Raw genomic sequence first — 57671 nt, 5'->3', positions numbered from 1 at the left:
GAGCACCAAGACCATCCGCCCCCGCAACGGCCCCCTTGGCGATATCGGCGCCGACCACCAAGCCCGGATCAAGGAACACCTGATCATCATATGACCCGCCATGACCTGAAATATTTCGGAATGTCTGCGGAATGCCGTCGATCATAGTGTTGACGCGACCATAGCTTTGCAGACCACGAATGTTGACGGTCACTGTCGGGCTATCTGCCGGAGACCGGGTAAAGGCCCCTGCGGTCGCACGCACAGCAGTGCCAATATCATTGCCATATTGCTCGACAATCAAGGCACCTTCCAATTCTTCAACGGAAGCCCCCGATAGCGTTTGGGTTGTCACTTCCCCCTCTTCGCCCTCAACCACAATCGTGTCGAGAACCGTGATCTCTTGGGCCAGTGTTGCAAGCGGAAAAGATGAAACGAGAATAGCGGCACTGCACAGCAGCCGCATGCGTGCCAGTTCAGGCCGTGAATAAGTTGACATAGCAACCCCCTCATAAATTGCGTGATGATTGCTCTGGTATCTCGGGGGCTTGTCGCTACCTGGAAGCTCTGCGCACTATGGCAGAACCTGCAATCACGCCGCTGCTATATATTCTTAGTATTTTTATCAAGATTGTCGAAATATCCCCCTACAGCTCGTTGCAAAAATGATACATTCATACGCGACACCTATAGACACCCGCCTAACGCGGAGGCGATGTAGCCCGCACGCCCCGCCTAAGTATGCATTGGTATACAAATCCATTTCACTCCCCGCAAAATTGCGATAGAAGACAAACGACTCTTCCAGCCCCCTCATGGAGATCCCCAGATGACTAAGATCAAGGTAGACAACCCCATTGTCGAAATGGACGGCGATGAAATGACCCGCATTATGTGGGATTTCATCAAGAAGAAACTGATCCTCCCCTATCTCGACCTCGACCTGCTTTATTATGATCTCGGCATTGAGGAGCGCGATCGCACCGAAGACCAGATCACCATTGATGCGGCGATGAAGACCAAGGAAGTCGGCGTCGCGGTCAAATGTGCCACGATCACGCCAGACGAACAGCGCGTCGAGGAATTCGGACTCAAGAAAATGTGGCGTTCGCCCAATGGCACGATCCGCAACATTCTTGGCGGCGTTGTATTCCGCCAGCCGATCATCTGCAAAAACGTGCCGCGCCTCGTGCCCGGCTGGACCGATCCCATCGTGGTCGGGCGTCATGCCTTTGGCGACCAGTATAAAGCCACCGATTTCACCTTCCCCGGAAAGGGGCAGTTGACGATGAAATTCGAGGGCGAAGACGGCACTGTGATCGAAAAGATCGTCTATGACGCACCTTCGGCGGGCGTCTATCAGGCGATGTATAACCTTGACGACTCGATCCGCGACTTTGCCCGCGCCTCGCTGAACTACGGGTTGAACCTTGGCTGGCCGGTGTATCTGTCCACCAAGAACACCATTCTCAAAGCCTATGACGGCCGTTTCAAAGACATCTTCCAAGAGATTTACGATGCGGAATTTGCCGAAGACTTCAAGAAAGCCGGTATCTGGTATGAGCACCGCCTGATTGACGACATGGTGGCCTGCGCGATGAAATGGTCCGGCAAATTTGTCTGGGCGTGTAAAAACTATGACGGTGACGTGCAATCCGACACCGTGGCGCAGGGCTTTGGCTCGCTGGGTCTCATGACCTCGCAGCTGATGACACCCGATGGCAAGATCGTCGAGGCCGAGGCCGCCCACGGCACCGTAACCCGTCACTATCGCCAGCATCAGGCGGGCGAAGCCACCTCCACCAACTCGATTGCCTCCATCTACGCATGGACCGGTGGCCTGAAGCACCGCGCCAAACTTGACGGCAACGAACAGCTGATGCGCTTTGCCACGACGCTGGAGAAAGTCATCGTGGATACGGTGGAAAGCGGGTTCATGACCAAAGACCTCGCGCTGCTTGTCGGCCCCGACCAAGGCTGGCTGACGACGATGGGCTTCCTTGAGAAAATCGACGAAAACCTCAACAAGGCTCTGGCCGGATAAGCGCGAGACCTGACACAGCATCTACAGGCCGGAGCCCCGTTGCTCCGGCCTTTTTATGTCTATTTTTTAATCAAACGCATAGATTTCAACAAAAACTCTCGGCGAGCGCCTTGAAAACAGACCGTCCCTTCGACAGTCTGACCTGTGGAACAGGCGCTTTCCCTGACCGGAAGCGCAGCACATCGCCATTCAAAGGCGCACCGCCTTTCTGGCTCGGACCAACAGACCCAACACAGAATGACAGCCATGAAAAAACATTTCCTCACCGCGCTTTGCGCCCTCGTCGCCAGCCCTGCCCTCGCCCATCTGCCGCCGGAGCAACACGGCTCCTTCATGGCCGGCGCATCCCACCCGCTCTTCGGGCTTGATCACATCATCGCCATGATCGCGGTCGGGGTTTGGGCCATGCAGATCGGCGGCAAGGCGGTCTGGGCCGTGCCTGCCGTTTTTGTGGGCGCGATGGCGCTTGGGTTTATGGGCGGGATCGCGGCGCTTCCCCTGCCGTTTGTGGAACCGATGATCCTCGCCTCCGCTATTCTGATCGGGCTTCTGGCCAGCTTTGCGGTCAAACCCGGCCTTGCAGGTGGCATCGCTGTTGCCGCCGTTTTCGGCCTGTTTCACGGTCACGCCCACGGCGCGGAACTGGGTGCGGCTCAAGCTCTGGGCTTTGGCGTAGGCTTTGTCATTGCCACGGCCCTGCTCCATGCCGCAGGTATCCTTGCCGCCCGTTTGACCGCCCGCGCCCTGCCCTATGGTCCGCGCCTTCTGGGCGCTCTGGCAACCCTGATGGGCCTGTCGCTACTGATCGGTTAATCCAACCTTCATTGCCTGAACGAAACGGATTGCGCGGGATATTTCCGCGCAATTTTATATATAAAAATATCCTTAAACCTTCTGCCCTTGTCCTTCCGCAAAACGGAAGACAGAAGGTTTCCCGATCAAGCAGCCCCCTCTGCCGCACAGGTGTCCGGTTACATTTGAGACAAGAGCAGACACAAACTTCGAACGCCACGAGACAGCCCGGCACACAAGCAGCATCTGATTCCGCAAAAAACCGCAACTGGCCGAGACGCTGATGCTGTTTCAGACCCAGCGGCTGCGGGTCGAATAAATGGCTTTTCCCGCTCGGATTTGCCCAAAAAAATTGCAGCCAGATGAAAAGCGCGCGCCCCTCTCCGGCTTTGTTTGTTTTTGCGCTGGACAGGTCAGTAAAGCTGTCCTATTTTCAAACGCATGCCAGCGCCCATGCCCCTCACCCAGACGCCACATAAACACAGCCCCTTCGAGGATGTGCAGGGATTCTCCATTGCGCTCATCACCACCGCAATCGGACTGACCATCATCTCACAACTCGGCTTCATCACCGGACAGACCGCGGGGCTGGCATTGGTGATCTCCTACCTGACGGGCTGGTCTTTTTCGTGGGTGTTCTGGCTCATCAACATCCCGTTCTACGCGCTGGCCTATTTCCGTATGGGGCGCGAATTTACCATCAAATCCGCGCTCTGCGTCACCGCCCTGTCGGTTCTTGTGGCCGTGATCCCGAACTGGATGACATTTTCCCATCTCGATCCGCTTTTCGGCACCATCGCCTTTGGTATCCTCACGGGATACGGGCTTTTGGGCACCTTCCGGCACAAAGGCTCGCTCGGAGGGCTTGGCGTGGTCGCGCTCTACGCGCAGGACCGGTTCGGAATTCGTGCAGGGCTTGTGCAACTGTGCTTCGACGCTGTGCTCTTTGCCGTTGCTTTCTTTCTTTTCGAACCGACGCGCGTCCTGTATTCGCTGCTGGGGGCGGTGATCCTCAACGGTGTAATCGCCTTCAATCACCGCCGCGACCGCTATATTGCCGACTGACAGGACGAGCAGGGACAGATTATGCAAACGGATGCACAAAAAGCCGAGAAACATACGTGGTTCGAGGATCTACAGGGCTATCTTTTCGGCACTTCCATGTGTGCCTTTGCCCTTGTGATGCTGCGCTCTATGGGGCTGATCACGGGCCAGACGGCGGGGCTTGCGATCCTGATTTCCTATGTGTCCGGCTGGCCTTTCGGCTGGGTGTTCTTTGTCGTCAACCTGCCGTTTTACTGGTTCGGATACAAACGTATGGGCAAGGTCTTCGTCGGCAAAACCTTTATCAATGTCGCGCTGATCTCTGTGCTTTCCGAATGGTTTCCGACCATGCTCGCCTTCGAGACGCTCACCCCGTGGTTCGGTGCCATCATGGTCGGCTTCATGACGGGTGCGGGGCTCATGGCGATCTTCCGGCACGGCGGCTCGCTGGGCGGCTTGGGCATTCTGGCGCTCTATATGCAGGACGCCACCGGCATCAAAGCGGGCTATGTCCAACTGGCCTTTGACGCCTGCCTCTTTGCCGTCGCCTTCTTTTTCATGCCCCTGCCACAAGTACTCTATTCACTGCTGGGCGCTGTGGTCGTCAATCTTGTGATCGCCATCAACCACCGTCGCGACCGCTATATCGCCATGTAACCCGATCCGTGAGACCGACATGCCCAAACATTACATCTTTCTGATCGCCGCCATCGTCTCCGAAGTGATCGGCACAGCCGCATTGAACGCCTCAGCACAATTCACACGACTGGTTCCAGCGGCGGTGGTGACCATCAGTTACGGGCTGTCCTTCTACTTCCTGTCCCTGACCTTCAAGGTCATGCCCGTGGGTGTGGTCTATGCCATCTGGTCGGGTCTTGGCATCGTCCTCATCACCCTCATCGGCCTTTTCGCCTTTGGCCAAAAGATTGACCTCGCCGCCGCCTTAGGAATGGGGTTGATCATCGCTGGCGTGCTGGTCATTCATCTTTTCTCGCACACAACCACCCATTAAAATCTCTCGCGCGTGAGAAAAAACACAGAACACGCGCAAATTCCCGCAACAAAACCGACCGATACCGGCATTTTCCGGAAATCTGTGCTTTAGATTTCACGCAAAACGCTTTAAGCGGGTTTTCACCGCCCTCATATGCATTAAAGCTGGTCTTTTGCCCTGCCACCCGTTAGGCGCGGGACCAAGCAATCTTTCACGACGGAAACCGAACCCTATGGATCTTCGCAATATCGCAATCATCGCCCACGTTGACCACGGCAAAACCACACTCGTGGACGAGCTGTTGAAACAGTCGGGCACCTACCGCGAAAACCAAGCCACCACAGAACGCGCCATGGACTCCAATGATCTGGAGCGCGAGCGCGGCATCACCATTCTGGCGAAAGCCACTTCGGTTGAGTGGAAAGGCCATCGCATCAACATCGTGGACACGCCCGGCCACGCCGACTTCGGTGGCGAGGTGGAACGCATCCTCTCCATGGTGGACGGGGTTGTCCTTTTGGTGGACGCCGCCGAAGGCCCGATGCCGCAAACCAAATTCGTGACCTCCAAGGCGCTCGCTCTCGGCCTGCGCCCCATCGTGGTTCTGAACAAGGTCGACAAGCCGGACGCCGAACCGGATCGTGCTCTGGACGAATGTTTCGACCTCTTCGCCTCGCTCGACGCCGATGACGACCAACTCGACTTCCCGCATCTCTATGCCTCCGGTCGCTCCGGTTGGTGTGATGCGGAACTCGACGGACCGCGCAAGGATCTCTCCGCGCTGTTCAATCTCATCCTCAACCACGTCCCTGCCCCCAAGCAGCTCAAGCATCAGGACGAGCCGTTCAAAATGCTCGCCACCACGCTGGGCTCCGACCCGTTCCTCGGTCGCATCCTGACGGGCCGTGTTGAAACCGGTAAAATCAAAGCCGGCGCCACGATTCAGGCCCTGACCCGCAACGGCCAGAAGATCGAACAGTTTCAGGTCAAGAAAATTCAGGCCTTCCGCGGTCTGTCCATGGCCGAAATCGACGAAGCGATCGCAGGCGACATCGTCTCGCTCTCCGGCATGGCGAAAGCCACGGTGTCCGATACGCTGTGTGCTCTCGAAGTGGAAGAACCGCTCGAAGCCCAGCCGATTGACCCGCCCACCATCACTGTCACCTTCGGCATCAACGACAGCCCGCTGGCCGGTCGTGAAGGCAAGAAAGTCCAATCCCGCGTCATCCGAGACCGTCTCATGCGTGAGGCCGAGGTCAATGTGGCGATCAAGGTGAAAGACACCCCCGGCGGCGAGGCCTTCGAAGTCTCCGGTCGTGGCGAATTGCAAATGGGCGTTCTGATCGAGAACATGCGCCGCGAAGGGTTCGAACTTTCGATCTCCCGCCCGCAGGTGATCATGAAAGAAGAAGACGGCAAGCGCATGGAGCCGGTCGAAGAAGTCACGGTCGACGTGGATGACGAATATTCCGGCGCTGTGATCGAGAAGCTCACCGGCGCGCGCAAAGGCGATCTGACCGAGATGAAACAGCAAAACGGCAAAACGCGGATCATCGCGCATGTGCCGTCGCGCGGTCTCATCGGTTATCACGGCGAGTTCCTCACCGACACCCGCGGCACCGGCGTTCTCAACCGTGTGTTCCACGGCTGGACCGCCTACAAAGGCCCCATCCCGGGTCGTCGTCAGGGCGTTCTGATCTCTATGGAAGACGGCGAATCCGTGGCCTATGCGCTGTGGAACCTCGAAGAACGCGGCAAGCTGTTCATCGGCGCTCAGGCGAAAGTCTACCAAGGCATGATCATCGGCGAGCACAGCCGCGACAACGATCTGGAAGTGAACCCGTTGAAGGGCAAAAAGCTCACCAACGTGCGCGCCTCCGGCACGGATGATGCGGTGCGTCTGACCACACCGGTCACGCTCTCTCTCGAAGAAGCCATCGCGTATATCAACGATGACGAACTGGTTGAAGTGACGCCGCAAAGCATCCGTCTGCGCAAACGCTACCTTGATCCGCATGAGCGCAAACGCCATGCCAAGGCTGCCCAGATCTGAGCCGAGTATTTTCGGCACAAAGGAAACAAAGGCCCGCTTCGGCGGGCCTTTTCTATGCGGCCAAGCACTTGGATCCGCAGATATAAAAAAGCGACGCGGGAGATTTTCCGCGCCGCTTTTAATGTGAGGTAATTGCGCTAACGCGCAAATCGAAACCGGTTATTCCTCGGTTTCAACCACCAGAAGTTCCCGTTCCGACGCGCCTTTGGCGTGGCTCAGTGCCTCTTGGTATTCCGGCGAATGATAACAGGCCACCGCCGCCTCGACCGTTTCGAATTTGGCGACAACATTGCGCGGACGTTCCTTGCCTTCAAGCTGCACATAACGCGCCGCACGGGCGATGAACTTACCGCCATGTTTGGCAATCGCGGGGCCGGCCAGCTTGGCATATTTGCCATAGGCCTCTTCATCGGTGACGGTCACATGGGCGATCCACAAAGCAGGCATGTCTTATCCTTTCAACAGGGTTTCAGCGGCCGCAATCGCAGCGTCAGCGCCAGAGAAATCCTTGCCCCCGCCTTGCGCCATATCCGGACGACCACCGCCGCCCTTGCCGCCCACAGCAGGCACCGCCGCCTTGAGCACATCCACGGCAGAAACCTTGTCTTTCAGATCATCGGTCACACCACAGGCCACCGCGACCTTGCCGCCCTCTTCGGCGATCAGAAGGATCACACCGGAGCCGAGGTTGTTTTTGTGGGCGTCAATCAGACCGCGCAAGTCTTTGCCGGACACGCCTTCGAGCGCTTGGGCGAGGAAGGGGATGCCGTTGACATCCTTGGCCTCAACCGCGCCACCGGCACCGCCGCCCATAGCGATCTGTTGCTTGAGATTGGCGACTTCCTGTTCAAGCTTTTTGCGCTCGTCAGCCAGAGATTTGACGCGCTCCACAACTTCACCGACTGGCGTTTTGAGCAGAGCCGCGACCTCATGGCTACGGTTGGCTTCCGCTTCGAGATGGTCCAGAGCCGCCTGCCCTGTCAGAGCCTCGATTCGGCGCACACCGGCGCTTGAGGCGCTGTCGCCCAGAATGACGCAAAGCCCGATATCGCCCGTGCGTTTCACATGGGTGCCGCCACAAAGTTCGAGGGAGTAGGTTTTCCCGTCCGCGCCCTTTCCGGTATCAGCCACGCCCATAGACACAACGCGCACCTCGTCGCCGTATTTCTCGCCAAAGAGCGCCTGTGCGCCGATCGCGCGCGCGTCATCCGGTGTCATGATGCGGGTTTCCACGGCGGAGTTCTGGCGGATGAACGTATTCACATCACGCTCGACCTTGGCAATTTCGTCCGCAGTCAACCCCTTCGCATGCGAGAAGTCGAACCGCAGACGATCCGGCGCATTAAGCGAGCCGCGTTGGGCAACATGATCGCCCAAGGTTTGGCGCAGTGCTTCGTGCAAAAGGTGTGTGGCGGAGTGGTTCGCCCGAATGGCGGAACGCCGCGTGTGATCGACTTCCAGAGCGGCCGGTTCGCCCACCTTGATCTCGCCACGCTCGATGGTGGCAAAATGGATGAAGACGCCCGCGACTTTCTTTGTATCCGTCACCTTCGCGATGGATTTTTCGACGCGGATCACACCGGTATCACCGACCTGACCACCGGATTCGGCGTAGAACGGCGTCTGGTTGACCACGATCTGCACCGTGTCGCCCTCCTGAACCGCATCCACCCGCACACCGTCCTTGACCAGAGCCACGATTTCGCCCTCGGCCTTTTCGGTGTCGTAGCCAAGGAATTCGCTGGTGCCTTTTTCTTCGGCAATGTCATACCAGACGGTCGCATCCGCCGTCTCACCGGAGCCGGCCCATGCCGCGCGCGCCTTGGCTTTCTGTTCGGCCATAGCCGTGTCAAACCCGTCGGTGTCCACCTCGACGCCTTTTTCGCGCAAGGCATCCTGTGTCAGATCGAGCGGGAAACCGTAGGTATCATAGAGCTTGAATGCCGCCTCGCCGGGGAGTTTCTCTCCGTCCGGCAGATCGGTCAGCTCGTCTTCCAGAAGTTTCAGCCCGCGATCCAGCGTCTGAATGAAGCGGGTCTCTTCGAGTTTCAGCGTCTCTTCGATCATAGCCTGCCCCGTGCGCAGTTCCGGATAGGCATCGCCCATCTGGCGCACCAGTTCGGGCACAAGGCTGTGCATGATCGGGTCTTTGGCACCAAGAAGGTGCGCGTGGCGCATGGCGCGGCGCATGATGCGGCGCAACACGTAGCCGCGCCCCTCATTGGACGGCATCACGCCATCAGCTATCAGGAAGGACGTCGAGCGCAGGTGATCCGCGATCACGCGGTGATGCACGTTCTTGTCACCATAGGGATCAACGGAGGTCGCGTGCGCCGAAGCCTCGATCAACGCCTTCATCAGGTCGGTGTCGTAGTTGTCGTGGCTGCCCTGCAAAAGCGCCGCGATCCGCTCCAACCCCATGCCGGTATCGATGGACTGCATGTCGAGATCGACCATCGAGCCATCGGCAAAACGCTCGTTCTGCATGAACACGACGTTCCAGATCTCGATAAAACGGTCGCCATCCTCTTCGGGCGAGCCGGGAGGACCGCCCCAGATGTGATCGCCGTGATCGTAGAAAATCTCGGTGCAGGGACCGCACGGCCCCGTATCGCCCATTTGCCAGAAGTTGTCGGAGGTCGCGATGCGGATGATCCGCTCCTCGGGCACACCGACTTTCTTCCAGATTTCAAAAGCTTCGTCGTCGGTGTGGTAAACCGTCGTGTAGAGCTTGTCCTTCGGGATACCGAAATCCTTGGTGATCAACTCCCACGCAAAGGGGATCGCATCATCCTTGAAATAGTCGCCAAAGGAGAAGTTGCCCAGCATCTCGAAAAACGTGTGGTGGCGTGCGGTGTAGCCCACGTTGTCGAGGTCGTTGTGCTTGCCGCCCGCTCGAACGCATTTCTGCGCCGTGGTGGCACGGCTGTAATCGCGTTTTTCGACGCCGGTGAAACAGTTTTTGAACTGCACCATACCGGAATTGGTGAACATCAGGGTCGGGTCATTGCGCGGCACAAGCGGCGAACTTGGCACGATCGTATGACCGTTGCGTTCGAAATAGTTCAGAAAAGTGGAGCGGATGTCGTTCACGCTGGGCATGTTGGGCGCTTCCTTGCGGGATTTCTTGGCGTTCAGGGAGGTTTACCGCCCCTGCGCGGGCCTGTCCATAACCGAAAAAGGGCCAGCCCCTCAAATGGAACCGGCCCTTCTCTGATCTGACGGTAAAATACCGGCAGGCAACCTGCTTGTCGCCTTATTCGTCGTCGAGCAAGTCGTCTTTCTCGAATTCATCCCCGAGGTCGAAATCCAGCCCGTGCGCGGCGCGGATTTTATCCTCGATCTCCAGTGCGATCTGGGGGTTTTCCCGAAGGAAGCGTTTGGAGTTTTCACGCCCCTGCCCCATGCGCTCATCCCCATAGGAGAACCACGCGCCGGATTTGTCCACAACGCCCGCTTTTACACCAAGGTCCAAAAGCTCTCCGGTTTTGGAGATACCTTCGCCATACATGATGTCGAATTCCACCTGTTTGAACGGCGGGGCCACCTTGTTTTTCACAACTTTCACGCGGGTTTCGGAGCCAACCACCTCGTCACGATCCTTGATCGCGCCAATGCGACGGATATCGAGGCGCACAGAGGAGTAGAATTTGAGCGCATTACCGCCCGTCGTGGTTTCCGGAGACCCGAACATGACGCCGATTTTCATGCGAATCTGGTTGATGAAGATCACCGTGCATTTCGAGCGGGAGATCGAACCGGTGAGTTTACGCATCGCCTGCGACATCAGACGCGCCTGAACGCCGACCGAACTGTCGCCCATATCGCCTTCCAACTCGGATTTCGGCGTCAGCGCCGCCACTGAGTCGACCACGACAAGGCTCACCGCTCCCGAGCGCACCAACGTATCGACGATTTCAAGCGCCTGCTCGCCCGTATCCGGCTGGGAGATCAGCAATTCGTCCAGATCGACGCCGAGCTTGCGGGCATAGATCGGGTCGAGCGCGTGTTCGGCATCGACAAAGGCACAAACGCCGCCTTTTTTCTGTTCTTCGGCCACACAATGCAGCGTCAAAGTGGTTTTCCCCGAGGATTCCGGGCCGTAGATTTCAATGATCCGGCCTTTCGGAATCCCGCCGATCCCCAGTGCGATGTCGAGACCGAGAGAACCGGTCGATGTGGATTCGATCTCCTGCACCGGATTGTCGGCGCCAAGTTTCATGATCGAGCCCTTGCCGAATTGCCGTTCGATCTGCGCCAGCGCGCTATCGAGCGCCTTTTGCTTGTCGCCGTTCTGCTTGTCGTTTTTTGCCATCTGTTTCGCCGTATCTTTGGTCGCCGTTGCCATCTGTTCTGTCCCTTATTTCACACCCGCCGGAACGCGTCCATCACGCAGTTGGACGGTCTCTCAGACGTCGCCTGTGTTCGCCTCTTGTTCTCGCCTTCCTTTATGAGCACAAAAAGAGAACATTTCAATGTAAATTTATCGAAACAACTTTGGCCTGGTCTTAGTTAACATTGCGTTGACGCAATCCGTCTTTTTCCAACCGTCAAAAACATGTGCAAATTCAGTCAAATTGCGCCTGTACCTTCGCGGTCAATTCGGACAGTGAAAACGGTTTGGCCAGAAAGCTCGAATTGGGAATTCGGGCCTGCTGCGCCGTAAAGTGGTCTTCGGCATAGCCCGACACAAAGACCACCTTGACCCCAGGACGATCCTTGAGCGCCTCGGACACCCAGCTTGGACCGTCCATACCGGGCATGATCACGTCGGAGACAAAGACATCAATGTGCAGTGTCTTGTCTTCCAAGGTCTCAAGGGCTTCTTCCGCATTCTCCGCTTCAATCACCGTATAGCCGCGCAGGCGTAAGGCCCGCGATGCAAAGGCACGCACGGGCGCTTCGTCCTCGACCAAAAGGATCGCACCGGAGCCGCGTTCGGCGGACACCTCCCCCTCGGAATCTGGCGCATGAGCAGCCTCGACCACGGCCTCGGCACGCGCAGTATGGGCGGGGAGATAGATCGTAAAGGCCGTCCCAGCCCCCACAACACTGTCCACAAAAATAAAGCCGCCCGTCTGCTTGATGATCCCGTAGGCCGTCGAAAGACCCAAACCGGTGCCCTCACCTGTGCGCTTGGTGGTGTAAAACGGTTCGAACACTTTCGGCAACCGCTCGGGCGGAATACCAACGCCCTGATCTGTCACGGAAATTATGACATATTCCCCCGGCGGCACAGTGACCCGATCACGCGCAAGCCCTTCGCGCAGCACTTCGTTGCGGGTTTCGACCTTGATCTCGCCACCCGTCGGCATGGCGTCGCGGGCGTTCACGACCAGATTCATGATCACCTGTTCCAACTGCCGCTTGTCCACACGGATCGGCAGAAGACCCACATCATGCGTAAGGGTCAGCGTCACCTTCTCCCCCACAAGCCGGTTCAACAGATGCGCCAGATCGGACAGGGTGTCACGCAGGTCGATGACCTCCGGCTTGAGCGTCTGCTTGCGCGAAAAGGCGAGCAACTGCCCGACCAAAGAGGCCGCGCGATTGGCGTTCTGATGGATCTGCACCAAATCGCCATATTCCGGATCGGCCTCATCGTGGCGTAGCAACAACAGGTCGCAATGGCCTGATATTGCAGTCAAAAGATTGTTGAAATCATGCGCGATCCCGCCCGCCAACTGACCAATCGCCTGCATTTTCTGGCTTTGCACGAATTGCGCCTCAAGAGACTTCAACTCCGTCGCATCCGAAAGAACCGCGATCAGTTCGACTTGCCCGTCCTTGCCCTCGACCCTGTTCAAGGTGATCTGCAAAAACGTGTCATTCTGCGGACGTGAGGCGCGCACAAACTCGGGCTTGCGCGCCCGCCCCATCGCCACGTCCGACACCCAGTCCTGCACCGGTCGCCCAAGCCCTTCGACCAGATCGCCAAGGTTAAACTTGTCATGGGTCGGGATCGCCAGAAGTTCCCGCGAATGGCGGTTCGATTGCAGGATGCTCCCGTCGACAGCGACCTTCAGCAACGCCACCGGCAGCGCATCAAAAGCATCCCATTCGCCGACGCTCGGCGTCACTTCCGGCAGGAAATACAATTCCTTGCGTCCGGTTGCGCTACTTTCATATTGCGCGACTCGGGCATAAATGCGCCCGTCAACCGCCGAAAGAGCATGAACATCTCCGGGCCGGATCGGCAGGTCGGAAATGATGCGATCAAGCGTTTTTGCCTGATGCCCGATCAAACGCCGCAGCGGCTCGTTCATAAAGAGGATCGTGTTGTTTTTGCTCAAAGAAAGCATCGGTAGCGAAATTGCACCGCCATCAAGCGCGGCGTTTTGAGCCGCCACATTTTCAAGACGCCAGAGAAACCCCGCCCCGTCAATCAAATGCACTGACAACCGCATATGGCCGTGACGCAGCACGACATCTTCACGCGCCGCCCCCTTGGCCAAGGCACGCGATTGCAAACGGCTCAGGGTGGTGGCGGGAGACGCGAACAGATCTTCGAGCGTGGCCGCGAGAGAGTTCCCGCGATGCTTGCCAAACCGCGTCAAAGCCGCACGGTTTGCATAGCCAATCACCCCATCCATATCCGTGGAAAACGCCGCAGCAGCATCATTTTCAAGACAGGCCGCCAGCGTATCGCTGATGCGGCGGCGCCGGAGGCTTTGACGATAACTCAACACACGCACAAGAATCGCCGACCAGAGCAGAACTGCCCCAGCCACGAAGGCAAATATGCCAAGTTGCGGAAAAGGGATCACCAAGGCACTGGCGCAAAGGAGTACCCCGCCCGTGGCAATCGCCAGACAATAGGGCGCGAGCCGTCCGGCCTGCTTCGACAATGGACCTACGCTCATCGTGGTCTGCACACGTTTCCCCCCCGTGCTATTTTACTCTGACGTGCCGCCTATCACCCTGCGACACGCCTTATCGGTCCTCCGGCCCTGCAACCGGAAGGTGTACACGTGCGGATTTTAAACAATCCACATCTATGAACCGAGCATTGATCAGATTTGGTTAACGATCACTTAATGCCCAACCAAATCGAGGATAAAACGGGGAAATATTTCTGGTAAACCTGTATTTCAAATATACTTTTAGGCGCGGAACGCCTGAGGTCAAATCACACAGTGCGCCGCAAAACCGCATAGAAAAATCCGTCGCCGCCCTCCAAAGGGCTGATGAGGCGTTGGGCCTCTAAGGTAAAACCGGAGTGACGGTCCAGAAAGGCTTCGATTTGCGCGGTGTTTTCCGCCTGAAACAGCGAACAGGTCGCATAGGCCAGAACACCGCCAGAGCGCACGAGCGGCGCGACCTCGTCGAGGATTTGGGATTGCAGCCCCGTCAACTGTTCCAATCGCACAGGGGTTAGTGCCCATTTGCCTTGCGGGCTACGCGCATAGGCCCCCGAACCGGAACAGGGCACATCACAGAGCACAAGATCATAATCCGAGGCCATATCGGCCTTGCGTGCGGTCAAAACCTTGATCCCTGCCCGCGAGGCCCGCGGCGCGATATCCTGCATTCGTGCGGGATCGACATCATGGGCGGTCAGGTCCACATCAACGCGCGCCCCCATCGCCAGCGCCTTGCCTCCGCCTCCGGCACAATAGTCCAGAACACGCATCCCGTCCTCAAGCGGCAAGGCGTCGATGATCGCCTGCGATCCCGCGTCCTGTAGCTCGACAAGGCCGGTCAGATAAGCCTGTGACCGCGCCACTGCGCGTGCGCCCTTGGTCACTTTCAGAGCGGTTTCGGACAGAGGATGCGGCACCGCTTCGATCCCGTCATTCTCCAGATGTTCCATCGCATGGCCCAGCGTCGATTTGCGGGCATTGACCCTCAGAAACACACCTGAACGCGTGCGCATCCGTTCCAGAACCGCAACGGCGGTCTCGCTCAGCGTGGCCTCGTAAAGCGGCAAGAGCCAGTCCGGACAATCCAATTGAACCGCCTGTGGGGCCCCCTCCAGATCGGGCACTACTGCACGTTCCTCTTCAGTCAGAGGGCGCGGCGCGAAACGGGCCTCGCAAAACACCGTATCCAGATCAGCTCCCGTCGCACGCAACGCCCCGATCATCACCTGACGCCCTGAAGGACGCCCCAGCCCTGCGCCACCGAGCCAGCAGTAGGAGCGCAAACAGCGCAACGCATCAAAGACGAGATCACGGATGGCCGCGCGATCCTTGGACCCCGCAAATCGATGGCCGCGCGCCCAAGTGGTGAGCACACGTTCGGCATTCTCGCCGATCAAAACATCGTCGAGAATCTCTATGGCGGCGGAAATGCGGGCAACTGGTGTCATGGGATCAGCAAAATCAGGCTCTGGCGCAAAAAGCAACGGGGGCCGAAGCCCCCGCTGTAAAATTCATGGTCACATTCCGGCTCAACCGATGCGATAGTTCGGGGACTCACGAGTGATCTGCACGTCATGGACGTGGCTCTCTTTGAGGCCCGATCCCGTGATCTTGGTGAAGTTGCAGTTCGTGCGCATCTCCGCCACGGTGGCGCAGCCGGTATAGCCCATAGCCGCGCGAAGACCACCGACCATCTGGTGCAACACTGTGCCCACAGGGCCTTTGTAAGGCACCTGACCTTCGATGCCTTCGGGCACGAGCTTGTCGGAGGCGGCGTCTTTCTGGAAATACCGATCCGCAGAGCCACGCGCCATCGCGCCGAGCGAGCCCATGCCGCGATAGGATTTGAACGAGCGGCCCTGATAGAGGATCACCTCGCCCGGGCTTTCATCCGTGCCCGCGATCATCGAGCCGACCATCGCACAAGAGGCCCCTGCGGCGATGGCCTTGGCGAAATCACCGGAGAATTTGATCCCGCCGTCCGCAATCACAGGCACATCGCCTGCGGCTTTGGCGCAATCCATGATGGCCGTGAGCTGCGGCACGCCGACACCCGCGACCATGCGCGTGGTGCAGATGGAGCCCGGACCGATCCCGACCTTGACCGCATCCGCGCCCGCACCGATGAGCGCTTTGGTCGCCTCACCTGTGGCCACGTTGCCCGCAATGATCTGGACCTTGTCGCCGAATTCTTTCTTGGCGCGGGCCACGGCGTCGATCACACCGCTGGAATGACCATGCGCCGTGTCAATCACGATGATGTCCACACCGGCATCGACCAGAGCGGCGGAACGGTCAAAGCCCGCATCCCCCACAGAGGTCGCCGCCGCCACCCGAAGGCGTCCAAGATCGTCCTTACAGGCCGACGGGTTCAAAACGGCCTGTTCGGTGTCTTTGAGGGTAAGAAGGCCGGTCAGATGGCCATTGGCATCCGTCACCAGAAGCTTTTCGATCCGGCGGGCTTTCATGAGAGAGATAGCTTCGTCGCGATCTGCGGGCTCTTGCAGGATGGCGAGGTTTTTCGTGGTCATCACCTGAGACACCGGTGTGTCGTCGGAGGTGGAGAAACGCATGTCGCGGTTGGTGACAATCCCCACAACGCGGCGCTTTTCGTCGATCACGGGAAAGCCGGTGAAATTATACTGGGCGCAGAGCGCCTTGGCATCCGCGATGGTCTGGTCTGCGGTGAGGGTTACAGGATTGTAAACGATCCCGCTCTCGAACCGTTTGACGCGGCGCACTTCGATGGATTGTTTCTCGATATCGAGGTTCTTGTGGATCACACCCACGCCCCCCGCCTGTGCCATGGCAATGGCCATACGGGCCTCTGTCACGGTGTCCATCGCAGAAGACATCAAAGGGATGTTCAACTGGATGGCTTTGGTCACGAATGTTTTCGTGTCCGCCGTTGACGGCAGCACAGAAGATGCAGCCGGAACAAGCAATACGTCATCGAAGGTAAGCGCCTCGCGAATCTCCATCAGGTCTCTCCATGGGGGATACGGTTTGGCACGTCCCTATTACATGGATGTTGCCGTAAGGAAAGGGCGTTTTGCGGATTTCATGCAACTGTCACGTCAAAGCGGTTGATAGAAGGCTGCAAATCAAGGGCCGCGCTCGTGCGTGAGGCGGCCCTTTTCGAGTATTTTTAGCAGCAAAGGAGACTCAGGCCGTGGCCGCGTTGGTGGCTTTGGACAGTTTGCCTCGGCTCCAGATTTGCATGATTTTCACGGCGATATAGGTGATCGCCAGTGTTGCCGCGACCAGTTCCAGCCCGCCAATGAGGCGAAACGGTGTCGGTGCCAATGTGGCTGCGGCGAACATCAGGTTCGCGAAAGCCGCAAGCGGAAATGTGAATGCGCCCCAGAGCGCGGAAAAATCCGCCTTGGTCAGGTAGCGGATCGCGACCAGATAGACGACCAGCGCCGCAACCCCGATCCAGGCAAAGCCGATGGCAATCGTCCCATAGCCCAGAAGCGTGGCAACGATACCGAAGAGTGCCACGGGCGCCAGATGGATCGCCAGAAGCGGGCGCAGTGGCGGCGGCACATCCGCGCGCACGAATTGCACGGCAGAGATGCTCCAGATCGCAATGGCAACCGGCAGGGTCAGCGCAAAGATCAGTTGGGACAGGCCCGTGTAGCCCAAGGGTACAGCCGCCAGAGGCGCGATGATGAAGCCGACGAAGGAGAGATGCCACACGGGGGTGACGCGGCGCTGTTCCGCCGGACCGTGAACCATGCCCCGAATGATGGCAAAGGCCACAAAACCATGCCCCAGAAGCGCCAGAAACAGCACGGCAGTTGCAAAGCCTGTGCTGTAAGGCACCATCACAGCGGCGAAGAGAAAGCCCGAGGCAGTCATGGCAGACAGCCCCGCCCTACCGGGAAGGATTTTGGCATCGTCAAAAATGACCCCGAAACGGCGGGCCACCTTAGCGAAATAGGCCACCAGCGCAAAGAGATAGAGCAAGGACACAGCGCCCAAAACCATCTCTCCGATCCAATCCGGAGCGGGCAGGACTCTGGCCGCGTTGCGCCAGCCAAGCCCTATCCCCAGAAGCCCGAGGATCGGCGGAAAGATCGCAGGCGGCGTGGCGCGCCATAGCCCCATCGGCGGGGCGTTGAAGGGTTTCGGCATGATGCGGGGTTCGGACATTGTCAGACCTTCAAAGATATATTTCAAAACCTGAATACCACCCTACCCTGCGCCGTGAAAGCCTTTCCTCGCGGGCGCAATGTCGCGGCCTCTGTTGCGAGCTGCGCCACAGCCTGTCTGGTGTGACTCCGACGGGTGATCTATATCGGAGGCAACAGACCTGACATATATTTGAGAGGCCGCTGATATGGCACATCCCACCAAACCACCCCTTCTGGCCGTCCTGATCGACGCGGACAATATTTCCGCCAAATATGCCGAAGCGATGTTCGAAGAGATCGCAACATTAGGAGAGGCCAGTATCCGACGGATTTACGGGGACTTTTCCGGCTCCGCGCCGCAGGGCTGGAACAAGGACAAGCTCGCCGCGATGGCGATTGTGCCGCATCAGCAGTTTTCCAACACCACGGGCAAGAACTCGTCGGACATTGCCTTGGTGATTGATGCGATGGATATTTTGCACTCCGGCCGGTTTGACGGATTCGTGCTGATTTCTTCGGACAGTGATTTCACCCGACTGGCCAGCCGCATCCGCGAGCAAGGGCTTGATGTCTTCGGCATGGGGATGCGCAAGACACCGGCGGCGTTTGTGAAAGCCTGCAAACGGTTTATCTATGTGGAAAACCTGCTGCCCGAGCAAGCCAAACCCGCCGCGAAACCGGCTCAGAACGCACCTGCGAAGTCCGGACCCGCGCCGGAACAGGAAGCCCCGCTCGAAGACCCGACCAAACTGGTGATCCGTGCGATGGATGCGATCAATGCCGATGACGAATGGGTCACATTGGGGCAGATCGGGCAATATATCACCGCCGCGCAGCCCGATTTCGACACGCGCAGCTATGGCAAGCGCAAGCTGAGCGATCTGATTGCCTCGCTGAAACTCTTCGAGATCAAGCGCGGTGACGGCAACCAGCTTATGGTGCGCCGCCTCGACTAAGCCTTGAGCAAAAGGAAAAGGCCCCCGCAAGGGAGCCTTTTTCACTGTCTCGGTCTTTTCGCTGTCTTAGTCCTTGGGCCGCATGGAAATGCCATCGGCAAACAGATGCACCTTTTCCGGCGGGGCAGAGAGTTTGACGGTGTTGCCTTTCAACCCCGCGTGAATCCCCGGAAGTTTGGCGATCAAGGGCTCGTTGCCGCGTTCAGCCACGAAATAGAGCAAGGTCACCTCACCCAGAGCCTCGACCACATCGACCACCCCGTCGACAATCGCCTCGCCCTCGGCCAGATGCATATCTTCGGGGCGCACCCCGACATTGACCTTGCGGCCCATATCCTCAGGCTTGGTCGGAATGGCGGAAGTGGCAATGCCCTCGCCCTCCACCTGCACCTTGGTCTGTGCGCCGGTTTCGATGATCACGCCGGGCAACAGGTTCATTGAGGGCGAACCGATAAACTGTGCCACGAATTCATTGTCGGGCCGCTCGTAGAGATCAAGCGGGCTGCCGACCTGTGCGATGCCCTTGTTGGCCAGAACGACGATCCGGTCCGCAAGCGTCATGGCTTCGACTTGATCGTGGGTCACATAGATCATCGTGCTGTCAGGCATCGACTCCTTGAGCTGGGCGATCTCCAGACGGGTGGCGACCCGCAAGGCGGCATCGAGGTTGGAGAGCGGCTCGTCGAAGAGATAGACCTTCGGATTGCGCACGATGGCACGCCCGATGGCGACCCGCTGACGCTGACCGCCCGACAGCGCCTTGGGCAGACGATCAAGATAATCTTCGAGTTGCAGGATATGGGCGGCCCGCATCACCGCCTCCTTGATCTCGGCTTTCGACTTTTTGGCAAGTTTGAGAGAGAAGGCCATGTTGTCGTAAACCGTCATATGCGGATAAAGCGCATAGGTCTGGAACACCATGGCAATGCCGCGCTGTGCGGGGGGCACATCATTGACCCGCTCCCCGTCGATTTCCAACGTGCCGCCGGAAATCCTTTCCAGCCCAGCAATCATCCGCAAAAGCGTAGATTTGCCGCACCCCGAGGGGCCGACAAAGACGATCAACTCGCCGGTTTTGATGTCGAGGTTGATGTCCTTGAGGACTTCGACCTTGCCGCCATACACCTTGCCGACATTTTCCAGTTTCAGATCTGCCATTCTCTTTCTTCCCTCGCCCCTTTAGACCTTTTCGCGCAGCATGATCGCTGGCTGCCACGGGCCCAGATGCAGTTTACCATCCTCCATCGGGGAGGCGGAGTTCAATTCGCTGCCGACCTGATGCCAGTCACCTTTTGGCGCCTCCAGCGTGGCCGGTTGATCCGACAGGTTGAAGGCGCAGAACAGCTCTTCTTCGTCATTCTTGCGCGTAAAGACCAGACAGGAGCCATTCACATGCATGTCCTCCATCGTGCCCGTCTTGAGCGCCTTATGCGCGTGGCGGAACGCTATCGCACGGCGGTAATGGTGCAGGATCGATCCGGGATCATATTCGGACTGGGCCACGGCCAGCGGGTAGTGATCCGGGCTCACCGGCAGCCATGTCTGACCGGCGGTCGAGAAACCGCCGTGATGTTGCGAGCGCTCCCAAACCATCGGCGTGCGACAGCCGTCGCGGCCTTTGAATTCGGGCCAGAACTGGATGCCATAGGGATCTTGCAAATCCTCGAAACTCACCTCGGCTTCCGGCAGGCCAAGCTCTTCGCCCTGATAGATACAGGCCGAGCCGCGCAGGCACATCAACAGCGTGGTAAATGCGCGTGCCCCCATCGCATCGAGATGCCAGCGCGACATATGCCGCACTACGTCATGGTTGGAATAGGCCCAACAGGCCCAACCATCCGCCGCAACCTCGGCCACCTTGTCCATCACCTCTTTGATATAGGCTGGCGTCGGCGTATCGCCCGAAAGCAGATCAAAGGCATAACACATATGCATCAGATCATCGCCTGCAGTATATTCACCAAGGATTTCCAGATCGCGCTGGTCATCCCCCACCTCGCCCACAGCAGCGGCATTGAACGGCTCCATCACCGCACGCAGCTTGCGCAGGAACTCAAGGTTCTCGGGACGGGATTTGTCGTAGATGTGGTTTTGCCAAGTGTAGGGATTCACCGCAGGGGCAGTCTTGGCCTGACGCTCTTCCGGAGCCAGAGGCGGGTTGTCACGCAGTTCCGCATCATGGGTGTAGAAGTTGATCGTATCGAGGCGGAACCCGTCCACCCCGCGATGCAGCCAGAACTCCGCCACTTCGAGCAGCGCCTGTTGCACTTCGGGTTCGTGGAAGTTCAGATCCGGCTGCTCGGTCAGGAAGTTGTGCAGATAATACTGCATCCGTCCTGCATCCCATTGCCAGGCCGATCCGCCAAAGATCGACAGCCAGTTGTTCGGCGGTGTGCCATCGGGTTTCGCATCCGCCCAGACATACCAGTTGGCCTTCGGGTTCGTCCGGTCTTTGCGGCTTTCGACAAACCACGGATGCTGGTCGGAGGTGTGGCTCAGAACGAGGTCGATCATCACCTTGACCCCAAGCCCGTGGGCCGTGTCGATCACCGCATCGAAATCCGCCAGAGAGCCGAACATCGGGTCCACATCGCAATAATCCGCGACGTCATATCCAAAATCCTTCATCGGAGAGGTAAAAAACGGCGAAATCCAGATCGCATCCACGCCGAGCGAAGCGATGTAAGGCAGGCGTTGGACGATGCCCAGAAGGTCACCGATCCCGTCGCCATTGCTGTCCTGATAGGAGCGCGGGTAGATCTGGTAAATGACGGCACCGCGCCACCAGTCTTTTTCACGGGTGAACGGCGCGGGGGAGGAAGGAGTTGCGTTCATGGCTTTGCTCTTTTGTTATTTCACGGACCCGGCCAACAGGCCGCGCACGAGGTATTTCTGCATAAAGAAGAAGACGGTCAGCGGCACGGCGATCGACACGAAAGCCGCCGTTGCAAGGATTTCCCAATTGCCGCCGCGCGTGCCCAGAAGCTCGACAATCTGGCGCGTCATCACGGTGGTCTCGCCGGAACTGTCGATCAGGAACACCAGCGCCACCAACAGATCGTTCCACGTCCAGAGGAACTGGAAAATCGCGAAAGAGGCCAGCGCGGGGAAGGACAGCGGCAGGATGATCTTGGTGAAAATCTGGAAATCCGTCGCGCCGTCCACTCGGGCGTTTTCGATGATGTCTTTCGGCAGGCCGACCATGTAGTTTCTGAGCAGATAGATCGCCAGCGGCAGGCCAAAGCCCGTATGCGCGGCCCAGACGCCCAGATAGCCTTTCGAGTTGATCGTATCCCCCGGCGCAAAACCGAACAGCCGTCCAAGCCAGCCCACTTCAGCAAAGCGCCGGGCGTTGTCTTCCATCGGAGTGCCGACAAGGGCGATGAACCATTCGACCACCGTCCCGTGGAAACTCAAAAGCGGAATGAGCGCCAGTTGCAGCGGCACGACGAGCAGCCCGACGATCACCGCGATCAGGAAAGCACGGCCTTTGAAATCCATCCACGCCAGCGCATAGGCGGCAAAGGCGGCGATCAGAATCGGGATCACCGTGGCCGGAATGGTGACAGTGAAGGTGTTGAGAAAGGCCTTGCCCATCTTGTCCGTCGCCTTGCCGGAAAACAGCACCGTGCGGTAATTGTCGAGCGTGAAAGACGGCGGTGTTTTGGCGGTCAGAAAGACGCGTTCCCCGCGCGAGCCGGTGAATTCCGTGTCATTGACAAGCCGGTAATCCCCGTTGGCCTCGACCGTCAGCATCCCGTCCTCGCCCAGATCGGCAGTGTCACCGGGGGTATAGACGCCAATATTGCGCGACGAGGTGCCCCAGACGGAAATCTCCCCCTGCGCATCACCCTCTTCGGCAAAGAGGTTGCCCTCGATCACATAATTCCCGTCGATCTGCTTCTGCGTGTCCGAACTTGCCGTGCGGATCATCGTGTTCTGTTCTTGCGGAAACAGCGCCTTCCACCAGCCGGAACTGGCAATCTGGTCACCCGTGCGGAAGGACGACACAAACAGCCCGACGGTCGGGAACAGCCAGAGGAACACCAGCACCGCGACCGAGATATGGGTCGCCCAGATGAGAGCCGGTTTCTTGCCAACGATATTGTCCATGATCCGGTTCCCTTATTTCATCTCTTTGCGCGCGTTGTAGACGTTCCACGCAAGGATCGGCGTCACCAACAGCATAATCACCATCGCCGCCGCCGACCCGACACCCCAGTCGCGGGCACGGAACAGTTGGTCATACATGTAGTTGGCAAGCACCTGCGTCTCCCACTGGCCATTGGTCATGGCGAAGACGATGTCGAAGACCTTGAGCACGGTGATGGTGATCGTGGTCCACACCACAACGATAGTGCCCATGATCTGCGGCACTTTGATTTTGAAGAAAATCTGGAACGGGTTGGCCCCGTCCACGATGGCCGCTTCGATGGTTTCTTCCGGCACGCCGCGCAGGGCGGCGGACAGGATCACCATGGCAAAGCCGGTTTGAATCCAGATCAGAACTACCATGAGGAAAAAGTTGTTCCAGAACGGAATGGTCAGCCAGTTCATCGGCTGATCTCCCCCCAAGGCCAGATAGATCGCATTGAGAATACCGATCTGCTCCGTGCCCAAGGGCCGCGCGTCATAGACCAGTTTCCAGATCACCGCCGCGCCGACAAAGGAAATCGCCATTGGCATGAAAATCAGGGACTTGGCAATCGCACCCCAACGGATACGGTCGGTGAGCTGCGCCACGATCAACCCCATTGCGGTCGAAGCGGCAGGCACCACCAGAAGCCAGAAAGCGTTGTTGCGCATGGCCTCCCAGAACTTCGGATCATCCGCCATTTTGCGGTAGTTCTCTAACCCCACATAGGCCCCGCCCAGATCGCGATCGGTGAGCGACAGGCGCAGGGTCTCGAACACCGGATAGGCCAGATAGAGCCCCAAGGCGGCAAGCCCCGGAAACAGGAACAACCAAGGCCGCACAAGGTTCGCACGGTTGATGTTCCGCCCCGCATGCGGGCCACGCGCGGGAAAGATCAGCTTGTCGAGAATTATATTGGAAAAATAGAAATAGCTGATGCAGGCCCCGACGCCGATCGCAATGGTCAGAAGTCCCTGAACTGCAGGATGCATATGTATTCCCCTTCTCGCGCCGCTAAACGGCCTGTGGCCTTTCAGTGCATCCCACGCGCCCTATGCGCTCTGGTCAGGGCAAAATGGCAGATGCAAAGATGCGAAAGCCCTCCGGACCCGAAGGCCCGAAGAGCGGCTGTGTAAAGAGACTGCGTTTATTTCAGCGCGTCCCAAGAGTCCTGAATGGACGCGGCGACATCTTCGGCAGATTTCCCGCCGGTGTAGTCCACCATACCGGTCCAGAACGACCCTGCGCCCACACCACCCGGCATCAGGTCGGATGCGTCAAAGCGGAAGGTGGTTGCGTTCAGCAGGATGTCGTTCATCGCGGCAGTGGCCGGATCACCGAATTTCGAGGTATCGACCCCTTTATGCGGTGTCAGGAAGCCTTTTTGCGACATCCATGCCTCATGGGCCACCGGAGTTTCGAGGAACTTGATGAACTCATGCGCCGCCGGTGTGTCATTGGTGATCGCCCAAAGCGTGCCTGCGCCCAGAACCGGACTGCCGAGGTCTTTGCTCTCATAGGACGGGAAGTAGAAGAAATCGGCATCTTCCCCCACTTCCGTGCCTTCGGGGAAGAAGGACGGGATGAAGGAAGCCATGCGGTGCAAGTAGCACTGCGGCGGTGAGGTAAAGAGACCTTTCGGGCTGTCGCGGAAATCGGTAGAGGCCACGGAGCCTGCCCCGCCGGAGACAAAAGCGTCATTGCGTGCGAACCAGCCGAATTCCTCGATGGCTTCCACCACACGCGGATCGTCGAATTTCACCTCGTTGGTGACCCAGCCGTCATAGACTTCCGGCGGTTGCGTGCGCAGCATCAGGTCTTCGACCCAATCCGTCGCCGGCCAACCGGTCGCCGCACCGGACCCCAGACCGATACACCACGGCACCTCGCCATCGGCGACGATCTGTTCGGTGAGCGCTTTCAGCTCTTCCATGGTTTCGGGCACTTCATAGCCCGCATCTTCGAAGTTTTCCGGCACATACCAGACGAGAGATTTCAGATCGACCTTGTAGAAAAATCCGTAAAGCGCATCTTCCCCGTCAGGGCCGGTATAGGTGCCGAGATCCACCCAAGACTGGCCTGCTGCATAGTTTTCGCGCACCCAATCGGCGACATCCTCGCCAAGCGGCGTGAGAAAACCGCGGCCAGCCATTTCAGCAGCCAGACCCGGCTGCGGGAAAACCGCAATATTGGGAGCAGAGCCCGCTTCGGCGTCGATCACGATCTGCTGTTCAAAGCTGTCGGATCCGACATAGGCGACATCAAGGCCGCTTTGCTCTTCAAAAACGGCCAGCACCTCTTCAACCATTTCCTGGTCGGCGCCGATCCACGGCCCGGCGATGGTCAAATCCTGCGCCTGCGCGCCTGCCGCGCACAAAGCAACAGTTGCTGCGCCGGTCATAAGTGTCTTTTTCATGTAAACCTCCCAGTTTTCATACCCAGACATGGGCAAAGGAATCCTAACGCAACAAGTCCGGAAATCAAATAGTTCCGGCAACCTCAAAGCGCTTTGGCACACGCGCAACCCTCTCCCATGAGGCCACCAGAGTCAATGATCAGGATCAAACCGGGCCTTGCGAACCGCAAGAAACATCCCGAACCACAAGCCCCGTGTTCACAGGAGCACCTCGACGCAAACGGAATTTCGAAACGCAGCGAACTGCTCTACCTGCGCAAAGAGGCTTTACCTCGCCCCTTGCCCGCGGCTAACCTGTGTGAAAATTACATGCAACCTTCTGCCCAGTGTGCATAAATAAAAGGGTCAGACATGAACCTCAAAGAGCTTTCCACCCTGCTCGGCCTGTCCCAGACCACAGTCTCGCGGGCCCTGAACGGCTATCCCGAAGTCTCGGAACTAACCCGGGAAAAGGTGCTGAAAGCGGCCAAAAAACACAACTACACCCCAAACACCCGCGCACGCGGCTTGGCCACAGGGCAGAACCATGCCGTCGGCCACGTCATCCCGCTGTCCACCGAACATGAGGTGGTAAATCCGGTGTTTACCGATTTCGTCGCGGGGGCCTCGGAAATCTATTCGCGTGAAAATTACGATATGATTCTGTCCATTGTCCCCGACAGCAACGAATCCGAAGCCTATCGCAAGATTGCCGCCAAAGGGTCCGTCGACGGGGTGATTGTGCATGGTCCGAAGGCCAACGATCCGCGAATCGCGCTTTTGCAAGACATCGGCATGCCATTTGTCGTGCATGGTCGCAGCGGCAGCGCGACCGAGGATGATTATTGCTGGGTCGATATGAACAACACCCGCGCCTTTGAACGCGCCACGCATTTTCTGATTGATCTCGGACACCGGCGCATCGGGCTTTTGAACGGGTTGGAAAGCATGGATTTCGCCGCGAAACGCCGGATCGGCTATCGCACCGCGCTGGACGCCGTCGGCATCAAGGAAGACCTGATGCTCTGTTATTCCGGTGAAATGACAGAAGAATACGGGTTCAAGGCAACCGCAGAGATGCTTGCCCTAGACGAACCGCCCACCGCCCTTCTGGCCTCGTCAATCATCGTCGGCTTTGGTGTGCGCCGTGCTTTGGATGCGGCGGGTCTCAAAATCGGCAAAGACGTGTCCCTGATCGTGCATGATGATGACCTCTCCTATCTACGCAACGGGTCGACCGAGCCGATCTATACGGCCACCCGCTCCTCCGTGCGCATGGCGGGGCGGATTTGCGCGGAAATGTTAATGGAGCAAATCTCCAACCCGCAACGCCCCTTGCGTCATACGCTGTTGGATGCGGAGTTAATCATCGGTCACACGACAGGCCCCGCCCCGAAGCGCTGACACCACGCCCCAGCCCTCACCCGCGCGTTTTATTTCTTCAAACCGCACAGCCAAAGCGCTTTGATCTTGCCCGATCCAGTCCTTCGACGTTAAGAGAGACCCCATCACCCCGCCGGTTCCAACGCAGCCACGCGCCCACCGGCCCAAATCGTTAGCGCTACCGAATACGGAGGCCCCATGACAAACCGCCCGCTCCCCCGTCTGACCCGAAAAGACTTTCCCGACGGTTTCCGCTTTGGTGCCGCAACGGCCGCCTATCAGGTCGAAGGCCACAAGTTCGGCAATGCCGGTGTGACCCATTGGGACACCTTCGCCGCGACCCCCGGAAATGTGCTGCGCGCCGAAGACGGGGCACTGGCCTGCGACCAATACCATCGCTATGGCGAGGATATGGACCTGCTCAAGGATGGCGGTTTTGACGCCTACCGGTTCTCGACAAGCTGGGCGCGGGTCATCCCCGAAGGTCGGGGCGCAGTGAACCGCGAGGGGCTGGATTATTACGACCGGCTGACCGATGCCATTCTCGAGCGCGGCCTCGAACCGCATCTGACGCTCTATCACTGGGAAATGCCCGCCGCGCTGGCCGATCTGGGCGGCTGGACCAACCCGGATGTGCATCTGTGGTTTGGTGATTTCGCAGAGGTCGTGGATGACCGGATCGGTGACCGCATGGCCTCGATCGCCACGATCAACGAACCGTGGTGTGTCTCATATCTTTCGCATTTTCTTGGCCATCACGCACCCGGCCGCCGCGACATCCGCGCCGCTGCCCGCTCCATGCACTATGTGCTCAAGGCCCATGGCGAGGCCGTCAGCCGTCTGCGTGCCAGAGGGCGTGACAACCTCGGCATTGTCATCAATTTCGAACACACCCAACCGGCCAGCGACGATCCCAAAGACATTCAGGCCGCCGTCACCCAAGACGCGACCAACAACCGCTGGTTCATCGAGGCGGTCAGCAAGGGCCGGTATCCGCAAGAGGCGCTCGATGGGCTTGAGCCGCATCTGCCGAAAGGCTGGCAAGACGATCTCGCAAAAGACATCTCGCAACCGCTCGACTGGCTCGGCGTCAACTACTACTTTCGCCAGCTTGTCGCCCATGACGCGGAAAGCCCGTGGCCGCACACCAAACCCGCGCAAGGCCATCTTGCCACCACCCAGATGGGCTGGGAGATCTGCCCCGAAGGGCTGCGCGCCCTGCTGGTGAAGCTCAAAGAAAACTATGTGGGCGATCTGCCGGTTATGGTGACCGAAAACGGCATGGCATGGGACGACCATCTGCGCAACGGCGTCGTGAACGATCCGGAACGCTGCGCCTATATCACCGACCATCTGGCCGCAATGCACAAGGCCATCGAGCAAGGGGTGAACCTGCAAGGCTTTTTCTACTGGTCGCTTCTGGACAACTATGAGTGGGCTTTCGGCTACGAACGGCGTTTCGGCATGGTGCATGTGGATTTTGAAACATTGAAACGCACCCCCAAAGCCTCGTATCACATGCTCAAAGACCTGATTGCACGGACCTGACATGATGCCCAACCATCCCGCCGACACCCTCACCCTCGTGGCCGACATCGGGGGCACCAATACGCGCGTGGCTCTGGCCGATGGCATCACGCTTCTGCCCGATACGATCCGGCGCTATTCCAACCGCAAGTTTCCCGGTCTGGAAACGGTGCTCCGGCAATATATCGAGGAAGAGGGCAACGTCGATTGCAAGGGGGCCTGTGTGGCCGTAGCCGGTCCTGTGCGGGACGGTGTGGGCACCATGACCAATCTCGACTGGACCATCGACAGCGACACCCTGCGCCGCGCCTGTCAGGCCGAGCATGTCGCCATTCTCAATGACCTTCAAGCGCAGGGCCATGCCTTGGGTCTTGTGGACGAAAGCAACATCCGTCCGGTGATCGATGCGCCAGAGCCCGCTCCGCACGCCGCACGCCTCGTGGTCGGCATTGGCACAGGCTTCAATGCGGCCCCCGTGTTTGAAACCGGTGCAGGTCGCCTTGTCGCGCCGTCCGAATGTGGCCACGCCAACCTGCCGATCCGCGACGAACACGAATTGGCCCTGTGCCAGTTCGTCGAGACCGCCCACGGCTTCCCCGCTGTCGAAGATGTGCTCTCCGGTCGTGGTCTGGAGCGCGTTTACCTGTTTTTGGGGACCGAAGCCGGCGAGGCTTTCGAAAAATCCGCCGCCGAAATCATGGCCTCCGTCGAGGCCGGAGACGACCCGCGCGCCACGCAGGCCGCACAGCTCTTCGTCAAGATTCTCGGGCGGGTCGTCGGCAACCTGTCTCTGGTGCAACTGCCCTTCGGCGGGGTCTATCTGGTAGGCGGTGTGGCCCGTCACATCGCGCCCTATCTTGAGCGTTTCGGGTTTTCCGAGGCCTTCCGCGACAAGGGCCGGTTTGCCGGTTTTATGAAGAATTTTTCGGTTTCCATCATCGAAGACGACTTTGCCGCGCTCACGGGATGCGCCTCTCACATGCATCACCTATACCCGTAACTACCTGAAATATTAATGAATTTCAAATCCCTCGCTTCACCGGCGAGGGTTTTCTTTTGTCCGGAACAAATTTTCCGGCGCGTAACCTCGTTTTAACTCCCCTTCCCTTACACAGGTCCGAGAGAACGCAGATGTAAGGGAAAATCGAGATGCCTCACCCCTGCCGAAACCCCGGAGCACTGACATGACAACACATGTGCAACTCCATGACCGGCTCGACTACCAGTCCGTGATGCCCCTCATGGAAGAACTCAAAGCGATTACAGACGATGATCTGGTGATTGATGCAGGAAACCTGCGCCATCTCGGCACCCTTCCCCTGCAAGTGATCCTTGCCGCCGTGAAACAACGCGCAGCGCGGGGTCAGACAACCCGCTTGGCGAATGCCTCCGACGGCTGTGTGGATATGCTCAGCCTCTTTGGCTTCACCCCGGAAACCCTCACTCAACCGGAGGTCTGGACATGAGTTTGGAAGTTCTTGCGGTCGACGACAGCCGCACCATGCGCGACATGCTCAACCTTGCATTGTCGTCTGCGGGCTTTACCGCCCACCTCGCCGAAGACGGCATTCATGGCCTCGAGGTTCTCAAAGACCTGAATCCCGACGTCATTATCACCGACATCAACATGCCACGCATGGATGGTTTCGGTTTTATCAACGCCGTCCGCGCCGAGCCGAAATGGAGCCGCATCCCAATTCTCGTGCTCACAACAGAAAGCGCCGCCGAACTCAAGGCAAAGGCACGTTCCGCAGGCGCAACCGGCTGGATCGTGAAACCGTTCGATCCCGCAAAACTCGTCAAAGCCCTGCAAATGGTGGCTGGTTAAGAGGTTCCCCATGTCCGACCCAATGGCAGAAATTCGCGCCTCCTTCTTCATTGAATGTGAAGAGCTCCTGGAAAGCCTTCAGGATGGTCTTCAACTCATGGATGATGGCGATACCGACTCTGAAACGATCAACATCGTCTTCCGCGCTGTTCACTCGATCAAGGGGGGCGCGGGCGCCTTTGGTCTCGATGATCTGGTTCATTTCGCCCACCGGTTCGAAACCGCCATGGACGAAGTCCGCGCAGGCCGGTTCTCTCCGGATGCCGAGGCCATTCGCCTGTTCTTTGCCTGCGCCGACATTCTGGCCGATCTGGTGCGTGCCGCGCGAGATGGTGATCAGGTGGATGATGGCATCACCGGTCCGGTTCTGGAAAACCTCGACAAGCTCGTCGGGCTCGAAGAGGAAGAGGAGGAAGACCTCGACTTCACCCCAGCCACGCTGTCGCTCGACTTTGGTGACGGAGGCACCTTGCCGGACTTGCCTGAGCTTCCTGATGTGAGCGCCCTGCCCTCCACAGATGCTGCCGATGACGCATTGCCCGCACTGGACATGCCCGTTCCCGCGCCGGACACAGATATACCCCCGATGGCAGAACCTGAATGCAAAGGGTTTTCTGTCAAATTCAAACCGGAAGATGCGCTCTATGCCTCCGGCAATGAACCCCTGTATCTGTTCCGCGCGCTGCGTGATCTTGGCGATATTTCAGTCATTTGCCACTGCGAAGACCTGCCACAACTCGACAGCCTCAACCCCGACACAGGTCACCTTTCATGGGACATGACCATCCACACGGAAGAGCCGGAACAGGCCGTTCGCGAAGTATTTGAATTTGTAGACGGGCTTTGCCTGTTGGAAATCAATGCCCTGACGGGTGATCAGGACGGCACGTCCTCCTCAGAGCATACTCCGATCTCCCCCGCGCCAGAGATATCTCCACCACCGCAGGTTGAAACGGCCCCCAGCCTTCCGGAAAACGCAGCATCAACGCGCGTTGATGCCGCAAAGCCCTCTGCAACTAAAGACACCACAAAGAAGTTGGGAGAAGCAAAAGACGAACAGTCCACACAAGCGAAAGCAGCGGCAACCCCGACACAGCCCCGCGCTACTGTTCGAGTGGATCTGGAGCGCATTGATCGGCTGGTAAACCTTGTCGGAGAGCTTGTGATCAATCAAGCCATGCTCAGCCAATCCGTCGCAGAGGCTGGTCTCCCTCCGAACTCTCCGGTCTCTACCGGTCTGGAAGAGTTTCTACAGCTGACCCGAGACATTCAGGAATCGGTCATGATGATCCGCGCCCAGCCGATCAAATCCCTATTCCAACGCATGGGACGCATCGTGCGGGAAGCCTCCGCCTCTGTTGGCAAGGAGGTGCGTCTGCGCACCGATGGCGAAAATACAGAGGTCGACAAAACCGTCATCGAGCGGCTGGCGGACCCGCTGACCCATATGATCCGCAATGCTGTGGACCATGGACTTGAAAGCACAGAAAAACGTCTGGAAGCCGGCAAAAGCCGCGAAGGCCACGTGACACTGACAGCCCAACACCGCTCCGGTAGAATTGTAATCGAAGTCACGGACGATGGCGGCGGGATCAACCGTGAACGCGTCAAAGAAAAAGCCATCCAAAAGGGCCTTATTCCCGCGGACGCACAGCTCAGCGATAGCGATATCGACAACTTGCTCTTCCTGCCCGGTTTCTCAACCGCCGCCGAGGTTTCCAATCTATCGGGGCGTGGGGTCGGCATGGACGTCGTGAAAAGCTCGATCCAAGCGCTCGGCGGAAGGATCAACATCACATCCCAGGAAGGGAAAGGCACGACTTTCTCCATTTCCTTGCCTCTGACGCTCGCCGTTCTGGACGGCATGGTTGTCCGTGTGGCAGGTGAAACACTTGTAGTGCCATTAAACGCCATTCTGGAGACACTCACACTCACAGACGAGGACCTCACCGCCCTCGGACCGGAAACGCATGTCGTCCAAATTCGCGGCGGTTTCGTCCCCCTGCTCGATCTCGGCGCAGAACTCGGTTACCGCACCCCGCAAGACAGCTATGTTGGCGGGACTGTTCTCCTCATTGGTCAGGAGGATGGAAACAGAGCCGCACTCGCAGTCGATTCCATCGAAGACCAGCGTCAAGTCGTCATCAAAGGACTTGAAGGCAGCTACGGCCGCGTTCCGGGAATTGCTGCGGCCACCATCCTGGGTGATGGGCAAATCGCTCTTATTCTCGACCCGACCGATCTGGTTGGACAGGCCACCGGTCGCACCCGCGTCCGTCAGCCACAGCAATTACTCGTAGGATAAAATCATGACTGACATCGAAAAACAGAACGACTCCACTTCGATCGAGCTCCTGTCCTTCCGAGTAGGCGGGCAAGACTATTCAGTAGATATTATGTCCGTTCGCGAAATACGCGGATCAGCCAGGGCAACCTCCCTGCCGCACGCCCCTTCATTCGTGAAAGGTGTCATCAATCTGCGCGGTACAGTTCTTCCCATCATTGATCTATCGGCCCGTCTCGGCCTTCAAACCGGAGAAGATACTGAACGCAATGTCATTATCGTTGTAGATCTTGGCGAACGTACCGCCGGTCTGATGGTTGACGCTGTATCTGACATACTCGCCATTCCATCTGAGGAAATGCAGCCGCCGCCAGACCTTACCGCCGATGAAGCCCGGACATTTGTCTCAGCACTAACAATCGTCGATGGCCGGATGATTCGAATTTTGGACCTTGAAGCTGTTATGCCCCCCCAAGGCGAGGAGGTCGCTTGAAGGAGCTATCTACCATAACCGAGCGCCCTGAAATCGCGAATGCAATTTCAAACCATGCCTTTTCACGCATTGCCAAAATCGCAGAGCGTGAAGCAGGTATTGTTTTGGCCCCCTCCAAGGTTTCCATGGTGACGTCCCGCCTGACACGCCGACTTCGTGCGTTAAAGCTTTCCAGCTTTGAGGAGTATCTGAATATCCTGGAAACGTCTCAAGACCGTGCGGAACTGGACAGCTTTGTTTCGGCATTAACAACAAACGTGTCGCATTTCTTCCGCGAAAACCATCATTTCGAATATCTCTCAACAACGATGATCCCCAAGTTCAAACAGAAGGTGGCAGAAGGTGGAAAGGTCAGAATTTGGTCTGCGGGCTGTTCTAACGGACAAGAGCCCTACTCGATTGCCATGACCATCCTGAAAAACGCGCCTGAACTAACAAAGGAAGATTTGAAAATTCTGGCGACGGATATCGATCCCGAAGTGCTGGGCCGGGCCCAAAGTGGTCAATATTCCGGATCACTCATCACAGGGCTTACAAATGAAACTATCACAAGGTTTTTTACAAAAAGCCTGCTGAATGGAGAAGAAACACTGACGATCAAGCCGGAAGTAAAAAAACTTATAACCTTCCGACAACTAAATCTTCACGCACCTTGGCCCATGCATGGAAAGTTTGACGCAATCTTCTGCCGAAATGTTGTCATTTACTTTGATGAACGAGCGCAAATTCGCCTTTATAAACGCTTTGCGAACGTTCTGGAAACAGGGGGGTGGCTCATGCTCGGACATTCCGAGAGGCTCCATGAAAATGTCGCTCCGCTTTTTGAAAATTCCGGCGTAACCACATACCGAACCCATCACCCCATCTCGCCCTCCGCACCGATCGGTGCATATGAAAGTAAAGGACTAGTCTAATGGCACTTCGAGATCAAATCCGTGTCATGGTCGTTGATGATATGTCCACAAGTCGTGGCCTTATAACGAACGCTCTGGATTCATACGGAATCAGAAATGTCGCAAGTGCGGCAGATGGACCATCAGCCCTCCAGAAACTCGCAACCTCCCCCGTTCACCTGGTCATTTCCGACTATAACATGCCGGGAATGGACGGGCTGCAACTGCTACACGCTCTGCGCTCCAATGGTCCAACGCGTGGCGTCGGCTTTCTTCTCATCACCGGACGTGCGGATCGTGAAATTATCGACATGGGGAAACGGCTTGGAATGAATAACTTCCTCAAAAAGCCTTTTAATCCTGAGGGGCTGAAAGCCGCAATTGAAGCGATCGTGGGCAAACTCTGATGACACCCCAATCCGAAGGCATCCAGCCTGACAACGACGCAAATGGGCAAGCCGTGATTTCACTGGATACGTTGAGCAAACGTATCCAGGACGAAATGATCGCACTTGTCATGCTCGCCGCCGAAGTTCAAATCGCGCTCGGCCCCGCACTCACAGAGGCCAAATCACTGTCCCCGGCAGTCCAAAGAAGTCTTCAAGCGCTTGACCGTCTACACCAAACCCTTGACGACCTCCAGCGTGTGCTCGGCCATCTTGCCATGCAATCAGGGACCGCACCGGTCCCCATAAAGCCGCTAGACGAGGTCATTCGGCTTCGTCACCTCGCGCACAAGCTCTTCGACAATATAGATGCCCCCTTCGCCTTGTCGGAGGAAGATTCCGGCGACGTTGCCTGGTTCTAAAAAAATAGAAAACCCATCCTGAAAGGCACAACACAGCCTATAGACGACATCACCAAAGAAATATTCCATGGATCAAATCTCGAACATATCCACGACTTGCGCCCAGAATGTGACCGCTAACATAAGCAGAAAACCGCCCATTCAAAGAGGAATTTCGCTTGTATTATGCGCAGATGCCGAAGTTGGGGGCAAAAGCGTTGCCCCGCTGCACAGGCTCGGCTAACAGAGGAGCAACCGCTTGCAGGGGCAGGCCAAGGCACTGCATCAGACGGGTGTGGCCTGCACAAGGTTAATAAGTAAATCCGCGCCGCCCCACAGGGTCAACCGGATCATGAGACTGCCAAGCGGACGAGGGATGACATTGAGGACGGTTTTCGCCAAGCCATGACAAATAAGCTCAACCATATGCTTGAGCGCAGCTTCCCGGAACGCCGGGTGTTTCTGCGGTCAGATAATGACACCCGCTATATGCGGATCAGCCCGCTCACCCAGCTCATCGCCTTCACCGGCTCAACGGTGTTTGCCGCCTGGCTGATCATCGCCACCGCAATCATCCTGATGGACAGTATCGGTTCCGGAAATCTCCGCGATCAGGCGAACCGGGATCTGGTGTTGTTCGAGAACCGCGTGGCGGAACTTGCTCATGAGCGCGACATGCGCGCCGAGGAAGCCGCCGCAGCCCAAGCGCGTTTTACGACAGCGCTGGAACAGATTTCCGTTATGCAGTCACAGCTTCTCGCCTCCGAAGAACGGGTTCGCGAACTGGAAAAAGGCGTCGAGGTCGTTCAAGCCAATCTCCGCAAGGCGCTCAAGGCCCGCGACACCGCAGAGGCCGACAAGACAGAACTCCTTGCCCAGTTGAACGGCGAAACCGGCGGCAAAAACGGCATGAGCGCGCTTGAAGCCGAAGCAACAGTTGACGTGTTGGCCAACGCTCTGTCCGACACGGCCAGTGAGCGCGACGAAATGGTCGTTTCCGCAAGCCAAGCTATGAAAATGGCCGAAGCTCTCGAAACCGATCTGAAGCTGATGGAAGAGAAAAACGACAGAATTTTCACCCAGTTGGAAGATGCAGTCACGATCTCTGTGGCCCCGCTGGACAAGATGTTCAAATCTGCGGGCATGGACCCCGACCAACTGATCGAAACCGTGAAAAAAGGGTATTCCGGTCAGGGTGGCCCCCTCACGCCGATCACATTCTCGACCAAGGGCGGGATAGTTGATCCGGATTCGATGCGCGCCAATGCGATCATCAACAAGATGGACCAGTTGAACCTCTACCGGATCGCCGCGCAAAAAGCGCCGTTCTCACTCCCGCTCAAAGACGCCTTCCGCATGACCTCCCCTTTCGGGCCGCGCTGGGGCCGGATGCATAAAGGGCAAGACTTCGCCTCCGCCTATGGCACACCGATTTACGCGACCGCCGACGGGGTAGTCACATTTGCCGGTTGGCAGTCGGGCTACGGGCGTCTGGTCAAGATCCAGCACGAGTTCGGCATCGAGACACGCTACGCACACCAGTCGCAAATATTGGTGAAAGTCGGGCAAAGGGTCTCGCGTGGCGAGCAAATAGGTGCTATGGGAAATTCCGGCCACTCCACCGGCACGCATCTTCATTATGAAATTCGTGTTCAAGGCAAGGCCGTTGATCCGATGACTTACATTAAGGCAGCCCGTGATGTTTTCTAAAAGCAGAATCAACGAACCTGGCCCGAAACAGGGCGAGGACGTCAAGAAACCAGAGGCGTCGGCCGCCAAGCCCGCCATGCCGAAATCTCCGGCACCCGATTTCGCCGCCCCCGCGTCGAAACCGAAGCCGCCGGCCTCCGTGCTGTCTTCGGACCTGACCGTGACCGGCAATCTCAAAACCTCCGGCGACATCCAGATCGAAGGCACCGTCGAAGGCGATATTCGTGCACACCTCCTGACCGTGGGAGAAACCGCGATGATCAAAGGCGAAGTGATCGCGGATGATGTGGTGGTCAATGGCCGTATCGTGGGCCGCGTGCGTGGCTTGAAAGTGCGTCTGACATCGACTGCACGCGTCGAAGGCGACATCATCCACAAGACCATCGCCATCGAGTCCGGCGCCCATTTCGAAGGCTCCGTGCAACGCGCCGACGATCCGCTGGCCACAGGTGCAAAAACACCGCTGCCGACCAGCTCGCCGCAATCCTCTGCCGCGGTGTCCAAAGCGACCGCCGCCGCCAAAGGCGAATAAACCGGCGCGACAGCCCGAAGTTCAGAGGCGGCCTTTCGGTCGCCTTTTTCTTTATCTGATTTGGCTTGCCGCTTTGGCAAAGCTCCGCCATCGTATGCCCGAACATTCCGGAGCCCCCATGCCAGCCGAAGCCCTGCGCCAGCTTGAAAAAGTCAAAAACCTCTACCTGTCGGACTTCCGCATGGGACGGATGAATGAACGCCGTCTGACGGTGATTTTCGACGAGGGAATCGAGGGAGAGCCCGACCAGCTCAAGAGCGGCAACTCCGTGATCGACGACCTTCTTGGCAAGGCGCGCGTGATCGAAGTGCGCCCCGGCTCCCGCCGCTTCACCCTGCGGTTTGAAGATTACGTCTCCTTCAAGATCACCGACGAGACCTTCTCCAAATCCGAAAAAGCCCCCGCGCTTGACGAAAAGACCCCCGCCAGCCTGTTTCGAGAAAACCCTTCTGCGGTGTTTCTGCGCCACGTGAAAGAGTGGACTGTTTACGAAGATTACCACGCCGACAAGATGCATCACTATTGTGTCGCAGCCCTCAACCATGTGCTCGAAGTCGTGACCACAGTGCCGCCTCTGGTGGAGATGCAAGTGCTGGGCGAAGCGGATTTTCCGGCCTAGAGCCATCTTGCCTCCCCTGCCCCATTTCGCCATGGTCGCGCCACACGTTCCGGAGGTCTCATGACATTATCCCCTGATCTCGCCACGCTGAAAGCGGGCAATCTCAAAGGCGCGCTCCTGATGGTGCTCGCCATGTTCTGTTTTTCGCTGGAAGATATGGCCGTCAAACAGGCCGCGGCCCATATGCCCGTGGGGCAAATCCTGACGCTCTTCGGGTTTGCGGGCACGATGATCTTCGCGGGCCTAACATGGCAGCGCCGCGAACGGGTCTTTCATCCGGTGATGACAGAGCGCGTCATGGTGATCCGCGCAGGGTTCGAAGTGCTGGGACGTGTGTTTTTCACCCTGTCTCTGGCACTCACCGCCCTGTCCACCACTTCCGCGATTTTGCAAGCCACGCCGCTCATGGTCGCCGCAGCAGCAGTGGTGATCTTTCGCGAACCGGTCAGCCTGAGCCGCTGGGCGCTCATTGCATTGGGCTTTCTCGGCGTACTTCTGGTGATCCGCCCCGGCCTCGACGGATTTTCCCCGCTCTCCATTCTCGCGGTTCTGGGGATGATCGGCTTTGCGGGGCGTGATCTGGCCACACGCGCCGCCTCCCCCGTGCTGTCCTACGCCCAGCTTGGCGTGACGGGCTTTGCCGCGCTGCTGCTGTCCGGTCTGCTCCTGTCGGTCTATGATGGCTACTGGATCATACCGCAGGTAAGCGACCTCGGCTTCATCATCATGGCAAGTCTCGTCGGTGTCGCCGCCTATACCGCGCTCACCATGGCCATGCGCATGGGCGAGTTGTCGGTCGTTACACCGTTTCGCTACACGCGGCTTGTCTTTGCCATGGTGCTCGGCGCGCTGGTCTTTGGCGAGCGGCCCGATGCGCTGGAACTGCTAGGCGGGGCGGTGATTGTGGGCGCGGGTGTCTTGTTGATGCTAACGGCCAGAGGCGCACGCAAAAGCACCTAGCCCCACGGCCTCTCAAGGAAGCGCGCGCCGATACAGATGCCATGTCGCATGTCCCAGCACCGGCAGCGCCACGAACAGCCCAAGGAAAAGTGGCACCATTGCCACCAGCGTCACAACGGCAATCAAACCCGCCCAGACCAGCATCACCACCGGATTTTGCCGCACCACTTGCAGGGACAGGAGCATCGCTGTGACAAAATCCACCTCCTTGTCCAAAAGATGCGGCAGGGAAGTCACCGTCAGGGAAAACAGCACAAAGGCCAGAACGCCGCCCACGCCAAGCTCCACCGCCATCATGGTCAACCCATTGGGCGTCAGGAACACATCATAAGAGCTTGAAACATTGGTCATCACCGACAGCCCCATAAAGAGCGCGAAGATCATATGGGCGAGGAAAGACCAGAACAGCACATAGATAACGATGATCGCCCCCATCCACGGGATTTGCCGGTCCTTTTCCGCAATCACCACGCCGAGGATCTTATACCAGTCCATCGCCCCGCCACGATCCAGACGCCGCGATACCTCGTACAGCCCCACGGCTGCGAAGGGGGCGAACAACGGGAAGGCCAGCGAAAAGGCGAAGGTCCAGAGCACAGTGCCCGCGCCGAACAACACAAAGCCGATCCCGATGAGCACATAGACCGCCGCAAAGAAACATCCGAAGGCCGGTGCCCGCCGGTAATCCCGCCAGCCCGCCTGTAATGCCGCACGCAAATCCGCAAGTCCCAAACGCGCCACATGCGGCACCGGCGCCGCCGCTGCTGCTGTCATCTCTGTCATATTGCCCTCCCTGCCGGTCTTGTGCCGGTCTCCGGAGGAGATTGGATGACAAAATGTCGCACCCTGTCAAGCGTCCTGCGCCCTCACTCGTGTGTTGAGGCCACGCAATCTTGACGGATCAAAGCTGTGAGCGGCTCAAAAGGTAGGACAGCGGCACCATGGTCACAGTCGCGGCGCGGTTGCCCAGAGACCATTCCGCCAGCGCCTGAATCGTGTCGGGTTTCGAGCGGCCCAGAAGCACCACGGTTTTGCCCGTGCCCGCCTGAAATGCGGCCTGATCGAGGAAGCGCTTCATCGCGGCGACATCCTGTGAGCGGCCATCGAAATCGCGGAACACCAGCGCAGCGGGGGCTTTGGCGCGTTTGGCTTCCTGCTCCAGAGAGTTGAGCCCGTGCGGGAAGGTCACTAGGCCGCGCCCGCTTTCCTGCGCCGTGGCCACGACCTGCGCCGCCACCTGACGCGAGGCTTGGAAGCTGGCCGAGGGCACATCGAGGAACCCGATGGAAACAGGCACAAGATTGGCCGCCTCCGACAGGATCACGGCGGCATCCTGCGGCGTCGCCCCGTCAGGCAGCGAGATCATCGAGAGGACTTCCAGCCCCTTGTCGCGATAGGCCAGAGCGCGTTCGCCAGCCTGCGATGCCATCGCGTCCACGGCGAATGTCACTGGGAACGGCAGGTGCGACAGGGCGGCATCTTCCGGTCCAAGCTCGGCGATATCCACGAGGATCACGCTCATCACCGGACCGGAGGGCGACTCATTGAAGTCCGCCGAATAGGCCAGAAGCGCGGGCAGATCATCTGCAACCACCACGGGGGCGGCCTCCGCTGTGTCCGTTGCGGGGGCATCCGTGATAGACGGCAGGCGCGAGGACACGCGGCTGTCGTTGCGATCGGTGAAGGAGCCGACCTTCTGCCCCGGCAGCGCCTCTGTGGCCGCATCTTCGGGGGACATGATTTTCACTTCGGGCGTGGTGTTCAGCGCCTCGTCAGTGTCAGGGGCGGTCTCATCCATGCCCTCTTCCATACCTGTCCCCTCGGGGGCCGGAGGCGTCGTTGCGGGCAGATCAATGCCATCAGGCGCGGCGGGCTGGCTGTCGGCGGCTCCGGCTTGCGGCGCGAAGCCTTGCGGCGGGGTCAGCACGGGGCTGGTCTCCGGCGTCTCGACACTGTCCATAGTCTCATCCCCGCCCTGCGGCGTTTGCGGCCCGTTGGGCAGGACAATTTCCGGCGCAGTGGAAGGTTCGGTTGTGGCCTCGGAGGCCTGCGTCTCGGCTTGCGGCGTCGTCTCAGTCGGCACAGTCTCAACAGGCATCGTCTCGGCTGGAGCGGTCAAGCTTTCGGCTTCCGGCTCGACAGATTCTTCCGATGCCATCGGCTCCACTGGTGCGGTTTCCGTTTCACCGACCATTGGCTCAGAAGGATCAACCTCTGCAGGATCGGCAGGCATGGCCTCCGTGTCCGCCATATCTGCCGTATCAACCGGCGCGCTCTCGACCGGAGGCGTCACTCCCTCAGATGCGGCTGGCGCAGGCTGGGACGCCGTCAAATTGACAGGTGCAGCCACTTCATTGGCCACGATCAGAATCCCGAATCCGACAATCGTTCCCCAGATCAATCCGGTGAATATTCCCCGCCCCATTCCGTGCTCCTTAGCCTGTCGTCGGGGCGTCGCCCCGGCATTCGTCTGTTTGTCCTGCTCCGGACACGTTCCGATCCTATCCGAACGTCATTCCGGCCTCAACTTTGGGCCGCCCCGTCAAGGCGGCCCTTGACCCTGTCCGGCCCTTGTGAACATGTATAGCGCGGCTTTGAGGCGGGATCATCCCCCTTTGAGCCCTTTGCTGTCAGACGGGCCGATTGCCCGCGACGACAGCCCTATTTCTCGGCGTATTCGCGCGCAAAAGGACCGCTACCATGCTGCTTCTGATCGATAACTACGACAGTTTCACCTATAATCTCGTCCACTATATCGGCGAATTGGGGTGGCAAGCCAATGTGGTCCGCAATGATGCTCTCAACGTGCAAGAGGCCATGGCACTGCGCCCTTCGGGCATTGTGCTGTCTCCGGGGCCCTGCACGCCCACTGAGGCAGGCATTTGCGTGCCGCTTGTCCATGCCGCGGCTGATGCGGGCATTCCGCTCCTTGGCGTCTGTCTGGGCCATCAGTCCATTGGCGAGGCTTTCGGCGGCAATGTCGTGCGGTGTCACGAGATCGTTCACGGCAAGATGGGCGAGATCTATCACGAAGGCAAAGGTGTCTTCGCCGGTCTGCCCTCACCGTTGCAAGGCACGCGCTATCACTCGCTCGTCGTGGACCGCGCCACACTGCCCGATTGTCTGGAGGTGACCGCAGAGCTCAAGGACGGCACCATCATGGGCCTGCGCCACAAGGCCCTGCCCATCGAAGGGGTGCAATTCCATCCGGAAAGCATCCGCTCCGAGCACGGGCACGATATGTTCAAAACATTTCTGAACCAGTTGAAAGAGGAAGAAGCGGCATGAGTGACGCGATGAAACCCTTGATTTTTGCCGCCTCCGAAGGGCCTTTGAGCCGTGCGCAAGCCGAGCAGGCCTTCGAAATCCTGTTCAACGGCGACGCAACGCCCGCGCAAATCGGCGGCTTCCTGATGGCGCTGCGTGCCCGCGGCGAAGCCGTATCGGAATATGCCGCTGCCGCCAAGGTCATGCGCAACAAATGCGTGCCCGTCTCCGCGCCTGACAATGCAATGGACATCGTGGGCACAGGGGGCGACGGTCTGGGCACGCTCAACATCTCCACCGCCACAGCCTTTGTCGTTGCGGGCGCAGGCATCCCCGTGGCCAAACACGGCAACCGCAACCTCAGCTCGAAATCCGGCTCCGCCGACGCCATGTCGGTCAACGGCATTGATGTGATGGTCGGTAAGGATGTGGTCGAAAAAGCAATCAACGAAATCGGCATCGGTTTCATGATGGCCCCTATGCACCACCCCGCAATGAAATATGTCGGGCCTGTGCGGGTCGAACTGGGCTGCAAGACCATCTTCAACATCCTTGGCCCGCTGACCAACCCCGCAGGCGTCAAACGCCAGCTCACCGGCGCCTTCGCGCCCGACCTGATCTGGCCCATGGCCGAAGTGCTGCAAATGCTCGGCTCGGAAAAAGCATGGCTGGTCTACGGCCATGAAGGCATCGACGAAGTGTCGATCACCGGCGCGACCGCCGTGGCCGCTCTCGAACATGGTGACATCCGCTCGATGGAAATCCACCCCGAAGACGCTGGCCTGCCCGTCCATCCGCTCAAGGATATTCTCGGCGGCACGCCGGAAGAAAACGGCAAGGCCATGCTGAACCTGCTCAAAGGCGAGACAGGGGCTTACCGCGACGCCGTGCTGATGAACGCCGCCGCCGCTCTTGTGGTGGCCGACAAGGCTTCGAGCCTCAAGGACGGTGTCGAGATCGCGGTCGAGAGCATCGCCTCCGGCAAGGCGCTTGCCAAGCTCGAAGCTCTGGCGGCGCTGACTTCCGGAAACTGAGACCCTCCAGCCCTCTGGCAGACGTCTTTCTGACGGTCAGCTTTCCGACAGTCGGCTTTCTGATGGCTTAAATACTCGAACGGCGTGCCCTTGAAAAAAGGCGCGCCGTTTTCTTTTGAGTATTTCCGGCACAAAGGAAAAGGGGCCCGAAGGCCCCTCTTGTATCTTTGCTCCGGTGCTGTTGTCCGGATCAGTTTGTGATGATCTCCGGTCCCATGAGCGATGTCGGCAGGAAGGTCGAAATCGCGGGCACATAGGTGACGAGGATCAGGAAGACAAACAGGATCGCAAGGAACGGCAGCGCGGCGCGGACGACGGACATCATCGGCATTCCGGCAACGCCGGAGGTCACGAAGAGGTTCAGGCCCACAGGCGGCGTGATCATGCCGATTTCCATGTTCACCACCATGATGATGCCGAGGTGGATCGGGTCCACGCCAAGCTCGATGGCAATCGGGAAGACCAGGGGCGCGACGATCACGATCAGCCCCGAGGGTTCCATGAACTGCCCGCCGATCAGCAGGATCACATTGACCATGATGAGGAACATGATCTTGCCGAAGCCCGCCGACAGCATGGCGTTGGCGATCTGCTGCGGGATTTGCTCATCGGTGAGCACATGTTTCAGGATCAGCGCGTTGGCGATGATGAACATGAGCATGATGGTCAGCTTGCCCGCATCGAACAGCGTATGGCGCGTGTCCTTGTGGAAAAAGGCAGTCACGAGCGCTTGGGGCTTGTTCAGAAGTGACACGGGTCCGGTGCCGTCGCGATCCGCCAGCGGTCCCATGTCACGATAGACAAAGGAGGCCACGAGGAAGGCGTAGACGGAGGCCACAGCAGCCGCTTCGGTGGGGGTGAAGATCGCGCCTGTCACGCCCGGAACACCGTAAATCCCGACCATGATGATGACGATGAGCATCAGGCCCCAAAAGGCATCCTTGAAGGCCGAGCCGATTTCACCCCAACCGGCCCATTCACCTTTCGGCAGTTTCTTGATCCGTGCCATGACATAGATCGCGATCATCAGCATGGTGCCTGCGAGGATCCCGGGGATCACACCGGCAAGGAACATACGGCCCACGGAAACATCCGTGGCGGAAGCGTAGACCACCATCACAATGGAGGGCGGGATCAGGATGCCCAAGGTGCCCGCGTTGGCGATGACACCGGCGGCGAAGTCCTTGGTGTAGCCCATCTGGGTCATGGCGGCGATGACGATGGAGCCGATGGCCACAACGGTCGCAGGCGAGGAGCCCGACAGTGCAGCAAAGATCATACAGGCAAACACACCCGCAATCGCCAGACCGCCGTGGAAATGCCCCACACAGGCAATGGCAAAGCGCACGATGCGTTTGGCCACACCGCCCGTCGACATGAACGAGGAGGCAAGGATGAAGAAGGGGATGGCCAGAAGCGTGTAGTGCCCTGCCATCGCCTGATAGAGCGACTGGGCCACCGACGCGAGCGATGTGTCGGAGAACATCAACAGGAAGATGATGGAGGACAGGCCCAGAGAGACTGCAATCGGCACACCGATCAGCAGAAGGCCGATGACCATGGCGAAAAGAAAGACGACATCCATTGGGGTTATTCCTCGTATTCGCCGTGCGCGACGCGCTCGACTTCGTCTTCGGCCTCATGAGAGACGATCAGGGAGTTCTGCTTGCCCGTCACGATACGGACGGTGGCCTGAACCACACGCAGAAGGATCAGTGCGGTGGAAAAGGGCAGAATGGCATAGGGGATCACCCGCGGCAGCTTGTCATAGCTGTCGCCATAGTTGATCAACCCTTCGAGCCAGCGGAACATGTCCAGCATCGGCACCTGATCGGTGACATAGAACGCACGGTCACGCGTGTTCTCGGTGAACCCCGTCGGGAACCAGCGGCCTTCGGTCGGCTGCAACGCGGCAAACGGGGCCCAGTAGTCCCAAGCGCCTTTCAACAAAAGTGCTGCATAGATCAGACAGACCACGGCAGAAATAATCGCAAGCACACGTTGCCCGCGCGTCGGCAGAATGTTGATCACCGCATCCACACCAAGGTGCGAGGTCTTTTTGAACCCGTAGGAAATCCCCAGAAGAACCATCCACGCGAAGAGGATTAGCACCACTTCGAGGCCCCAGATCAGGGATTGGTTGAACAGGTAGCGCAGCACCACATTGGCGAATGTGATGAGCGTCATCAGACCGAGGATCAGCGCGATGATGTTCTCTTCGAGCCCGTCGAAGAAGGCCGCCAAGGCCGATTTCGGTAGATTGTCTTGATATTGTGTCATGGTGAGTGACCCCTCTTGCCCCTCTTCCCGGCCTGTTTGCGAACCGGATCACCCGGTCTTCGGGTGTAAACAAGGCCCCATCAGAGACGGGGCCCTGTCGTCGTGACCGCCAGCTTAGTGCTTGGCGTTGATTTCTTGTGCCAGAGCGATGTTCTCGGCACCCACATCGGCTTCGAACTGGGCCCAGACCGGTTTCATCATATCGACCCAAGCCTGACGTTGCTCTTCGGTCAGTTCGCGGATCACACCACCGGCATCCAGAACAGCCTGACGGTTGTCAGCGTCCACCTGACCGATGGCCGCGTTGCGTTCGACGGTGACTTCTTCCAGAATCGTGGCGAGCTGGTCACGGATGTCGGCATCAAGCCCTTCCCACCAGTCCACAGAGGTCACAACCATATAGTCGAGAAGACCGTGGTTGGTTTCGGTAACGCCGTCCTGCACTTCAAAGAACTTCTGACCATAGATGTTGGACCATGTGTTCTGTTGACCGTCCACAACGCCGGTTTGCAGTGCGCCGTAAACTTCGGAGAAGGCCATCGGCTGCGGCGAGGCGTTCAGAGCTTCCATCTGGGCAACCAGCACGTCGGAAGGCTGCACGCGGAATTTCAGGCCGGCTGCGTCTTCAGGGTTGATCAGCGGCTTGTTGGCGGAGATCTGTTTCAGACCGTTGTGCCAGAATTCGAGACCCAGAAGACCACGGCGCACCATGACCTGCTTCATCGCTTCACCGGCATCGGAGTTCTGGAACTCTTCCACGGCATCCATGTTTTTGAACATGAAGGGCAGATCGAAGATACGGTAGATCTTGGTGAAGGTTTCGAATTTCGACAGCGATGGAGCCGCCATCTGAACGTCGCCTTGCAGCATCGCTTCGAGAACCTGATCATCGTTGTAGAGCGTGGAGTTCGGATAGACCTCGACACAGACCTTGCCGTCCATCTCTTCGTTCACGCGGTCGGCGAACAACTGGGCGGCGATGCCTTTGGGGTGCTTGTCCGTGTTGGTGACGTGGCTGAACTTGATGACCATTTCGCCATCGTCACAGGCAGCAAAACCTGCGGTTGCGGTCACGCTCAGAGCAAGAGCCGTTGCGGCGGTTGCGAGAAATTTCATGGGTGTCCTCCCTATCATGAAACCAAAAATTCAGGCGCAGGCGGGGCAGCAATGTCCCCTTTGCGCTCGAAGCAGAGAAAACAAACCGCCCGCTTTTGCTTCAAGGGGAGGTGACGAAAAGGTGAAAATTTTTTGAAATCGCTTTTAGGTCAGTCACTTACAGAAAGGTCAAAACGCATATCCGCCATGCGTCAGGCGCAAGTGTGCGATTTTCCGCACGCAAGAAAATTGCGTGTGTGCGGATTGTCGCACACATCGACTCAAACCTCTAACCCTCACACCAAATCACTCGCAAACCGTTGATCACCTCTGCCGGTACAGCGTCAGAACTCAGGTACTCGGATTGGGCCAGCCAGGTTGAAAATCGCGGAGTTGTGCAATCGAGGTTCAGAATTCCGTGAAACTCGCCAAGCTTGCCCTGCCCCTCCACATAAAGACGATACGGTTGTCCCGCATAGGCATCCTGCACAGCGAGCTCTTGCGCGGTCCAATATTGTGCGTACACACCCTCCATCGGCTGGGTGTATGCGAAACTCTTTGCCTCTTGGGCCTCGGACATCAAAGGTGTGGCGCAAGTGAGTGCCACCCCAATACATGCGCGAAAAATCTTCATCGTTCTATCTTTCCTCTTGATACAAATAGCGTCTCTCACCGATAGATCTCCGCCTTGACCCCGTGGCGTGCCAGCTTATCGTAAAACGTCTTGCGCGGCAGTTTCAGCCCCTTGGCCGCTTCGGTCGCATTGCCGTGATGCCGTTGCAGCGCCGCGATGAGCAAGGAGCGCTCCACCTGCGCCAGTTGTTCGGCCAGCCCCAACTCCTCCTGCGCCTCTCCGTCGGTCAGGCCCATCGCAAAGCGCATCGCCGCGTTCATCAGCGAGCGCGCATTGCCCGGCCAGTCCTGCGCCATGAGGTTGGAAATCACGTCCGAGGTGATCTCCGGCACAGGCAGGTCACTTTGCTCACAGGCAATCGAGACATAGTGGCGGAACAGAACAGGTATGTCCTCGCGCCGCTCGCGCAGCGGCGGAATACGGATCACGGCGGCCTCCAGCCTGTAAAACAGATCGGGCGAAAACCGCCCCTCGGCCGCTTCCTTGCTCAGATCGGCATAGGTGCCCGCGATCAGGCGGGGCCGGTCGTGCGGCTCCAGCTCTTCGAGAAGCGCGAATTGCGCCGGACTGGACAGGCCCGCGATCTCGTCAAGAAAGACCGAGCCGCCCTTGGCCGTGGCAAAAGCCTGCGCAAGACTGTCTTCCGTCATCGCGGAGGCCGGATATTTGAGAAACGGCGCCATCGATCCCGCCGACAACAGATGCACCACCTCGGCCATTTTTGCGGTCCCGACCCCCGGCTCGCCCGTGACCAGCACATCGGCGGCAGAGCGCGCCACGGCGCGGGCCTCTTCGCGCATCCGTTTTGCCAGAGCGGAAACGCCCCGCAACAAACGCGCCGCAGCATCGCCCTGTTCCACCTGCCGTTTGAGGCGACGGTTTTCCAGAACCAGAGCGCGGGTTTTCAGCCCCTTCTCAGCAACGGCAACCAAGTCACTGGGCGCACAGGGTTTTTCCAGAAAATCGAATGCCCCTTCGGAAATCCCGCGCACCGCCATCGGCACATCGCCCTCACCGGTCAGAAGGATCACCGGCAGTTCGGGGTCCACCGATTGCGCATAGTGCAAAAGCGCGAACCCGTCCTTGCCGGGCATCCTGATGTCGGAGATCACCACCCCCGCAAAATCGCGGGTGATATGATCCTTGGCCTCGATATAGCTGCCCACCAGAGTGGGCCTGAGATCGGCAAGCTCCAGCGTCTGGCCCAGCGCCTCGCGCACCGAGGAATCGTCATCGACCAGAAGCACACGATCAATTGGCGGCATTGGCCCCCTCCTTCTTTGCTACGGGTTGCAACTCTATGGTGAACTGCGCGCCCCCTTCGGCACGGTTCTCGCCACGGATACGCCCGCCGAAACTTTGCACCAGCCCGTAGGAAATCGACAGGCCAAGCCCCATGCCCTCGGAGGCTCCGACTTCTTTCGTGGTATAGAACGGATCGAAGATCTTTTCCGGCTCGGAAATCCCCGGTCCGGTGTCGGAAATCGTGAACCGTGTCGGCATGTCCGGCGCGGACGCGGGCAAGAGCGCGATCTCGATCCGCTTTTCCGGCGCGTCCTTCACCGCATCCACGGCATTGGACAGAAGGTTCATCACCACCTGCTGCAACCGCACCTCGCCGCCGCGCACCCAGACCTGACCCGCAGGCGACCACACAAGCGTCACCCCCGCGTTGGACATCTTCGCCTGTGTCATCTCCAAGGCGGCTTCGACCACGGCGGTCAGTTCGACATCGGTGATGGTCTCCGGCTCCTGACGGGCAAAGGCACGCAGGTTCTTGATGATCCGCCCCATGCGCCGCGCCAGTTCGGAAATCCGCCCCAGATTCTCTGCGGCTTTTTCGGGTTTGCCCCGCTCCAGAAATGCCTGCGCATTCTCGGCAAAGGACCGGATCGCCATCAAAGGCTGGTTGAGTTCGTGGGAAATCCCCGCCGACATCTCGCCCAGCGCGGAGAGCTTTCCGGCCTGCACCAGATCCGCCTGCGCACGTTTGAGACGGGCTTCGGCCTCCTGCCGCTCACGCACCTCATGCTGCAAGTCGCGATTGGCCAGTTCCAACGCCTCGGTGCGTGCGGCCACACGGGCTTCAAGACGGGCGTTGGCCTCGGCCAGCGTGCGGCGACGCTCTGTGGCAAAAAACACGAAGGCGGCAAACACCAGCCCCAGAGCCGACGCCATCCCCGCCTGAAGCGCGGCCACCGACAGCACAGGGCGCAAATCGCGTAGCAACTCGCCCTCAAGCCCGATCACCGGCAAGGGCTGGGTCACATGCAGCGCGGGCGACGGGATATAGGGGCCGGCCTCATGACGCCATATCTCATGGCCCATCACCCTATGACGCGCCGTGACCGGCATCGGCCCGGATGAGCCGCCGCGCAACACCAGCTCGGACCGGTTCGAGATGAACACCACCCCGTAGGAATCGGTGAAATAGATGGCAGAAGCCTCCGTCGGCCAGCCCCATTCCAGAAGTCCGATATCGACGTTGACCACCACCGCCGCCTGTGCCGGACCGTTAGGCTCGAATACGGGCGCGGCAAAGACATAGCGCCTGCGCCCTTCGAGATCGACAAAATGCGCCACGCCCAGCGCCCCGTCCATTGCCCGCGACAAGGCCAGTTGCGCGCCAGTGGGCAAACGCGCCTCTCCGGCGGAGGCAAGCACCCGCCCGTCTCCGGCCACCAACATGAGCGAATGTGCCCCCGTCTTATCCGCCATGCTTTGCAAAAGATCGGATGTCGCCCCAGTCGCCTGAGCACCGGGATCGGCCTCCAGCGCCACCGTCAGCACTGTGGGATGATCCGACAGGAACACGGCCAGTTCGCGGTAGCGCTGCAAACCTGTGGTCAAACGGTCAGACGCCAGTTCGAGATCGGATGCTCCACGTTCTGCCGCCTGATCCATCTCCGCCCGCAAGCTCAGGAAAAAGACCAGCACTCCGAGCGCGACAACGCCCCAAAGACCGCCCAGCGCCCAGAACAGGCGCTGACGAAGGGCGGCGGTGTCACTTTCTGGAAAAGGCGGCGTATCTGTCATCCGTTGCAGATTAGAAAACCTCTAACCTTTACCTCTTGGAAATTCAAAAAGACCATTCGAAAACAAAAAGACATCCTCCCATCCTTTTCTTTTATAGAACCCGCTGGCTTGCGAAAGTCAAAAGCTCTGCGGAGCGTATAAGGCCGACACGCGCCGCCACCATGCGGAGTTCTGTTTCAGCCAGCCTCATACGCGAAACCGGACTCCACCAACTTTTGCCAGCGCCGTTGACGATGCGCGTAGAAAGATTGCGCAAACCTTGCAACGGGCAGTGTGAGAAGACCTGCGTCTATAACCACCCGATCTGTGTAGCGGGTGCCGGAGCCCTCCGGTTCCAAAACAATCAGGTGATCCCAACGCTTGATCATCGCACTCTGCCCATTGTCACGGAGGTGTTTGGTGCCGCTTGGGGCTGTCGGGTAGGAAATGCGAATAGTCTGCCTTCCCAGAGGGATGACACCGCGCCAGACCATACTCACGATGTAGTCCCCCACCTCCCACACCTCGGGAAGCGGATCGGGCCTCACCGGACGAATTTCGACCAAAGGGCGGGCCACAAAGGACAAAAGCGCCGGTCTCCGGACTTCTGTCCAAATCCGTTCAAGAGGCGCGTTGAGATAACAAGAGCGAACTACTTCCCGCATTACCAGAGGTTCACAAAGGCCTCACCCGAAGTCAACTCTTCAGCGATGTGTGTGGCAAGCACGCACAAGTAGACAAGCTGTCATCATAGGGCGAAATCAAACAATGTAAGCAGACCGGAAAACCCCGCTTGCAAAGGAAAGCACTTCGCGGTCAAACAAGTGTCATGAAGAGATTTTCCTGCGCCCCCAACGACCCGAATTTCGTCCAGAACCCCTATTCCTTTTACGACCGGCTTCGCGCAGGCGGGAAAATGGTCTGGTGGGAGGAGCTGAACCTGCCTGTGGTGGCGGGCTATGACGGGGTGTCGATGGCCTTGCGTGACAACCGCTTTGGCCGTGAGGCGCCTGCGGGGTTCGAACCCGACATCCCTCCGCATCTGAGGCCCTTCTACGACATCGAAGACCACTCCATGCTGGAGCTTGAAGGCGACCGGCACAGGCGTCTGCGCTCTCTGGTGCTGCGCGCCTTCACCTCGCGGCGGATCAAGGCGCTGGTGCCCGATCTTGAAGAGATCAGCGACGATCTGATCGACCGCTTTGCGGATGACGGCGCGCCTTTCGACCTGATGCCCGCCTTTTGCAAAATGGTGCCCGTGCGGATCATCTGCCGCCTTCTGGGCGTGCCCGAAGAGATGTCAGAGCAACTTCTGGCGTGGTCCAATGCGATGGTGGCGGTCTATACCCCCACCCGCACCCGCGCGACCGAAGAAGCCGCGGCCACCGCCGCCACGGAGTTCTCCGGCTTCATGCGCGACTATGTCGAAGCGCGGCGCTCGCAGCCTGCCGACGATCTCATCACCTCGCTCATCGCCGCCGAAGAGGATGGCGAAAAGCTTGGCACCGACGAATTGATCACCACCTGCATCCTGCTTTTGAACGCAGGGCATGAGGCCACTGTCCACAGCCTCGGCATTGCGGTCAAAACCCTGCTGGAGCACGAGACCCCGCGTGATGCCCTCTCGGACGGGAAGATCGACGGCACCATCGAGGAACTCCTGCGCTATGATCCGCCGCTGCACCTGTTCCAGCGCTGGGTCTACGAGGATACGCGGTTTCTGGATCAGGACCTGAAGCGCGGAGACCGGATCGGGCTTTTGCTGGCCGCCGCCAACCGCGATCCGCAGGCGTGGGATCATCCCGACCGGTTCGACCCGAACCGCAAGGTGAAACAGAACACCTCCTTCGGTGCGGGCGTGCATTTTTGCGTCGGTGCCCCTCTGGCGCGGCTGGAAATGCGCGTCGCCCTGCCGAAGCTCTTCGACCGCTGCCCCGAGCTGCGCCTTGCCGAGCCGCCGGTCTATGCCGACACATGGCACTTCCACGGGCTGTCTCAACTTGTGGTGAAGACGCGTTGACCTGAAAACACCGATGGGCTTCTATCGCGGGACCGAACCCACCGACCACCCAGCCGAACCCCCGCCCGAACCCCATGTGAAAGGTCTCCCTCATGACGCCAAGCCACACAGCCCACCCGTCGCGCTCCGGCATTCTGGTGTTTGACGTCAATGAAACACTGCTGGACCTCACGAGCCTCTCCCCGCTCTTCGAACGCGTCTTCGGGGATGCGAAGGTCTTGCGCGAATGGTTCCCCGAACTGATCCTCTACTCCCAGACCCTCACTCTGACGGGCCTCTATCGCCCCTTCGGAGAGATCGCCGCCGCCGTGTTTGAAATGGTCGCGGCAAACCATCAGGCAGAGGTAACACCCGACGACATCGCGGAATTGAAAACCCGCCTGACCTCCATGCCCGCCTATCCCGATGTGGCCCCCGCCCTGACGCGGTTGCAGGACGCGGGGTTCCGGCTGGTCACCCTGACCAATTCGGCGCCCTCTCCTGACCTCTCGCCTCTGGAAAATGCTGGCATTGCCTCATTCTTCGAGGCGCATTTCACCGTGCATGCGAGCGAGCGGTTCAAACCTCACCCCACCGTCTATGACAGCACGGCAGAAACTCTGGGCGCGAAACCCGAAGAGCTTTGCATGATTGCCTGTCATATCTGGGACACGATTGGCGCACAGACGCGCGGATGGCGTGGCGGGTTTGTCGCCCGCCCGCATAATGCGCCGCTCGCGCTGGCACAGGTGCCGCAACCGGATTTCATCGGGCGGGATATGGGCGAACTGGCAGATCAACTGATCGCGGGTCTCACCGCCTGACGCAGAGACACAGGCCCGACACACAAACGCAGCGCGCGACGAAATCCCGCGCCTGCTCTCAAACCGTCTTCCAAACCCCGCGCCGCCCCTGTATCAGAGGGCTATGGTTACAGTTCTCGATAAAATCAAAGCCTATAAGCTCGAAGAAGTGGCAACGGCCAAGCAAACCGTGCCCTTGTCCGAACTTGAGGCCCAAGCCTCTGCCCAAAGCCCCACGCGCGGCTTTGCCAAGGCGCTGCAATCGGCCGCGACATCCGGCTACGGTCTCATCGCGGAGGTCAAGAAAGCCTCCCCCTCGAAAGGGCTCATCCGCCCCGACTTCGATCCGCCCGCCATTGCGCGCGCCTATGAAGCAGGCGGCGCGACCTGCCTCTCCGTGCTGACCGACACGCCGTCCTTCCAAGGCGCACCGGAATTCCTGAAAGCCGCCCGCGCCGCTGTCTCCCTGCCGGCGCTGCGCAAGGATTTCATGTATGACACCTATCAGGTGACGGAGGCCCGCGCTTGGGGTGCCGATGCAATCCTGATCATCATGGCCTCTGTCGATGATGCGCAGGCCGCCGAACTGGAAGACGCGGCCTTCGGCTACGGCATGGATGTGCTGGTCGAGGTGCATGACGCCGAGGAACTGGAACGCGCCCTTGCGCTCAAATCCCCGCTTCTGGGCGTCAACAACCGCAACCTCAAGACCTTCGAAACCACGCTCGACACCACACGCGAGCTGTCGAAAATGGTGCCCGAAGGCAAGGATCTGGTCTGCGAAAGCGGGCTGTTCACCCCTAAAGACCTTGCCGACATGGCCGGTTACGGGGCGCGGTGCTTCCTCATTGGCGAAAGCCTGATGCGGCAGGACAATGTCGAAGCGGCCACCCGCACCCTTCTGGCCAATCCGGTTCCGGCATAAGAGGACAGTATGGCAAAGCTCACGCATTTCGACGGGGACGGCAACGCCCATATGGTCGATGTCTCCGGCAAACCTGTTACCGACCGTCTGGCAACAGCGGAATCCGCCGTAAGGATGCGCCCTGAAACGCTGGCGCTTGTCACGGAGGGCACAGCGAAAAAGGGCGATGTTCTCGGCGTGGCACGGCTGGCTGGGATCATGGGGTCGAAACGCACCTCCGATCTGATCCCGCTGTGCCATCCGCTGCCGATTTCCAAGGTGACGCTCGATCTCGAACCGGACGCCACCCTTCCGGGCATCCGCATCCGTGCCACAGTGAAAACCTCCGGCCAGACCGGCGTGGAGATGGAAGCACTCACCGCCGCCTCTGTGGCCGCGCTCACGGTCTATGACATGCTCAAGGCCGCCGAGAAGGGCATGGAGATCGTGCAGACCCATCTTCTGCGCAAGGAAGGCGGCAAATCCGGAACTTACGAAATTTCCGGCGATGTTTCCGGTGAGATTTCTGGTGAGGCTGACTAAATGATTTCTGTTTCCGACGCGCTCGACAACCTGTTCTCCCTCTGCACCCCTCTGGACACAGAGCGCCTGCCGCTGCGCGAAGTCGCCGGTCGGGTTCTGGCCGAAGATGCCGTGGCCAAGCGCGACCAGCCGCCGTTCGCCTCCTCCGCGATGGATGGCTATGGCGTGCGGGCCGAACATCCGCAGCCCGGCGACCGTTTCACGGTCATTGGCGAAAGTGCTGCCGGTCACAGCTATGACGGGACGCTGGGGGATGGCGAGGCCGTGCGTATCTTTACCGGCGCGCCCGTGCCCGAAGGCGTCACCCGCGTCATCATTCAGGAAGACGTACGCCGCGAGGGCGACGCGATCACGGTGACAGAGACGCTTTCCGAGAACCGCAACATCCGGCCCTTGGGCGGGGATTTCAAATCCGGCGACCGGATCACCGCCCCGCGCCGCCTGAGTGCTCAGGATGTCGCCCTTCTGGCGGCGATGAACATTCCCGAAGTGACCGTCCACAAACGCCCCACCGTGGCGATCATCTCCACCGGAGACGAACTGGTCATGCCGGGCGAGACGCCGGGGCCGAGCCAGATCATCGCCTCCAACGCTTTCGGCCTCTCGGCCATGGTCGAAGCCGCCGGCGGTATTGCGCGCATGTTGCCCATTGCGCCGGATGACGAATCCCTGCTGCGCGCGACCTTCGAGATGGCCGCAGACGCCGATCTCATCGTCTCCATCGGCGGGGCTTCGGTCGGGGATCACGATCTGGTCGGCAAGGTTGTCGAGAGCCTCGGCCTTGACCGTGCCTTCTACAAAGTCGCCATGCGCCCCGGAAAGCCGCTCATGGCCGGACGCCTCGGCACGGCGCTTATGCTGGGTCTGCCGGGCAATCCGGTCTCCGCCATGATCACCGCACGGCTGTTCATGATCCCCGCGATGGATGTGCTGCAAGGTCTGCCGCCAAGCCCTGCCCCGCGTCACAAGGCCGTGCTGATGGCACCGGTCTCCGCCAATGGTCCGCGCGAACATTACATGCGTGCCATACAAAAGTCCGACGGAGTGCAGCCCTTTTCCCGACAGGACAGTTCGCTGCTGTCGATCCTGTCACAGGCCAATGCGCTTCTGGTCCGCCCGCCCCATGATCCGGCCCGCGAGGCGGGGGAAACGGTCGAGGTGATCCGGCTCTAACGGGCCGGGCACAGCCCTTGGGGCACACGGCGCGCCCCGCAAAACCGCAACGCCGCTTTTCCCAAAACGCTTTAACCTGATTTTAACCTTACCCTCCCAATTTCAACCCTATGTGACGCGCTCCGTGCAAACACGAAACGCGCGGACCAGGTCTGTAAGGGATTGGGTAATTGACACATTTAGGGAACAGCGATAGAACATTATCGGAACATAGTGGAAAACCCATCTGGGGTTTGACCCATTCAGGCGGCCCCGTGCGGTTTCATTGCCACAAAACACAGGGCCTTTTGGACGGTAGCGAGTCAGGGACAGGACTCAGGAAAATGCATATATCGGGCGCTATTCCCCCCGTTCCTGTGCATTGGGTCCCGTCTCAGGAACGTCGCCTTGATGCGGGTCATGCGCCAGTCGGGACAGGACAAGACCTAACAGGTCACCCCCGCAAACACGATCGGGGACAGAAGAGGACCGAGCCGATGCTGACGAAAAAACAACTCCAGCTTCTGGATTTCATCAACACGCGCATGCAGCGCGACGGGGTGCCGCCCTCCTTTGACGAAATGAAAGAGGCGCTGGACCTGCGCTCCAAATCCGGCATTCACCGACTGATCACGGCGCTGGAAGAACGCGGTTTCATCCGCCGTCTCGCCCATCGTGCGCGGGCCATTGAAATCATCAAACTGCCCGAAAGCCTGGGCGGTGCGCCCTCGGCTCCGACATCGGCACAGACGTCGCCACAGGCCTCGGGATTCAGACCGCGTGTCATCGATGGCGACCGGCCCGATGCACCTCCTCCCGCAGGGGCTCTGGATGTGGAAACCGTCTCCGCCATCAACCTGCCGATCATGGGCAAGATCGCTGCGGGTGTGCCGATCGAGGCGGTTGCGGACGGGGCCACGAATGTGGCTGTCCCCGGCTCCATGCTCTCTGGTCGCGGCAACCACTACGCACTTGAAGTCAAAGGCGAATCCATGATCGAGGCCGGTATCAACCACGGCGACATAGTGGTCATCCGCGAAACCACTCAGGCCAAGGATGGCGACATTGTTGTGGCGATGGTCGAGGGCTATGAGACCACGCTCAAACGCTACAAACGCCAAGGCGACATGATCGCGCTGGAGGCGGCCAACCCCGCCTTTGAAACCCGCGTTCTGCCTGCGGATATGGTCGAGGTTCAGGGCAAGCTCGTCGGATTGATCCGCAGCTACTAAAAGCCCGCGGTTGAACCGCGATAAACCTTGATTTTCATGACACGCCGCGCTGCACCCCAGCGCGGCGTATTTCTATCTCTCCCTCTGCGCAAGCCGCACCTCTCCGGCCTCAGCCGCTCCGAAGCGCAGCCCCAAGGCGACAGGCGGCCTCTTGGCCCGCGCCTCACGCGCCGTTACAGCCTTGCCCTCCCGCAGTTCCGGCGTATTCCAGTATCGCGCTCCGGCGACCCCATAGGCCGTGTCCAGCCACAACGCACCGCGCTCCTCCCGAAACGCCAGCGCCCCGCTCTGACGCAGCACAGCCAGATCAATCACAAGACAGAATTCCGGCCTCGCGCCCTCCCAAACCTTGTTGACGATCACCAGATCGGCGTGCCGACAGGCCGTTTGCGCGACCTCCTGCCAGCCCCGTCCCGTGACATGCTTGATCCGCACGCCTGCCACATCCAGCGGCGGCACCAGCGGCGGCATAGGCCGCGCGGCTGCGCGCGCTTGATCCGGCCTGTCCCCATCATTCTCCAGCCAGACCCGCGCGGCAAACCCCGCGCCCTTGGACTTGGACAGCGCACGCCCCTCGGCGCTCAATCGCCCGACCAAGCCCCCGTCATCAGAGACCAGAAGCGTCGGACGCTCATGCAAGGCCCAAAGCAGAAATCCCACCGCTACAGGCAGGACACCCAAAACCTGCCAGCGCCCGCGCCAAAGGATGACAAACACTCCGCCCAAAGCGATCAACGGCAAAGTGGACGGCGGCGGCGCGACAATACGGCTGACAGCCCCCTCCCATGAAGACACGGTGCCGGCCACAAAGAGTATCCAGCGTATACCCTGCCCCATCACCGCAAGCGCCAGCCCCTGTAGCCCCAAAGGCGTGAGCAACAGGGCCAACACCGCTGCGGGCATGACCACCGCGCCCATCACCGGCACGGCGGTGACATTGGCGATCAACCCGTAATCGGAAATCCGGTTGAAATGCGCCGCCGCCACGGGGGCCGTTGCAATCCCCGCCACCGCAGAGGACAGCACCACCGTTGCCAATCCACGTATCCAGCGTGGCCAACGTGTCATGAGCGACAAACGCCGTACAATCGAGAAGACCGCGACAAGAGCGGTGGTCGCCGCGAAAGACATCTGGAACCCCGGTTCGGGGAGCACTTCGGGCTGGATCAGCAAGAGAATTAAGGCAGCAAGCGCCACAGCACGCAGAGAGATGGCTTGCCGATCAAGTAGCACGGCCACCAGCATGACAGAGACCATGACAAAGGCCCGCTCGGTCGCCACGTTGAAACCGGACAAGGCGAGG

52 protein-coding genes (2 of these 52 cut by a window edge) are annotated in these 57671 nt (G+C 59.0%); 29 read left to right on the top strand and 23 right to left on the bottom strand.

What is annotated here, in order from left to right; translation table 11 throughout:
* Window positions 1–478 carry the start of a TonB-dependent receptor domain-containing protein gene (locus BM152_RS02540; protein ID WP_066606114.1) on the bottom strand. It extends 1592 nt beyond the left edge of the window, so 478 of the gene's 2070 nt are visible here — the first part of the coding sequence; its start codon is at window positions 476–478; its stop codon lies beyond the left edge, outside the window.
* Window positions 479–808: 330 nt separating this feature from the next.
* On the opposite strand from BM152_RS02540, the gene BM152_RS02535 reads away from it, so the two are divergent.
* The 6 genes from BM152_RS02535 (at window position 809) to typA (ending at window position 6906) form a co-directional block, all read left to right on the top strand.
* Complete coding sequence (locus BM152_RS02535) at window positions 809–2023, top strand: NADP-dependent isocitrate dehydrogenase (RefSeq protein WP_066606111.1); 1215 nt, start codon at window positions 809–811, stop codon at window positions 2021–2023.
* 246 nt (window positions 2024–2269) lie between these two features.
* A complete protein-coding gene (locus BM152_RS02530) occupies window positions 2270–2836 on the top strand; it encodes a HupE/UreJ family protein (RefSeq protein ID WP_066606488.1) in 567 nt (188 codons plus the stop codon).
* 432 nt (window positions 2837–3268) lie between these two features.
* Window positions 3269–3880, top strand: coding sequence for a YitT family protein (locus BM152_RS02525; RefSeq protein WP_414835855.1), 612 nt, complete (start codon window positions 3269–3271; stop codon window positions 3878–3880).
* A 21-nt stretch (window positions 3881–3901) separates the two neighbouring features.
* Window positions 3902–4516: a YitT family protein gene (locus BM152_RS02520; protein ID WP_066606106.1), complete on the top strand. Its 615-nt coding sequence runs from the start codon at window positions 3902–3904 to the stop codon at window positions 4514–4516.
* Window positions 4517–4535: 19 nt separating this feature from the next.
* Window positions 4536–4871, top strand: a complete 336-nt coding sequence (locus tag BM152_RS02515; protein WP_066606104.1) for a DMT family transporter — start codon at window positions 4536–4538, stop codon at window positions 4869–4871.
* Between the two features lie 214 nt (window positions 4872–5085).
* Window positions 5086–6906, top strand: coding sequence for a translational GTPase TypA (typA, locus tag BM152_RS02510; protein WP_066606101.1), 1821 nt, complete (start codon window positions 5086–5088; stop codon window positions 6904–6906).
* A gap of 159 nt (window positions 6907–7065) precedes the next feature.
* On the opposite strand, the gene BM152_RS02505 is transcribed toward typA, so the two are convergent.
* From BM152_RS02505 to BM152_RS02475, 7 genes are all read right to left on the bottom strand, one after another.
* A complete protein-coding gene (locus tag BM152_RS02505; RefSeq protein ID WP_066606099.1) occupies window positions 7066–7353 on the bottom strand; it encodes a DUF1330 domain-containing protein in 288 nt (95 codons plus the stop codon).
* Between the two features lie 3 nt (window positions 7354–7356).
* Window positions 7357–10008, bottom strand: coding sequence for an alanine--tRNA ligase (gene alaS, locus BM152_RS02500; protein ID WP_066606097.1), 2652 nt, complete (start codon window positions 10006–10008; stop codon window positions 7357–7359).
* Window positions 10009–10162: 154 nt separating this feature from the next.
* A complete protein-coding gene (gene recA / locus BM152_RS02495) occupies window positions 10163–11254 on the bottom strand; it encodes a recombinase RecA (protein ID WP_066606088.1) in 1092 nt (363 codons plus the stop codon).
* Between the two features lie 220 nt (window positions 11255–11474).
* Window positions 11475–13769, bottom strand: coding sequence for a hybrid sensor histidine kinase/response regulator (locus BM152_RS02490; RefSeq protein ID WP_066606086.1), 2295 nt, complete (start codon window positions 13767–13769; stop codon window positions 11475–11477).
* Window positions 13770–14035: 266 nt separating this feature from the next.
* Window positions 14036–15217 carry an RsmB/NOP family class I SAM-dependent RNA methyltransferase gene (locus BM152_RS02485; RefSeq protein WP_066606084.1) on the bottom strand — a complete coding sequence of 394 codons (1182 nt, stop codon included), beginning with the start codon at window positions 15215–15217 and terminating at the stop codon, window positions 14036–14038.
* An 81-nt stretch (window positions 15218–15298) separates the two neighbouring features.
* Window positions 15299–16750: an IMP dehydrogenase gene (guaB, locus tag BM152_RS02480; RefSeq protein ID WP_066606081.1), complete on the bottom strand. Its 1452-nt coding sequence runs from the start codon at window positions 16748–16750 to the stop codon at window positions 15299–15301.
* Window positions 16751–16934: 184 nt separating this feature from the next.
* Window positions 16935–17927 (bottom strand): TDT family transporter, encoded by a 993-nt coding sequence (locus tag BM152_RS02475; protein ID WP_066606486.1) that lies wholly within the window; start codon window positions 17925–17927, stop codon window positions 16935–16937.
* 187 nt (window positions 17928–18114) lie between these two features.
* On the opposite strand from BM152_RS02475, the gene BM152_RS02470 reads away from it, so the two are divergent.
* Window positions 18115–18864: an NYN domain-containing protein gene (locus BM152_RS02470; protein ID WP_066606078.1), complete on the top strand. Its 750-nt coding sequence runs from the start codon at window positions 18115–18117 to the stop codon at window positions 18862–18864.
* 66 nt (window positions 18865–18930) lie between these two features.
* Here BM152_RS02470 and BM152_RS02465 read toward each other — a convergent pair whose 3' ends face one another.
* The 5 genes from BM152_RS02465 to BM152_RS02445 all read right to left on the bottom strand — a co-directional run bounded on the left by BM152_RS02465 (window position 18931) and on the right by BM152_RS02445 (window position 25415).
* Entirely contained in the window at window positions 18931–20022 is a 1092-nt protein-coding gene (locus BM152_RS02465; RefSeq protein ID WP_066606074.1) for an ABC transporter ATP-binding protein, read from the bottom strand.
* Window positions 20023–20043: 21 nt separating this feature from the next.
* Entirely contained in the window at window positions 20044–21699 is a 1656-nt protein-coding gene (locus BM152_RS02460; RefSeq protein WP_066606071.1) for an alpha-glucosidase, read from the bottom strand.
* Between the two features lie 15 nt (window positions 21700–21714).
* On the bottom strand, window positions 21715–22977 hold the full coding sequence (locus BM152_RS02455) for a carbohydrate ABC transporter permease (protein ID WP_066606068.1): 1263 nt from the start codon (window positions 22975–22977) through the stop codon (window positions 21715–21717).
* A 12-nt stretch (window positions 22978–22989) separates the two neighbouring features.
* Window positions 22990–23991: a carbohydrate ABC transporter permease gene (locus tag BM152_RS02450; protein WP_066606065.1), complete on the bottom strand. Its 1002-nt coding sequence runs from the start codon at window positions 23989–23991 to the stop codon at window positions 22990–22992.
* Between the two features lie 155 nt (window positions 23992–24146).
* Window positions 24147–25415: an ABC transporter substrate-binding protein gene (locus BM152_RS02445; protein ID WP_066606484.1), complete on the bottom strand. Its 1269-nt coding sequence runs from the start codon at window positions 25413–25415 to the stop codon at window positions 24147–24149.
* 351 nt (window positions 25416–25766) lie between these two features.
* Here BM152_RS02445 and BM152_RS02440 point away from each other — a divergent pair, with 351 nt between their 5' ends.
* From BM152_RS02440 to BM152_RS02375, 14 genes are all read left to right on the top strand, one after another.
* The gene (locus tag BM152_RS02440) at window positions 25767–26798 is read left to right on the top strand and encodes a substrate-binding domain-containing protein (protein WP_066606063.1); all 1032 of its coding nucleotides are present in this window, start codon (window positions 25767–25769) and stop codon (window positions 26796–26798) included.
* A 177-nt stretch (window positions 26799–26975) separates the two neighbouring features.
* The gene (locus BM152_RS02435) at window positions 26976–28325 is read left to right on the top strand and encodes a GH1 family beta-glucosidase (RefSeq protein ID WP_066606061.1); all 1350 of its coding nucleotides are present in this window, start codon (window positions 26976–26978) and stop codon (window positions 28323–28325) included.
* A gap of 4 nt (window positions 28326–28329) precedes the next feature.
* Window positions 28330–29304, top strand: coding sequence for a glucokinase (locus BM152_RS02430; protein ID WP_066606483.1), 975 nt, complete (start codon window positions 28330–28332; stop codon window positions 29302–29304).
* A 184-nt stretch (window positions 29305–29488) separates the two neighbouring features.
* Window positions 29489–29770 carry an STAS domain-containing protein gene (locus tag BM152_RS02425; RefSeq protein ID WP_066606059.1) on the top strand — a complete coding sequence of 94 codons (282 nt, stop codon included), beginning with the start codon at window positions 29489–29491 and terminating at the stop codon, window positions 29768–29770.
* Complete coding sequence (locus BM152_RS02420) at window positions 29767–30132, top strand: response regulator (RefSeq protein WP_066606056.1); 366 nt, start codon at window positions 29767–29769, stop codon at window positions 30130–30132. The genes BM152_RS02425 and BM152_RS02420 overlap by 4 nt, the downstream gene beginning before the upstream one ends.
* Before the next feature lie 10 nt (window positions 30133–30142).
* Window positions 30143–32437: a chemotaxis protein CheA gene (locus tag BM152_RS02415; protein WP_066606053.1), complete on the top strand. Its 2295-nt coding sequence runs from the start codon at window positions 30143–30145 to the stop codon at window positions 32435–32437.
* A gap of 4 nt (window positions 32438–32441) precedes the next feature.
* Window positions 32442–32909 carry a chemotaxis protein CheW gene (locus BM152_RS02410; RefSeq protein ID WP_082715419.1) on the top strand — a complete coding sequence of 156 codons (468 nt, stop codon included), beginning with the start codon at window positions 32442–32444 and terminating at the stop codon, window positions 32907–32909.
* On the top strand, window positions 32906–33823 hold the full coding sequence (locus tag BM152_RS02405) for a CheR family methyltransferase (RefSeq protein ID WP_066606051.1): 918 nt from the start codon (window positions 32906–32908) through the stop codon (window positions 33821–33823). The genes BM152_RS02410 and BM152_RS02405 overlap by 4 nt, the downstream gene beginning before the upstream one ends.
* The gene (locus tag BM152_RS02400) at window positions 33823–34209 is read left to right on the top strand and encodes a response regulator (RefSeq protein ID WP_066606049.1); all 387 of its coding nucleotides are present in this window, start codon (window positions 33823–33825) and stop codon (window positions 34207–34209) included. The genes BM152_RS02405 and BM152_RS02400 overlap by 1 nt, the downstream gene beginning before the upstream one ends.
* A complete protein-coding gene (locus BM152_RS02395) occupies window positions 34209–34610 on the top strand; it encodes a hypothetical protein (protein WP_066606046.1) in 402 nt (133 codons plus the stop codon). Before BM152_RS02400 ends, BM152_RS02395 begins: the two co-directional genes overlap by 1 nt.
* Window positions 34611–34994: 384 nt before the next feature.
* Window positions 34995–36299, top strand: a complete 1305-nt coding sequence (locus tag BM152_RS02390) for a M23 family metallopeptidase (protein WP_066606044.1) — start codon at window positions 34995–34997, stop codon at window positions 36297–36299.
* Entirely contained in the window at window positions 36289–36831 is a 543-nt protein-coding gene (locus tag BM152_RS02385; RefSeq protein WP_066606039.1) for a bactofilin family protein, read from the top strand. The genes BM152_RS02390 and BM152_RS02385 overlap by 11 nt, the downstream gene beginning before the upstream one ends.
* A gap of 118 nt (window positions 36832–36949) precedes the next feature.
* Entirely contained in the window at window positions 36950–37450 is a 501-nt protein-coding gene (locus BM152_RS02380; protein WP_066606037.1) for a hypothetical protein, read from the top strand.
* A 60-nt stretch (window positions 37451–37510) separates the two neighbouring features.
* Window positions 37511–38410, top strand: coding sequence for a DMT family transporter (locus BM152_RS02375; RefSeq protein WP_066606035.1), 900 nt, complete (start codon window positions 37511–37513; stop codon window positions 38408–38410).
* Window positions 38411–38422: 12 nt separating this feature from the next.
* Here BM152_RS02375 and BM152_RS02370 read toward each other — a convergent pair whose 3' ends face one another.
* Window positions 38423–39193 (bottom strand): DUF2189 domain-containing protein, encoded by a 771-nt coding sequence (locus tag BM152_RS02370; RefSeq protein WP_066606034.1) that lies wholly within the window; start codon window positions 39191–39193, stop codon window positions 38423–38425.
* A 118-nt stretch (window positions 39194–39311) separates the two neighbouring features.
* Window positions 39312–40835 carry a divergent polysaccharide deacetylase family protein gene (locus tag BM152_RS02365; protein WP_066606032.1) on the bottom strand — a complete coding sequence of 508 codons (1524 nt, stop codon included), beginning with the start codon at window positions 40833–40835 and terminating at the stop codon, window positions 39312–39314.
* Window positions 40836–41110: 275 nt separating this feature from the next.
* Between BM152_RS02365 and BM152_RS02360 the strand changes: the two genes are divergently transcribed.
* Window positions 41111–41698, top strand: coding sequence for an anthranilate synthase component II (locus BM152_RS02360; protein ID WP_066606030.1), 588 nt, complete (start codon window positions 41111–41113; stop codon window positions 41696–41698).
* The gene (gene trpD / locus BM152_RS02355) at window positions 41695–42711 is read left to right on the top strand and encodes an anthranilate phosphoribosyltransferase (RefSeq protein WP_066606028.1); all 1017 of its coding nucleotides are present in this window, start codon (window positions 41695–41697) and stop codon (window positions 42709–42711) included. Before BM152_RS02360 ends, trpD begins: the two co-directional genes overlap by 4 nt.
* 190 nt (window positions 42712–42901) lie before the next feature.
* Here trpD and BM152_RS02350 read toward each other — a convergent pair whose 3' ends face one another.
* From BM152_RS02350 to BM152_RS02320, 7 genes are all read right to left on the bottom strand, one after another.
* On the bottom strand, window positions 42902–44296 hold the full coding sequence (locus BM152_RS02350) for a TRAP transporter large permease (protein WP_066606026.1): 1395 nt from the start codon (window positions 44294–44296) through the stop codon (window positions 42902–42904).
* A 5-nt stretch (window positions 44297–44301) separates the two neighbouring features.
* Window positions 44302–44991, bottom strand: coding sequence for a TRAP transporter small permease (locus BM152_RS02345; RefSeq protein WP_066606023.1), 690 nt, complete (start codon window positions 44989–44991; stop codon window positions 44302–44304).
* Between the two features lie 114 nt (window positions 44992–45105).
* A complete protein-coding gene (locus BM152_RS02340; RefSeq protein WP_066606020.1) occupies window positions 45106–46107 on the bottom strand; it encodes a DctP family TRAP transporter solute-binding subunit in 1002 nt (333 codons plus the stop codon).
* Between the two features lie 268 nt (window positions 46108–46375).
* Window positions 46376–46720 (bottom strand): hypothetical protein, encoded by a 345-nt coding sequence (locus tag BM152_RS02335; protein ID WP_066606016.1) that lies wholly within the window; start codon window positions 46718–46720, stop codon window positions 46376–46378.
* 35 nt (window positions 46721–46755) lie between these two features.
* Window positions 46756–47985, bottom strand: coding sequence for a sigma-54-dependent transcriptional regulator (locus BM152_RS02330; protein WP_066606014.1), 1230 nt, complete (start codon window positions 47983–47985; stop codon window positions 46756–46758).
* Window positions 47972–49756, bottom strand: coding sequence for a sensor histidine kinase (locus BM152_RS02325; protein ID WP_066606011.1), 1785 nt, complete (start codon window positions 49754–49756; stop codon window positions 47972–47974). Before BM152_RS02325 ends, BM152_RS02330 begins: the two co-directional genes overlap by 14 nt.
* Before the next feature lie 176 nt (window positions 49757–49932).
* Window positions 49933–50400: a hypothetical protein gene (locus BM152_RS02320; RefSeq protein WP_074913930.1), complete on the bottom strand. Its 468-nt coding sequence runs from the start codon at window positions 50398–50400 to the stop codon at window positions 49933–49935.
* Window positions 50401–50564: 164 nt separating this feature from the next.
* Here BM152_RS02320 and BM152_RS02315 point away from each other — a divergent pair, with 164 nt between their 5' ends.
* The 6 genes from BM152_RS02315 to lexA all read left to right on the top strand — a co-directional run bounded on the left by BM152_RS02315 (window position 50565) and on the right by lexA (window position 56368).
* On the top strand, window positions 50565–51755 hold the full coding sequence (locus BM152_RS02315; protein WP_066606000.1) for a cytochrome P450: 1191 nt from the start codon (window positions 50565–50567) through the stop codon (window positions 51753–51755).
* 92 nt (window positions 51756–51847) lie between these two features.
* Window positions 51848–52558, top strand: a complete 711-nt coding sequence (locus tag BM152_RS02310; protein ID WP_066605997.1) for a haloacid dehalogenase type II — start codon at window positions 51848–51850, stop codon at window positions 52556–52558.
* Window positions 52559–52661: 103 nt separating this feature from the next.
* Window positions 52662–53462, top strand: coding sequence for an indole-3-glycerol phosphate synthase TrpC (gene trpC, locus BM152_RS02305; RefSeq protein WP_066605995.1), 801 nt, complete (start codon window positions 52662–52664; stop codon window positions 53460–53462).
* A 9-nt stretch (window positions 53463–53471) separates the two neighbouring features.
* The gene (moaC, locus tag BM152_RS02300; protein WP_066605993.1) at window positions 53472–53984 is read left to right on the top strand and encodes a cyclic pyranopterin monophosphate synthase MoaC; all 513 of its coding nucleotides are present in this window, start codon (window positions 53472–53474) and stop codon (window positions 53982–53984) included.
* Window positions 53985–55157 carry a molybdopterin molybdotransferase MoeA gene (locus BM152_RS02295; protein ID WP_066605990.1) on the top strand — a complete coding sequence of 391 codons (1173 nt, stop codon included), beginning with the start codon at window positions 53985–53987 and terminating at the stop codon, window positions 55155–55157.
* Window positions 55158–55633: 476 nt separating this feature from the next.
* On the top strand, window positions 55634–56368 hold the full coding sequence (gene lexA / locus BM152_RS02290; RefSeq protein WP_066605975.1) for a transcriptional repressor LexA: 735 nt from the start codon (window positions 55634–55636) through the stop codon (window positions 56366–56368).
* Window positions 56369–56440: 72 nt separating this feature from the next.
* On the opposite strand, the gene BM152_RS02285 is transcribed toward lexA, so the two are convergent.
* Window positions 56441–57671, bottom strand: the 3' portion of a protein-coding gene (locus BM152_RS02285) for a ComEC/Rec2 family competence protein (RefSeq protein ID WP_066605971.1). It continues 944 nt past the right edge of the window; only the last 1231 of its 2175 coding nucleotides appear in the window; its start codon lies beyond the right edge, outside the window; its stop codon occupies window positions 56441–56443.

This window comes from Celeribacter halophilus, assembly GCF_900114135.1.
Lineage (GTDB): Bacteria > Pseudomonadota > Alphaproteobacteria > Rhodobacterales > Rhodobacteraceae > Celeribacter > Celeribacter halophilus.
Note: the sequence above shows the minus strand (reverse complement) of the source record. Positions and strands in the feature narration are given on the sequence as shown.

Excerpts from the sequence above, each read along its gene's own strand:
- BM152_RS02535 (WP_066606111.1), top strand. The coding sequence starts at position 809 with ATGACTAAGATCAAGGTAGACAACCCCATTGTCGAAATGGACGGCGAT.
- BM152_RS02530 (WP_066606488.1), top strand. The coding sequence starts at position 2,270 with ATGAAAAAACATTTCCTCACCGCGCTTTGCGCCCTCGTCGCCAGCCCT.
- BM152_RS02525 (WP_414835855.1), top strand. The coding sequence starts at position 3,269 with ATGCCCCTCACCCAGACGCCACATAAACACAGCCCCTTCGAGGATGTG.
- BM152_RS02520 (WP_066606106.1), top strand. The coding sequence starts at position 3,902 with ATGCAAACGGATGCACAAAAAGCCGAGAAACATACGTGGTTCGAGGAT.
- BM152_RS02515 (WP_066606104.1), top strand. The coding sequence starts at position 4,536 with ATGCCCAAACATTACATCTTTCTGATCGCCGCCATCGTCTCCGAAGTG.
- typA (WP_066606101.1), top strand. The coding sequence starts at position 5,086 with ATGGATCTTCGCAATATCGCAATCATCGCCCACGTTGACCACGGCAAA.
- BM152_RS02505 (WP_066606099.1), bottom strand. The coding sequence starts at position 7,353 with ATGCCTGCTTTGTGGATCGCCCATGTGACCGTCACCGATGAAGAGGCC.
- alaS (WP_066606097.1), bottom strand. The coding sequence starts at position 10,008 with ATGCCCAGCGTGAACGACATCCGCTCCACTTTTCTGAACTATTTCGAA.
- recA (WP_066606088.1), bottom strand. The coding sequence starts at position 11,254 with ATGGCAACGGCGACCAAAGATACGGCGAAACAGATGGCAAAAAACGAC.
- BM152_RS02490 (WP_066606086.1), bottom strand. The coding sequence starts at position 13,769 with ATGAGCGTAGGTCCATTGTCGAAGCAGGCCGGACGGCTCGCGCCCTAT.
- BM152_RS02485 (WP_066606084.1), bottom strand. The coding sequence starts at position 15,217 with ATGACACCAGTTGCCCGCATTTCCGCCGCCATAGAGATTCTCGACGAT.
- guaB (WP_066606081.1), bottom strand. The coding sequence starts at position 16,750 with ATGGAGATTCGCGAGGCGCTTACCTTCGATGACGTATTGCTTGTTCCG.
- BM152_RS02475 (WP_066606486.1), bottom strand. The coding sequence starts at position 17,927 with ATGTCCGAACCCCGCATCATGCCGAAACCCTTCAACGCCCCGCCGATG.
- BM152_RS02470 (WP_066606078.1), top strand. The coding sequence starts at position 18,115 with ATGGCACATCCCACCAAACCACCCCTTCTGGCCGTCCTGATCGACGCG.
- BM152_RS02465 (WP_066606074.1), bottom strand. The coding sequence starts at position 20,022 with ATGGCAGATCTGAAACTGGAAAATGTCGGCAAGGTGTATGGCGGCAAG.
- BM152_RS02460 (WP_066606071.1), bottom strand. The coding sequence starts at position 21,699 with ATGAACGCAACTCCTTCCTCCCCCGCGCCGTTCACCCGTGAAAAAGAC.
- BM152_RS02455 (WP_066606068.1), bottom strand. The coding sequence starts at position 22,977 with ATGGACAATATCGTTGGCAAGAAACCGGCTCTCATCTGGGCGACCCAT.
- BM152_RS02450 (WP_066606065.1), bottom strand. The coding sequence starts at position 23,991 with ATGCATCCTGCAGTTCAGGGACTTCTGACCATTGCGATCGGCGTCGGG.
- BM152_RS02445 (WP_066606484.1), bottom strand. The coding sequence starts at position 25,415 with ATGAAAAAGACACTTATGACCGGCGCAGCAACTGTTGCTTTGTGCGCG.
- BM152_RS02440 (WP_066606063.1), top strand. The coding sequence starts at position 25,767 with ATGAACCTCAAAGAGCTTTCCACCCTGCTCGGCCTGTCCCAGACCACA.
- BM152_RS02435 (WP_066606061.1), top strand. The coding sequence starts at position 26,976 with ATGACAAACCGCCCGCTCCCCCGTCTGACCCGAAAAGACTTTCCCGAC.
- BM152_RS02430 (WP_066606483.1), top strand. The coding sequence starts at position 28,330 with ATGCCCAACCATCCCGCCGACACCCTCACCCTCGTGGCCGACATCGGG.
- BM152_RS02425 (WP_066606059.1), top strand. The coding sequence starts at position 29,489 with ATGACAACACATGTGCAACTCCATGACCGGCTCGACTACCAGTCCGTG.
- BM152_RS02420 (WP_066606056.1), top strand. The coding sequence starts at position 29,767 with ATGAGTTTGGAAGTTCTTGCGGTCGACGACAGCCGCACCATGCGCGAC.
- BM152_RS02415 (WP_066606053.1), top strand. The coding sequence starts at position 30,143 with ATGTCCGACCCAATGGCAGAAATTCGCGCCTCCTTCTTCATTGAATGT.
- BM152_RS02410 (WP_082715419.1), top strand. The coding sequence starts at position 32,442 with ATGACTGACATCGAAAAACAGAACGACTCCACTTCGATCGAGCTCCTG.
- BM152_RS02400 (WP_066606049.1), top strand. The coding sequence starts at position 33,823 with ATGGCACTTCGAGATCAAATCCGTGTCATGGTCGTTGATGATATGTCC.
- BM152_RS02395 (WP_066606046.1), top strand. The coding sequence starts at position 34,209 with ATGACACCCCAATCCGAAGGCATCCAGCCTGACAACGACGCAAATGGG.
- BM152_RS02390 (WP_066606044.1), top strand. The coding sequence starts at position 34,995 with ATGACAAATAAGCTCAACCATATGCTTGAGCGCAGCTTCCCGGAACGC.
- BM152_RS02385 (WP_066606039.1), top strand. The coding sequence starts at position 36,289 with ATGTTTTCTAAAAGCAGAATCAACGAACCTGGCCCGAAACAGGGCGAG.
- BM152_RS02380 (WP_066606037.1), top strand. The coding sequence starts at position 36,950 with ATGCCAGCCGAAGCCCTGCGCCAGCTTGAAAAAGTCAAAAACCTCTAC.
- BM152_RS02375 (WP_066606035.1), top strand. The coding sequence starts at position 37,511 with ATGACATTATCCCCTGATCTCGCCACGCTGAAAGCGGGCAATCTCAAA.
- BM152_RS02370 (WP_066606034.1), bottom strand. The coding sequence starts at position 39,193 with ATGACAGAGATGACAGCAGCAGCGGCGGCGCCGGTGCCGCATGTGGCG.
- BM152_RS02365 (WP_066606032.1), bottom strand. The coding sequence starts at position 40,835 with ATGGGGCGGGGAATATTCACCGGATTGATCTGGGGAACGATTGTCGGA.
- BM152_RS02360 (WP_066606030.1), top strand. The coding sequence starts at position 41,111 with ATGCTGCTTCTGATCGATAACTACGACAGTTTCACCTATAATCTCGTC.
- trpD (WP_066606028.1), top strand. The coding sequence starts at position 41,695 with ATGAGTGACGCGATGAAACCCTTGATTTTTGCCGCCTCCGAAGGGCCT.
- BM152_RS02350 (WP_066606026.1), bottom strand. The coding sequence starts at position 44,296 with ATGGATGTCGTCTTTCTTTTCGCCATGGTCATCGGCCTTCTGCTGATC.
- BM152_RS02345 (WP_066606023.1), bottom strand. The coding sequence starts at position 44,991 with ATGACACAATATCAAGACAATCTACCGAAATCGGCCTTGGCGGCCTTC.
- BM152_RS02340 (WP_066606020.1), bottom strand. The coding sequence starts at position 46,107 with ATGAAATTTCTCGCAACCGCCGCAACGGCTCTTGCTCTGAGCGTGACC.
- BM152_RS02335 (WP_066606016.1), bottom strand. The coding sequence starts at position 46,720 with ATGAAGATTTTTCGCGCATGTATTGGGGTGGCACTCACTTGCGCCACA.
- BM152_RS02330 (WP_066606014.1), bottom strand. The coding sequence starts at position 47,985 with ATGCCGCCAATTGATCGTGTGCTTCTGGTCGATGACGATTCCTCGGTG.
- BM152_RS02325 (WP_066606011.1), bottom strand. The coding sequence starts at position 49,756 with ATGACAGATACGCCGCCTTTTCCAGAAAGTGACACCGCCGCCCTTCGT.
- BM152_RS02320 (WP_074913930.1), bottom strand. The coding sequence starts at position 50,400 with ATGCGGGAAGTAGTTCGCTCTTGTTATCTCAACGCGCCTCTTGAACGG.
- BM152_RS02315 (WP_066606000.1), top strand. The coding sequence starts at position 50,565 with ATGAAGAGATTTTCCTGCGCCCCCAACGACCCGAATTTCGTCCAGAAC.
- BM152_RS02310 (WP_066605997.1), top strand. The coding sequence starts at position 51,848 with ATGACGCCAAGCCACACAGCCCACCCGTCGCGCTCCGGCATTCTGGTG.
- trpC (WP_066605995.1), top strand. The coding sequence starts at position 52,662 with ATGGTTACAGTTCTCGATAAAATCAAAGCCTATAAGCTCGAAGAAGTG.
- moaC (WP_066605993.1), top strand. The coding sequence starts at position 53,472 with ATGGCAAAGCTCACGCATTTCGACGGGGACGGCAACGCCCATATGGTC.
- BM152_RS02295 (WP_066605990.1), top strand. The coding sequence starts at position 53,985 with ATGATTTCTGTTTCCGACGCGCTCGACAACCTGTTCTCCCTCTGCACC.
- lexA (WP_066605975.1), top strand. The coding sequence starts at position 55,634 with ATGCTGACGAAAAAACAACTCCAGCTTCTGGATTTCATCAACACGCGC.